The 57671-nt window shown below is 57.3% G+C and carries 51 protein-coding genes and 3 pseudogenes (2 of these 54 cut by a window edge); 26 read left to right on the forward strand and 28 right to left on the reverse strand.

Annotation, left to right across the window (positions count from 1 at the left end; genetic code table 11):
• Positions 1-646 carry the 5' portion of a Crp/Fnr family transcriptional regulator gene (locus B5525_RS40755; RefSeq protein ID WP_079571928.1) on the reverse strand. 29 nt of this gene lie to the left of the window's left edge, so only the first 646 of its 675 coding nucleotides appear in the window; the start codon lies at positions 644-646; its stop codon lies off the left edge, out of view.
• A 391-nt stretch (positions 647-1037) separates the two neighbouring features.
• On the opposite strand from B5525_RS40755, the gene B5525_RS40760 reads away from it, so the two are divergent.
• Both B5525_RS40760 and B5525_RS40765 read left to right on the forward strand, forming a co-directional pair.
• Positions 1038-1859: an ABC transporter ATP-binding protein gene (locus tag B5525_RS40760; protein ID WP_079571930.1), complete on the forward strand. Its 822-nt coding sequence runs from the start codon at positions 1038-1040 to the stop codon at positions 1857-1859.
• Positions 1856-3787, forward strand: a complete 1932-nt coding sequence (locus B5525_RS40765; RefSeq protein ID WP_079571931.1) for a long-chain fatty acid--CoA ligase — start codon at positions 1856-1858, stop codon at positions 3785-3787. The genes B5525_RS40760 and B5525_RS40765 overlap by 4 nt, the downstream gene beginning before the upstream one ends.
• 65 nt (positions 3788-3852) lie before the next feature.
• Here B5525_RS40765 and B5525_RS40770 read toward each other — a convergent pair whose 3' ends face one another.
• Positions 3853-4218 (reverse strand): endonuclease domain-containing protein, encoded by a 366-nt coding sequence (locus B5525_RS40770; RefSeq protein WP_079571933.1) that lies wholly within the window; start codon positions 4216-4218, stop codon positions 3853-3855.
• A gap of 83 nt (positions 4219-4301) precedes the next feature.
• Between B5525_RS40770 and B5525_RS40775 the strand changes: the two genes are divergently transcribed.
• From B5525_RS40775 to B5525_RS40795, 5 genes are all read left to right on the forward strand, one after another.
• Positions 4302-5195: a branched-chain amino acid ABC transporter permease gene (locus B5525_RS40775; protein WP_079571934.1), complete on the forward strand. Its 894-nt coding sequence runs from the start codon at positions 4302-4304 to the stop codon at positions 5193-5195.
• A gap of 3 nt (positions 5196-5198) precedes the next feature.
• Entirely contained in the window at positions 5199-6272 is a 1074-nt protein-coding gene (locus B5525_RS40780; protein ID WP_079571936.1) for a branched-chain amino acid ABC transporter permease, read from the forward strand.
• Positions 6273-6327: 55 nt separating this feature from the next.
• On the forward strand, positions 6328-7611 hold the full coding sequence (locus tag B5525_RS40785) for an ABC transporter substrate-binding protein (protein WP_079571937.1): 1284 nt from the start codon (positions 6328-6330) through the stop codon (positions 7609-7611).
• A 189-nt stretch (positions 7612-7800) separates the two neighbouring features.
• Positions 7801-8643: an ABC transporter ATP-binding protein gene (locus tag B5525_RS40790; protein ID WP_079571939.1), complete on the forward strand. Its 843-nt coding sequence runs from the start codon at positions 7801-7803 to the stop codon at positions 8641-8643.
• Positions 8644-8806: 163 nt separating this feature from the next.
• Positions 8807-10033, forward strand: coding sequence for a phenylacetate--CoA ligase family protein (locus B5525_RS40795; protein ID WP_079571940.1), 1227 nt, complete (start codon positions 8807-8809; stop codon positions 10031-10033).
• Positions 10034-10141: 108 nt separating this feature from the next.
• Here the strand turns inward: B5525_RS40795 and B5525_RS40800 are convergent.
• Both B5525_RS40800 and B5525_RS40805 read right to left on the reverse strand, forming a co-directional pair.
• Positions 10142-11208 (reverse strand): IS630 family transposase gene (locus tag B5525_RS40800; RefSeq protein ID WP_197687878.1). Its coding sequence is split into 2 segments (ribosomal slippage): positions 10142-10719 and positions 10719-11208, totalling 1068 coding nucleotides; the frame shifts between segments, so codons are not numbered across the junction.
• Between the two features lie 497 nt (positions 11209-11705).
• On the reverse strand, positions 11706-12392 hold the full coding sequence (locus B5525_RS40805) for a hypothetical protein (RefSeq protein WP_079571942.1): 687 nt from the start codon (positions 12390-12392) through the stop codon (positions 11706-11708).
• A 138-nt stretch (positions 12393-12530) separates the two neighbouring features.
• Here B5525_RS40805 and B5525_RS45135 point away from each other — a divergent pair, with 138 nt between their 5' ends.
• Positions 12531-12827, forward strand: coding sequence for a hypothetical protein (locus tag B5525_RS45135; RefSeq protein ID WP_154073736.1), 297 nt, complete (start codon positions 12531-12533; stop codon positions 12825-12827).
• Between the two features lie 235 nt (positions 12828-13062).
• Here B5525_RS45135 and B5525_RS40810 read toward each other — a convergent pair whose 3' ends face one another.
• On the reverse strand, positions 13063-13719 hold the full coding sequence (locus B5525_RS40810; protein ID WP_079571944.1) for a hypothetical protein: 657 nt from the start codon (positions 13717-13719) through the stop codon (positions 13063-13065).
• A gap of 537 nt (positions 13720-14256) precedes the next feature.
• Between B5525_RS40810 and B5525_RS40815 the strand changes: the two genes are divergently transcribed.
• Genes B5525_RS40815 through B5525_RS40835 form a run of 5 tightly spaced genes read left to right on the forward strand, consistent with a single transcriptional unit; the run spans position 14257 to position 18976 of the window.
• Positions 14257-14493, forward strand: a complete 237-nt coding sequence (locus B5525_RS40815) for an acyl carrier protein (RefSeq protein ID WP_079571945.1) — start codon at positions 14257-14259, stop codon at positions 14491-14493.
• Positions 14494-14530: 37 nt separating this feature from the next.
• On the forward strand, positions 14531-14911 hold the full coding sequence (locus B5525_RS40820) for a MaoC/PaaZ C-terminal domain-containing protein (protein WP_172900077.1): 381 nt from the start codon (positions 14531-14533) through the stop codon (positions 14909-14911).
• 43 nt (positions 14912-14954) lie between these two features.
• The gene (locus B5525_RS40825) at positions 14955-15569 is read left to right on the forward strand and encodes an SDR family oxidoreductase (RefSeq protein ID WP_172900078.1); all 615 of its coding nucleotides are present in this window, start codon (positions 14955-14957) and stop codon (positions 15567-15569) included.
• A complete protein-coding gene (locus tag B5525_RS40830) occupies positions 15566-17503 on the forward strand; it encodes an HAD-IIIC family phosphatase (protein ID WP_079571950.1) in 1938 nt (645 codons plus the stop codon). The genes B5525_RS40825 and B5525_RS40830 overlap by 4 nt, the downstream gene beginning before the upstream one ends.
• Before the next feature lie 12 nt (positions 17504-17515).
• Positions 17516-18976 carry an MBOAT family O-acyltransferase gene (locus B5525_RS40835; RefSeq protein WP_079571952.1) on the forward strand — a complete coding sequence of 487 codons (1461 nt, stop codon included), beginning with the start codon at positions 17516-17518 and terminating at the stop codon, positions 18974-18976.
• A gap of 14 nt (positions 18977-18990) precedes the next feature.
• Here B5525_RS40835 and B5525_RS40840 read toward each other — a convergent pair whose 3' ends face one another.
• The gene (locus B5525_RS40840) at positions 18991-20196 is read right to left on the reverse strand and encodes a hypothetical protein (protein WP_154073737.1); all 1206 of its coding nucleotides are present in this window, start codon (positions 20194-20196) and stop codon (positions 18991-18993) included.
• A 698-nt stretch (positions 20197-20894) separates the two neighbouring features.
• On the opposite strand from B5525_RS40840, the gene B5525_RS40845 reads away from it, so the two are divergent.
• Entirely contained in the window at positions 20895-21836 is a 942-nt protein-coding gene (locus B5525_RS40845; RefSeq protein ID WP_079571955.1) for a metallophosphoesterase, read from the forward strand.
• Positions 21837-21896: 60 nt separating this feature from the next.
• Here the strand turns inward: B5525_RS40845 and B5525_RS40850 are convergent.
• Positions 21897-23012: pseudogene (locus tag B5525_RS40850) on the reverse strand (IS630 family transposase).
• 164 nt (positions 23013-23176) lie between these two features.
• On the opposite strand from B5525_RS40850, the gene B5525_RS48125 reads away from it, so the two are divergent.
• From B5525_RS48125 to B5525_RS40875, 5 genes are all read left to right on the forward strand, one after another.
• The gene (locus B5525_RS48125; protein ID WP_425305241.1) at positions 23177-23344 is read left to right on the forward strand and encodes a helix-turn-helix domain-containing protein; all 168 of its coding nucleotides are present in this window, start codon (positions 23177-23179) and stop codon (positions 23342-23344) included.
• A 138-nt stretch (positions 23345-23482) separates the two neighbouring features.
• Entirely contained in the window at positions 23483-24406 is a 924-nt protein-coding gene (locus B5525_RS40860) for a class I SAM-dependent methyltransferase (protein WP_079571956.1), read from the forward strand.
• Positions 24407-24789: 383 nt separating this feature from the next.
• On the forward strand, positions 24790-25827 hold the full coding sequence (locus B5525_RS40865; RefSeq protein ID WP_079571958.1) for a GDP-mannose 4,6-dehydratase: 1038 nt from the start codon (positions 24790-24792) through the stop codon (positions 25825-25827).
• Between the two features lie 201 nt (positions 25828-26028).
• Complete coding sequence (fcl, locus tag B5525_RS40870) at positions 26029-26988, forward strand: GDP-L-fucose synthase (RefSeq protein WP_079571959.1); 960 nt, start codon at positions 26029-26031, stop codon at positions 26986-26988.
• Positions 26988-27746 carry a glycosyltransferase gene (locus B5525_RS40875; RefSeq protein ID WP_079571961.1) on the forward strand — a complete coding sequence of 253 codons (759 nt, stop codon included), beginning with the start codon at positions 26988-26990 and terminating at the stop codon, positions 27744-27746. Before fcl ends, B5525_RS40875 begins: the two co-directional genes overlap by 1 nt.
• A gap of 99 nt (positions 27747-27845) precedes the next feature.
• Here the strand turns inward: B5525_RS40875 and B5525_RS40880 are convergent, their stop codons facing one another.
• Together B5525_RS40880 and B5525_RS40885 are read right to left on the reverse strand one after the other, a co-directional pair.
• Positions 27846-29903: a tetratricopeptide repeat protein gene (locus tag B5525_RS40880; protein WP_079571962.1), complete on the reverse strand. Its 2058-nt coding sequence runs from the start codon at positions 29901-29903 to the stop codon at positions 27846-27848.
• A 100-nt stretch (positions 29904-30003) separates the two neighbouring features.
• A complete protein-coding gene (locus B5525_RS40885; RefSeq protein WP_172900079.1) occupies positions 30004-30945 on the reverse strand; it encodes an NAD-dependent epimerase/dehydratase family protein in 942 nt (313 codons plus the stop codon).
• Between the two features lie 193 nt (positions 30946-31138).
• Between B5525_RS40885 and B5525_RS40890 the strand changes: the two are divergent.
• Positions 31139-31841: pseudogene (locus B5525_RS40890) on the forward strand (transposase); the annotation flags it as partial.
• Between the two features lie 64 nt (positions 31842-31905).
• Positions 31906-32148: pseudogene (locus B5525_RS40895) on the forward strand (integrase core domain-containing protein); the annotation flags it as partial.
• Between the two features lie 228 nt (positions 32149-32376).
• On the opposite strand, the gene B5525_RS40900 reads toward B5525_RS40895, so the two are convergent.
• The 16 genes from B5525_RS40900 to B5525_RS40975 all read right to left on the reverse strand — a co-directional run bounded on the left by B5525_RS40900 (position 32377) and on the right by B5525_RS40975 (position 46886).
• On the reverse strand, positions 32377-33216 hold the full coding sequence (locus B5525_RS40900) for a class I SAM-dependent methyltransferase (RefSeq protein ID WP_244567752.1): 840 nt from the start codon (positions 33214-33216) through the stop codon (positions 32377-32379).
• Between the two features lie 184 nt (positions 33217-33400).
• Positions 33401-34048: a transaldolase gene (locus B5525_RS40905; RefSeq protein ID WP_244568128.1), complete on the reverse strand. Its 648-nt coding sequence runs from the start codon at positions 34046-34048 to the stop codon at positions 33401-33403.
• A gap of 55 nt (positions 34049-34103) precedes the next feature.
• Positions 34104-34646 carry a D-glycero-alpha-D-manno-heptose-1,7-bisphosphate 7-phosphatase gene (locus B5525_RS40910; protein WP_197687889.1) on the reverse strand — a complete coding sequence of 181 codons (543 nt, stop codon included), beginning with the start codon at positions 34644-34646 and terminating at the stop codon, positions 34104-34106.
• 2 nt (positions 34647-34648) lie between these two features.
• The gene (locus B5525_RS40915; protein ID WP_079571970.1) at positions 34649-35266 is read right to left on the reverse strand and encodes an SIS domain-containing protein; all 618 of its coding nucleotides are present in this window, start codon (positions 35264-35266) and stop codon (positions 34649-34651) included.
• Entirely contained in the window at positions 35266-35970 is a 705-nt protein-coding gene (locus B5525_RS40920) for a nucleotidyltransferase family protein (RefSeq protein WP_197687890.1), read from the reverse strand. Before B5525_RS40920 ends, B5525_RS40915 begins: the two co-directional genes overlap by 1 nt.
• Positions 35967-36947: a galactokinase gene (locus B5525_RS40925; protein ID WP_079571972.1), complete on the reverse strand. Its 981-nt coding sequence runs from the start codon at positions 36945-36947 to the stop codon at positions 35967-35969. Before B5525_RS40925 ends, B5525_RS40920 begins: the two co-directional genes overlap by 4 nt.
• On the reverse strand, positions 36931-37944 hold the full coding sequence (locus B5525_RS40930) for a Gfo/Idh/MocA family protein (RefSeq protein WP_079571974.1): 1014 nt from the start codon (positions 37942-37944) through the stop codon (positions 36931-36933). Before B5525_RS40930 ends, B5525_RS40925 begins: the two co-directional genes overlap by 17 nt.
• Complete coding sequence (locus B5525_RS40935; RefSeq protein WP_079571975.1) at positions 37929-38798, reverse strand: SDR family NAD(P)-dependent oxidoreductase; 870 nt, start codon at positions 38796-38798, stop codon at positions 37929-37931. Before B5525_RS40935 ends, B5525_RS40930 begins: the two co-directional genes overlap by 16 nt.
• Entirely contained in the window at positions 38795-40090 is a 1296-nt protein-coding gene (locus B5525_RS40940; RefSeq protein WP_079571977.1) for a nucleotide sugar dehydrogenase, read from the reverse strand. Before B5525_RS40940 ends, B5525_RS40935 begins: the two co-directional genes overlap by 4 nt.
• Entirely contained in the window at positions 40087-41043 is a 957-nt protein-coding gene (locus tag B5525_RS40945) for an NAD-dependent epimerase/dehydratase family protein (RefSeq protein ID WP_079571979.1), read from the reverse strand. The genes B5525_RS40940 and B5525_RS40945 overlap by 4 nt, the downstream gene beginning before the upstream one ends.
• Before the next feature lie 12 nt (positions 41044-41055).
• Positions 41056-41493 carry a GtrA family protein gene (locus B5525_RS40950; protein ID WP_079571980.1) on the reverse strand — a complete coding sequence of 146 codons (438 nt, stop codon included), beginning with the start codon at positions 41491-41493 and terminating at the stop codon, positions 41056-41058.
• A complete protein-coding gene (locus B5525_RS40955) occupies positions 41493-42380 on the reverse strand; it encodes a class I SAM-dependent methyltransferase (protein ID WP_079571982.1) in 888 nt (295 codons plus the stop codon). Before B5525_RS40955 ends, B5525_RS40950 begins: the two co-directional genes overlap by 1 nt.
• Positions 42381-42423: 43 nt before the next feature.
• Entirely contained in the window at positions 42424-43428 is a 1005-nt protein-coding gene (locus tag B5525_RS40960) for a glycosyltransferase family 2 protein (protein ID WP_079571983.1), read from the reverse strand.
• 274 nt (positions 43429-43702) lie between these two features.
• Positions 43703-45487, reverse strand: a complete 1785-nt coding sequence (locus tag B5525_RS40965) for a hypothetical protein (protein ID WP_079571985.1) — start codon at positions 45485-45487, stop codon at positions 43703-43705.
• Between the two features lie 282 nt (positions 45488-45769).
• Positions 45770-46492 (reverse strand): acyltransferase family protein, encoded by a 723-nt coding sequence (locus tag B5525_RS40970; protein WP_079571986.1) that lies wholly within the window; start codon positions 46490-46492, stop codon positions 45770-45772.
• 7 nt (positions 46493-46499) lie between these two features.
• Positions 46500-46886 carry an acyltransferase family protein gene (locus tag B5525_RS40975; protein WP_154073740.1) on the reverse strand — a complete coding sequence of 129 codons (387 nt, stop codon included), beginning with the start codon at positions 46884-46886 and terminating at the stop codon, positions 46500-46502.
• A 338-nt stretch (positions 46887-47224) separates the two neighbouring features.
• Between B5525_RS40975 and gmd the strand changes: the two genes are divergently transcribed.
• Positions 47225-48316 (forward strand): GDP-mannose 4,6-dehydratase, encoded by a 1092-nt coding sequence (gene gmd / locus B5525_RS40980; RefSeq protein ID WP_079571988.1) that lies wholly within the window; start codon positions 47225-47227, stop codon positions 48314-48316.
• Positions 48317-48425: 109 nt separating this feature from the next.
• Positions 48426-49574, forward strand: coding sequence for a glycosyltransferase (locus B5525_RS40985; RefSeq protein WP_079571989.1), 1149 nt, complete (start codon positions 48426-48428; stop codon positions 49572-49574).
• Positions 49575-49612: 38 nt separating this feature from the next.
• Here the strand turns inward: B5525_RS40985 and glpX are convergent, their stop codons facing one another.
• The gene (gene glpX / locus B5525_RS40990; RefSeq protein WP_079571991.1) at positions 49613-50611 is read right to left on the reverse strand and encodes a class II fructose-bisphosphatase; all 999 of its coding nucleotides are present in this window, start codon (positions 50609-50611) and stop codon (positions 49613-49615) included.
• A gap of 191 nt (positions 50612-50802) precedes the next feature.
• On the opposite strand from glpX, the gene B5525_RS40995 reads away from it, so the two are divergent.
• Both B5525_RS40995 and B5525_RS41000 read left to right on the forward strand, forming a co-directional pair.
• A complete protein-coding gene (locus B5525_RS40995) occupies positions 50803-51660 on the forward strand; it encodes an ABC transporter permease (RefSeq protein WP_425305242.1) in 858 nt (285 codons plus the stop codon).
• Between the two features lie 5 nt (positions 51661-51665).
• Complete coding sequence (locus tag B5525_RS41000) at positions 51666-52451, forward strand: ABC transporter ATP-binding protein (RefSeq protein ID WP_079571993.1); 786 nt, start codon at positions 51666-51668, stop codon at positions 52449-52451.
• An 84-nt stretch (positions 52452-52535) separates the two neighbouring features.
• Here B5525_RS41000 and B5525_RS41005 read toward each other — a convergent pair whose 3' ends face one another.
• Both B5525_RS41005 and B5525_RS41010 read right to left on the reverse strand, forming a co-directional pair.
• The gene (locus B5525_RS41005; RefSeq protein ID WP_079571995.1) at positions 52536-53540 is read right to left on the reverse strand and encodes a hypothetical protein; all 1005 of its coding nucleotides are present in this window, start codon (positions 53538-53540) and stop codon (positions 52536-52538) included.
• Positions 53541-53735: 195 nt separating this feature from the next.
• A complete protein-coding gene (locus B5525_RS41010) occupies positions 53736-56867 on the reverse strand; it encodes a hypothetical protein (RefSeq protein ID WP_172900081.1) in 3132 nt (1043 codons plus the stop codon).
• 608 nt (positions 56868-57475) lie between these two features.
• Here B5525_RS41010 and B5525_RS41015 point away from each other — a divergent pair.
• A protein-coding gene (locus tag B5525_RS41015) for a hypothetical protein (protein ID WP_154073742.1) crosses the window boundary here: on the forward strand, positions 57476-57671 show its 5' portion. Its footprint extends 83 nt past the window's final position; the window shows 196 of its 279 coding nt (coding positions 1-196); the start codon lies at positions 57476-57478; its stop codon lies off the right edge, out of view.

A 57671-nucleotide genomic window follows, 5' to 3' on the forward strand; every position in this document is an offset into this window, starting at 1 on the left:
GGTCGAGGATGGTCACGCCGCCATATTCCAGTCGCAGCAAGCCTTCCTGCTCCAGCTTCTTCAGGCACTGGTTGGCATTCTGCCGGGAAATACCTGACAACGCGCCGATTTCCTCCTGGGTGATCTCGAGGTGGCGCGTCAGGTCCGGATAGAGAATAGGATTGAACAGCGATGCGAGGCCGCGGGCGAGCCGCGCGGTTGCATCCAGCGTGCGGCCGTATTCGAGCAAGGCGATGAATTGCCCCAGGCGTTCGTTGAGCTGCCCGACCAGGAAGCGATTGAACCCCACGCTATTCTCGAACAGCCACATGAAGGTGCCGCGATCCATCATGGCCAGACGGGTGTCGCGGAGCGCTACCACGTCGTAGCGCCTCGGCTCGTTCTTGAGCACCGTGCCCTCGCCGAACCAGGCGCCGGCGGTCAGACCCGTAAAACTGGTGGCCTTGCCGCCGCGGGACACGATGCCCATCCGGGCGAGGCCCGTGACAATGCCGGTCCAGTAATCGAAGCGGTCGCCCCGCATGAAGATGAACTCGTCGGCGCGGTAGGATTTTTCGACTATGCCGGCGCGCGCGACCTCGGTCTCCCGCTCGTTCAGTTCGCGCGACCAGGCCGCGATGTGCTTCAGGTAATCGGCAGCAATCATAACCCGGTCGAACCCGTCTCCAGTATCAGCCGCATCTCATGTTGCGCCGCAACAATCGGTTTGCCCGCTCCGCCCTCCCGCGACAAGACGCGGGCCATGCCGGCTGACGAAATTTGCCGGCGAATTGTCAGGCGCAAGACATTTCAACGTACTGCTTTACCCTATTGAGAGCCATCTTGCGCAATTCGGCTCGTGGCCGACAGAACGAGGATGGCGGAGGAAATACCGGGTGCGGCGTTACCGCGCACCGCACTGAAGGTGGCGAACATGTTAGGGACGCGCCGCGGCACGAAGGTGGAATGGCTTACCCATGACGGCCGATATAAGGTCGGGACCGTGACGGCAAACGACAGATAAAGAGCGCGCCCAGCGCCGTATCTCGGAGGAATGAGTGGCTCATACGTTGGAAGTGCGGGGGGTTTCGCTACGCTTCGGTGGCGTGCGTGCGCTGTCGGATGTCAGTTTTGGCGTCAACGACGGCGAACTGTTCTCGATCATCGGCCCCAACGGCGCCGGCAAGACCTCGATCATCAACTGCATCTCCGGCCGCTACCGCCCCACCGAGGGCCATCTGTTCTATCGCGGGCAGGACATCACCGCGCTCAATCCCAACGCCCGGCCCCGCCTCGGCATCGGCCGTACCTTCCAGAACCTCGCGCTGTTCCAGCACATGAGCGTGCTCGACAACATCATGGTCGGGCGGCATCACCTCCTGAAGAATAATTTCATCACGGGATCGCTGTACTGGTTGACCGGGGCGCGGCGCGAGGAGCTCGAGCATCGCCGCAAGGTCGAGGAGATCATCGATTTCCTCGATCTGCAGTCGGTGCGCAAGGCGACCGCCGGCACCCTTCCTTACGGCCTGCGCAAGCGCGTCGAACTCGCCCGCGCCATGGCGCTCGAACCACAACTGATTTTGCTCGACGAACCCATGGCCGGCATGAACTTCGAGGAAAAGGAAGACATGGCGCGCTACATCGTCGATCTCAACGAAGAGTTCGGCATGACCGTGATGATGATCGAGCACGACATGGGCGTGGTGATGGACATTTCCCACCGCGTCATGGTGCTGGATTTCGGCCGCAAGATCGCCGAAGGCGATCCGGCCGCGGTGCTGGCCGATCCCCATGTCAAGCGCGCCTATCTCGGCGAGGAGGACGAGGTCCTGGTCGATCCCGACGACGTCCCGGCGCCTGCGGAGACTGCGGCATGATGGATTACGCCGGGCGGGTCGCACGGGCCGATACCTATCCAAAACTGTTGCGGCTCAACGCCAAAGAATATGGCGGCGAGATCGCGCTGCGTGAAAAGGATTTTGGCCTTTGGCGCGTGTTTACATGGAGCGACTACCAAACGCGGGTGCATGACTTCGCGCTCGGCATGGTCGAGCTTGGGCTCGGCCGCGGGGATGTCATCGGCGTGATCGGCGACAACCGGCCGGACTGGGTGTCGGCGGAAATCGCCACCCACGCCATCGGCGCCATGAGCCTCGGTCTCTATCGCGACGTGCTGGACGAGGAAGCCGCCTATCTCCTCAACTATGGCGAGGCCAGGCTGGTGTTCGCCGAGGACGAAGAGCAGGTCGACAAGCTCCTGACGCTCGCCGAGCGCGTGCCCAACCTCAAGCACATCGTCTATTCCGATCCGCGCGGCATGCGGAAATATGACGACCCCCGCCTGATGGAAGCCGACAAGCTCGCCGCGATGGGCCGCGCGCGCGCCGCGCGCGAGCCCGGCCTGTACGACCAACTGGTGGACGCGACCCGCGGCGAAGACGTCGCGATCCTCTGCACCACCTCCGGCACGACAGCGCATCCGAAGCTCGCGATGCTCGCCGCCGGGCGCGTGCTGCGGCATTGCGCGACCTATCTCGCCTTCGATCCCAAGGGGCCGGATGACGAATACGTCTCGGTGCTGCCGCTGCCCTGGATCATGGAACAGGTCTATGTGCTCGGCAAAGGGCTGCTGTGCCGGATGAAGGTCAACTTCGTCGAACAGGCCGACACCATGATGAACGATTTCCGCGAGATCGCGCCGACCTTTGTGCTGTTCGCCCCGAGAGTCTGGGAATCCATCGCGGCGGATGTGCGCGCAGGTGTGATGGATTCGTCCCCACTGAAGCAAAGTCTCTACGAGCTCGGCATGAAGGCCGGCTTGTCGGCGCTGGCGCACGGCAAGCATTCGACACTCGCGGACCTCCTGCTGTTCCGTGCGCTGCGCGACCGGCTCGGCTTCACCCGCCTGCGCTCGGCGGCGACCGGCGGCGCCGCGCTCGGTCCCGACACCTTCAAATTCTTCCAGGCCATGGGCGTGCCGCTGCGCACGCTGTACGGCCAGACCGAACTGCTCGGCGCCTACACGCTGCATCCGTTCGGCAAGGTCGATCCCGACACCACGGGCGTGCCGATGGCCGACAGCATCGAGATCCGCATCGAGAATCCGGATATCCACGGCGTCGGCGAGATCGTGGTGCGCCATCCCAACATGTTCCTCGGCTACTACAAGAGTCCGGAAGCCTCCGCCGCCGAAATGAAGGACGGCTGGATGCAGTCCGGCGACGCCGGCTATTTCAACAACGACAAGCAGCTCGTGGTGATCGACCGCATCAAGGACCTCGCGGAGACCGCGCGCGGCGAGCGCTTCTCGCCGCAATATCTCGAGAACAAGCTGAAATTCTCGCCCTATATCGCCGAGACCGTGGTGCTCGGCGCCGGCCGCGACGCGCTCGCCGCCATGATCTGCATCCGCTTCTCCATCATCTCGAAATGGGCGGAGAAGAACCGGATCGCGTTCACGACCTACACCGACCTCGCCTCGCGCCCCGAGGTCTACGCGCTGTTGCAAAAGGAGGTCGAGGCCGTCAACTCCACGCTGCCGCCGGCGCAGCGCATCTCCCGCTTCCTCCTGCTCTACAAGGAACTCGACGCCGACGACGGCGAACTGACCCGCACCCGAAAGGTCCGCCGCAGTGTCATCAACGAGAAATACGCCGACATCATCGACGGCATCTATGGCGGCAAGCGCGAGATTCCCGTCGACACCGTGATCCGTTTCCAAGACGGCACCACCCAGCGCATCCGCACCACGCTCAGGGTCGTCGACCTCGCGCCCAGCGCCCCCTTCGCGGAGGCCGCGGAATGATTTGGATGTCGCCGATCCGCCCGGCCGCTCACCTCTCCCCGCGCGCGGGGAGAGGTCGGATCGCGCTAGCGATCCGGGTGAGGGGGAGCCTCCGCAAGCGCGGTCGCAATCGTCTCGAGGACGCCAGCCAGATTTTGCGAGACATCGTTGTTCCAAAACCGCAAGACGCGATAGTTGCGATCGGCGAGCCACTTGTCGCGAACGGCGTCGCGCTGACTATCGGCGTGTTGTTCACCGTCGACCTCCACAACCAAGCGGCATTCGCGACAGATAAAGTCTACGGTGTGCGGTCCGATCGGCTCTTGTCGGACGAACTTGTATCCATTCAGCCTGCTGGCACGAAGACGATACCAGAGCGTGCCTTCGGCATCCGTCAAGCCGCTTCGCAGTCGCCGCGCACGCTCGGTCTTGGACTCATCAGCACCGCGCAAGCGGAGGCTCCCCCTCACCCGTCGCGCTTCGCGCGCCGACCTCTCCCCGCAAGCGGGGAGAGGCGAACTTATCACGAAATCTCATGAATACCGCCTTCCTGATCCAGCTCCTCGTTAACGGCCTCGTCGTCGGCACGCTCTATGGTGTGGTCGCGATGTCGTTCGTGCTGATCTACAAGGCCACGCAGGTCGTGAATTTCGCGCAAGGCGAATTGCTGCTGGTCGGCGCCTGGGTGTGCTGGGCGCTGCTGACAAAATATCAGGTGCCGTTCTGGGTCGGCATGCCGCTGACGCTGGTGTTCATGTTCGTGTTCGGCATCGCGATCCAGATCGTGATCCTGAGGCCGATGATCGGCGAACCCATCATTTCGGTGATCATGGTCACGATCGGACTGTCGATGGTGTTTCAGGCCGCGCTGAAATGGATTTTCGGCGTCAATCCGCAGCCATTCCCGCGGGTGTTCACCAGCCAGGCCGTTAGCTTTCTCGGCCTGCAGATCCAGACCGTCTATGTCATGAGCCTCGTGGTGTCGGTCGCGATGATGATCGGCATGGCCTGGTTCTTCCAGGTCTCGAAATACGGCCTGGCGATGCGCGCCACCGCGTTCAACCAGCAGGTGGCGCAGTCGCTCGGCATTTCCGTGAAAAGCGTGTTCGCGATGGCGTGGGCGATCTCGGCGACGGTCTCGGCAGTCGCGGGCGTGGTGGTGGCCGTGGTCAACGGCGTATCGTCGGGCCTGTCGGCCTACGGCATCAAGGTGTTTCCGGCGGCGATCCTCGGCGGGCTCGACTCGATCGGCGGCGCGGTGCTCGGGGGCGTCATCATCGGGCTATTGGAAAACATCGCCCAATATGTCGACAGCGAATATCTGCACTGGGGCAATCTGTATGAAATCGCGCCCTTCTACGTGCTTATCATCATCCTGATGATAAAGCCCTACGGCCTGTTCGGCACCAAAGACATCGAGCGGATCTAGCAAATGGCAACGACCTCCCTGATACCGGCCGGCGATTTCCGCACCTCCTATGCGGCCGACACCACGATCTTTCCGACCACCACCAGCCGCAACATGGCGATCGCAGGCATCGTGCTGATCTGTTTTGCACCATTGGTGCTCAGTGGATACTCGCTCTCGATCCTGATCCAGATCGGCATTTTTGCGATCGCGGCCCTCGGGCTGAACATCCTGGTCGGTTTTACCGGACAGATTTCGATCGGGCACGCCGCGTTCTTTTTGTTGGGGGCCTTCACCTCAGCCTACATCTCGAACAATCTGCCGATCCCGGTATTCTTCGCCATCCCGCTGGCGGGCGTGGTGACGGCCCTGGTGGGGCTGATCTTCGGCGTGCCAGCAGCAAGGCTGAAGGGGCTGTATCTCGTCATCGCGACTCTGGCCGCGCAATATATCCTGTTGGATTTCTTCTCGCGCGCCGACTGGTTTTCCGGCGGCTCGGTGCCGGCCAGCGCCAATCCGTTTTCGATTTTCGGCTATGCCTTCCGCGGCGATAAGCAATATTTCTACGTGGTGCTGGCCTATCTCGTGGTCAGCTACCTGCTGGTGACCAACCTGATGCGCACCCGCGACGGCCGCGCGCTGGTCGCGATCCGCGACCACTATCTTTCCGCCGAGATCATGGGCATCAACCTGACGAAATACCGGACGCTGTCGTTTGGCCTGGCGGCCTTCTTCGCCGGGATCGCCGGCGCGCTCTATGCGCATTACCAGCTGGTGGTCTCAAATGAGGGGTTCGGCATCGAACGCTCCATCATCTTCCTCGCGATGGTCATCATCGGCGGCACCGGTTCGATCACGGGCACGCTGATGGGCACCGCTTTCGTGGTGCTGCTGCCGGAATCGATGGAATGGATCAGCGCCGGCCTGAAGGGCTCGGCGATCGACAAGGCGCTGTCGCTCAACAACAACATCACCTTCCTGCGCGAGATCGCGATCGGGCTCATCATCATCGCGTTTCTGATGTTCGAGCCCGACGGGCTGGCGCACCGCTGGCGGCAGATCAAGACGTACTGGAAACTCTACCCGTTTTCGCATTGAGGCTGCAGCGGAACGGGCTACACTCGATACCAACAACTAACGGAGGAAACGGCAAATGACGATGAAATCTCTTTTGAGCACGGTATCGCTCGCGCTGCTGCTCGGCGGCGCGGCGTCGGCGGCACAGGCCCAGATCGCGATCGGCCATCTCGAGGACCTGTCGGGCGGCACAGCCGATGTCGGCACGCCCTATGGGCAGGGTGTCGCGGACACCTTCGCCTGGGTCAACAAGAACGGCGGCGTCGGCGGCAAGCAGCTCAACGTCGACAGCAACGACTACGGCTACCAGGTGCCGCGCGCGATCGCGCTCTACAAGAAATGGTCCGCCCCCGACAGCAAGGTCGCGGCCATCATGGGCTGGGGCACCGCCGACACCGAAGCCCTGACCGGCTTCCTGGCGCAGGACAAGATCCCTGACATCTCCGGCTCCTACGCCGCCGCACTGACCGATCCGGAAGGCACCAGCGGCAAGGCAAAGCCGGCGCCGTATAATTTCTTCTACGGCCCGAGCTACTCCGACTCCATGCGCGCCATGCTGCTCTGGGCCGCGGAGGACTGGAAGGCCAAGGGCAAGCCAGGCAAACCGAAATTCGTCCATATGGGCGCCAACCACCCGTATCCGAATGCGCCGAAGGCGGCCGGCGAGGCGCTCGCCACCGAACTCGGGTTCGAAGTGCTGCCCCCACTGGTGTTCGCGCTGACGCCCGGCGATTACAGCGCCCAATGCCTGAGCCTGAAGAGCGCCGGTGCCAACTACGCCTATCTCGGCAACACTGCCGCCTCCAACATCTCGGTGCTGAAGGCATGCAAGACCGCCGGCGTCGATGTGCAGTTCATGGGCAACGTCTGGGGCATGGATGAGAACGCCGCCAAGACCGCCGGCGACGCCGCCGACGGCGTGATCTTCCCGTTGCGGACCGCTGTGGCCTGGGGCGGCAACGCGCCGGGCATGAAGACGGTGATGGAAATTTCCAAAATGTCGGACCCGACCGGGAAGGTCTACCGCCCCGTGCATTACATCGCGGCCGTTTGCAGCGCGCTGTATCTGAAGGAGGCGCTCGACTGGGCCGCCAAGAACGGCGGCGCCACTGGCGAGAACGTCGCCAAGGGCTTCTATCAGAAGAAGGATTGGGTGCCGGCCGGCATGGAAGGCGTCTGCAATCCCTCGACCTGGACCGAAAAGGATCACCGCCCGACGATGAAGGTCGACCTCTATCGCTCGAAGATCTCGGGCCCGACCGATGGCGATATCAACGACGTCATGGCCAAGGGCACCATCAAGCTCGAGAGGGTCAAGACCGTCGAACTGCCGCGGAAGCCGGAATGGTTTGGGTGGTGAGGGTGCGGTTGTCGTAAGACCGCGCGACAAACTCGGTCGTCATCCCCGCGAAAGCGGGGATCCAGTACGCCGCGGCGTCTCGATCGATCGCAGGCGCCTCTGGAATACTGGGTCACCCGCTTTCGCGGGTGACGACAGCGGAAGGTGGAACGGAATGCGTCGCGTCACTGACGAGGTCAGGATCAAGGCATGGCTGAAGCAACGCAAATAGATCGCCCGCCAATCGCAGCGGCGCCAGCCATTGCCCCGCTGCTCAGCGTGCGCAACATCGAGGTGGTTTATGACGACGTCATCCTGGTGCTGCGCGGCCTGAGCCTCGAGGTGCCGCAGGGCGCGATCGTGGCGCTGCTCGGCGCCAACGGCGCCGGCAAGTCGACAACGCTGAAGGCGATCTCGGGGCTGCTCAAGACCGAGGACGGCGAGGTCACCCGCGGCGAGATCGTGTTCGACGGCGAGCGCATCAACGGCATCGACCCCGACAAGATCGTCCGCCGCGGCATCTTCCAGGTGATGGAGGGCCGCCGCATCATTTCCGACATGACGTCGCTGGAAAATCTGCGGCTCGGCGCCTTCACCCGCCGGGACAACGAGGTCGGCGCCGACATCGACATGGTCTTCCGGTATTTCCCGCGTCTGAAGGAGCGCACCGGCCTCGCCGGCTATCTCTCCGGCGGCGAGCAGCAGATGCTGGCGATCGGCCGCGCACTGATGGCGCGCCCGAAGATGATCCTGATGGACGAGCCGTCGATGGGCCTGTCGCCTTTGCTGGTCAAGGAAGTATTCGCGATCATCAGGGAGATCAACCGCGATCTCGGCGTTACCATCCTGCTGGTGGAGCAGAACGCGCGTGCCGCGCTTTCGGTGGCGAGCCACGGCTACATCATGGAACAGGGCAAGGTCGTGCTCGACGGCACCGCCGACGAGCTGCGCGACAACGAGGACGTCAAGGAATTCTATCTCGGCGGCGCCGGCGACCAGCGCAAGAGTTTTAAGAACTTGAAAAGCTTCAAGCGACGGAAGCGGTGGCTGTGAAGGCTACCTCCTCTCCTTCGTCATGCCCGGCCTTGTGCCGGGCATCCACGTCTTCCCGCTTTGCGGAAAGGAAGGCGTGGATGGCCGGGCATAGGCGAGCGGAAGCGACGCCGTCCTTCGGACGGCTATGCCCGGCCATGACCGTAAAATTCAGGGACTGCCAATGACCGACCACTACGATTCCCGCGAGACCCGCGATCCCGCACACCGCGAGGCGGAACTGTTCGCGCGGCTGCCGGACGTGCTGCGCAGGGCGATGGCAGCACCCGCCTACGCCGAGCGCTTCAAAAGCATCGATCCGGCTGGCGTCACCAGCCGGTCGGCGCTGGCGGGCCTGCCGGTGCTGCGCAAGGCGGAGCTGCCGGCCCTGCACAAGGCCGCCCCGCCGTTCGGCGGCTTCGTCCCCGGGCTTCCTGGCTCGTTTGGGCGGCTGTTCACCTCGCCCGGCCCGATCTTCGAGCCCGAGCCTGTTCATGCCGATCCCTGGCGCGGCGCACGGGCGCTGTTCGCGGCAGGCTTTCGCCCGGGCGATGTGGTGCTGAACACCTTCAGCTATCACCTGACGCCCGGCGGCTTCATCTTCGATGCTTCGGCGCGGGCGCTGGGCTGCGCCGTGATCCCGGCCGGACCCGGCAATACCGAGGCGCAATTCGAGCTGATCGAGGCGTACCGTCCGGTTGGCTACAGCGGCACACCCGACTTCCTCAAGATCCTGCTCGATGCGGCCACGGCCGCGGGCCGCGACGTTTCCTCGATCAAGCGCGCGCTGGTGTCGGGGGCGGCATTTCCGAAATCGCTGCAGGAGGAGATCAAGGCGCGCGGCGTCGAGGCCTATCAGGCGTTCGGCACCGCCGATCTCGGCCTGATTGCGTTTGAGACGCAGGCGCGCGAAGGCATGGTCCTCAACGAGGACCTGATTCTGGAGATCGTCGGTCCCGGCACCGGCGATCCCGTAGCCGAAGGCGATGTCGGCGAGATCGTGGTCACCTCGCTCGATCCCGATCACCCCTGGATCCGGCTTGCGCTCGGCGACCTCACCGCCGCCCTGCCCGGCCCGAGCCCCTGCGGGCGCACCAATATGCGCATTAAGGGCTGGATGGGCCGCGCCGACCAAACCACCAAGGTCAAGGGCATGTTCGTGCGGCCCGAACAGATCGCGGAAATCGGCAAACGCCATCCGGAACTGGGGCGGTTGCGTCTGGTCGTCACGCGCGAGGGCGAGACCGATGTGATGACGCTGAGGGCCGAGGCGGCAAGCCTGGACACGGCGTTGCGCGAAGCCGTCAATGCAACGCTTCGCAGCGTCACAAAACTCGGAGGAAACGTAGCCCTCGTGGCGCCGCAGTCGCTGCCGAACGACGGCAAGGTCATCGCGGACGAACGCACCTAACTGTCTCACCTCCGTGGGCGTCAGAATCGACACGGACAGCAGAAAAAGGGTGGGTCACGAGTGGGACAAGGCCAATTTTCGGCAAAACGGGGACTGATACCAACGGCCCTAATTATTGACTGTTGCCCATGTTCGTGTGGTGATTGAGGCGATGCGCTTTGGATCGTGTTCAAAGAAGTTCCATGCGTCGCAGGTTTTATCAACGATGTCGTCGTAGTCGTCGAAGACGGTGATCGCGAGTTTGTTGCCGCGCAGATATTCCCAGACGTTTTCGATCGGATTGAGTTCAGGCGCGTAGGGTGGCAGACGCACCAGGGTGACGTTTTCGGGGATCGTGAGCGCGGCAGCAATGTGATAGCCGGCGCCATCGAGGACAAGAGCGGCGTGGCTACCTGCCGCCACCTTGCGGCAGATCGCTGTGAGATGCAGCGACATGGCCTCGGCGTTCGCCGCCGGCATGACCAGACCTGCTGCGACGCGACGCTGCGGACAGGCCGCGCCGAACAGGTAGGCCCAGTCGTAGCGCTGGTCGTGCGGTGCGCGGGGCCTCGTTCCACGCTTGGCCCAGACGCGGGTCAGCGTGCCCTGCTGGCCGATCCGGGCCTCGTCTTGGAACCAGATTTCGATCGGCTTGTCTTTGGCGTGCTCGGGAATTTGCGCCCTGACGGTCGCGGCGAAGTTTTTTTAAACGTCTGCTGGGCTTCTTCGTCAGCCTGCGGGTGGCGGGGCCTTACCGACAGTTTGCGGTAGCCGAGCTTGGCTAGAACCTTCCCGACCGAACGCTCGTGGAGCGTGACACCGAAGCGCCGCTGCAATTCGTCGCGCAGATCGACCCGCCGCCAACGCACTACCCCGTGCACCGCGGGGTCGGGGCCGGCCTCGACAAGCTCGGCCAATTCGGCCTGCTGCCGCACCGTGAGTTTTGATCCGGGACCTGGCGATTTGAGATTGCGAAGCCCGGCCAGTCCCGCGGCGTTGTAACGGTGCACCCAGTCCCGCAAGGTCTGACGGTCCATGCCGCAGGTTTCGGCCGCCGTTTTGCGGTCCGAGCCATCGAGCACCAGCGCAAGCGCGAGTATCCGACGCGCCGCGGCGCTATCCTTCTCTCCGCTCGCCGCCTTGCGAAGCGCCGAAGCCGTCAGATCAAGTCGGGTGATCGATACCGCCGCTCCCATCGATGCCGCTCCTCTCAAAGGCTAGCATCGAGTCAGAGTTTCCCTGATTTGGGAATCCCTAATGAGTCACAGTTTCGAGCCGTTGGTATGATACAGCACCCCTGTCTCATGAGACACTCGCGGTTGCTGAGACAGTTTGAGCAGGTCCGTTTTGCAACAATTTCAACCGTTCCGTGCGAACTTCTCTAGTGCGCGCTTTTGATCCGCCGCAGCGTGGCAGTCTGCGCTTATGGCGAAAATCCCCCTGCGTATGGCGGATATTCCATTGGGCGAGGTCGAGGAGTATGGCGGAAATCAATACTGGGTCTCAACGTGATCCACCCCGTGGGCGACATGAGGGGGAATCCAGGGGGGACGCGGAGGTAATCGAGGGGGACCTCTGGGGTAGTCGTGGGGTAGCTCGGGGGGTGGTGTGGGGTACGAGAGGGGAAGGCCATGTGTTGCCCGTCAGCGGTCGGAAGTCGGCTCGGATGAATTTCCGTACGGAGCGACGGCAGCTACTCGTTTGAAGGGCTCTCAGTCCTGCCCGGGGCCTGCAGATTCTTGGTAGCCTGGCCTTCGATCAGCTTCGGCTCAAGTCGGCCGTGCATCTGCTTCATCGTCTTTAGCTGCATCAGTCGCTTGATCGTCCGGTCGATCATCGCGTCCAGCCGTTCGATGCGCTCAAGGGACGTGTCAAATTCATCGAGATCGAGGATTTTTATAAATTCATCCGCCTGCTCGTAGCGAGGTGCCGGTTTCCAGGCTAGCAAGCCCTCGGCTATCAGAGGTCCCCATTTCTGGGATTCATCCCCGCTCTTGAACGGCCATTGATCGCGGATCGTGTTCCTGTAGATCGGACTGAGGGTAGCGAGCCGCGCCTCAACCTGCTCCTCGCTAGTGGCCTCCCTAAATTCAGGAGCGAACGAGCGAAGATTATCAACGTGGTAGCTGTACTCGTTTTTCGCGCGCACCCTATCCAACCGCTGTTGGATTACGATCTGTTCATGGCACTCGAGGCGCCTCCTGCGCCAGCGTAAATCCAACAGCTTTTGGACCAGATATTCCTCCGTACTGCCTGAGGGGGTAAATTCCTGGTATAGCCCGTCGCGAAGGGCCTCGTAGTCTTCGTATCGTTCGCTCCAGAGCATGACCTCCGTCGCATTCGCGCCGTGCTTCAAGGCGTTGCGCTTCTTTTTCCCCATGGGCAGACCCCATCATCCTGTTCGTGACTGTTATCGCAGGCGCGCGGTCGCGCTTGCGTACAGTTAGAGCCTGATGAGGTTCGGTGTCATGGCCTTGCTTATGGCGGTAAATATTTTCTATGGCGGATATTAGATCTCTTGGCGCCCGTCAAAAGTTCTAAGGCGGATATTCGCTTTTCTATGGCGAATATCCGATTGCTCATGGCGGAAATCAAATCGCTATGGGGAATTTACGCCGCGCTATGGCAAAAACTATTTTGGTATGGCGAAAATTTCCCGGAGAGCGATCTCGAATGGCAGGAACTGGCACATCGTGACGTGCTTCCCCTCTCCTTCCCCAGTCCTTCCTTTTTGCTTTCCCACTGCTTTCCCACCCCTCCCCCCTTGCTTCCCCAATGCTTGCGCTCCTGGCCATATGCGATGTGCCCGGACTGATCGAGCGCAAAGCTCGCGCTGATGAAATCGAAAAGCTCGTCGACTTATCTCTGTTTGGGCTTGCCCATCGATCGTCCACGGATCACCGAAAGCAGTCACGCAGCCGAAAGGGCGTCACGACGTCCTTGGGACAATCGACACGGCGGCTGGCGCCACCTGAGGGAAAATAATTCTTTACTGTTGTTCGATCTGCCATAGCGACAATCAAATGTCGTGTGGCGAAAACCACGTCACGTTATGGCGAAAATTCTTCTGTCATGGCGAAAACACCCTGGAGAGCTCTTACAAGTGGCGGGAGTTCGCGTGTTACGGCGACGGCTGGCTTTTTCGCTGAGGGCTTTGCTTCACTCTGCGCAGGCGCTCGCGTCATGCGCCCTCGGTCATCAAGCGCAAAGCGAGCCAACCGCGCTGCCGAGAGGGATCTACGAACCAGCTCTGCCGTCAGATATTTGTTCAAGGGCTGGATGATCGTGTCCATGAACAAGAACAGTTCTCCGGCTTCCCCTTGTTTGGCCTTTCCATCGATCGTTGTTCCTACCACTACGGACTTTCGGCCGGCTCTATCCTGGCAGCGCAGAAACACCGAAAGCAGTTCCCGCGCCAAATAGGGGATCATAACGTCCTTGGGACGACCAGGGCGCCTTTTGGAGCTATTGGCGGAATTCCGGTTTTCCGCCTCTAGCGCCACCGCCTTCGCCAACACCCCGCTGAGTGCCTCAATGAATGCCTTTAGTTCGTGCTCGCGGTTCCTCTCGCCTTCGAAGGGCCCCCCATACTCTGCCTGGAAGCCGGAGAGCCGCCAGATCCTGGATTTTTGACGGGTCAACTCTGACTCAAATCGGTGCGCTAACACGCCCCAAATGAAGCTTTGGCTCGGAGCCTGGGATTGCATTGGATTTCCATCCTAATCCGAATCGATAGATGAGTTTAAGCCACGATCGGCTCAATTATGGAAACGCGATCAGGTTGAATTCTATTTTCCTGTGAATAGAACGCAAAACTGGCTTAGCTTTAACCGCGCCATCGCGACCAGGCTAACCAGTTTAGAACTCAATGCGGGTTGGCGTCATGCCTTTCGCTATGGCGGAAATTATCTTCTTATGGCGAATATCACATCGCCACCAACATCCCTATGGCGGAAGTTATTTTCATATGGCGATATTGCTCAGTGGTTGAGGGCATCGTGGCAGAGGCGCTTTTTCCCTAAAGGGAATTATTGGCTGCTCGCAGCAATGCGTCGGCGTGCGCTGAGTGCAAAGCGAGCGAATCGTGAGGCCGAGAGAGCGGCGTCCCGGCTCGTTGGGCCTCGCCGTGCACCGGCCTGCCGTTGGGCTATCCGAGGGGCTGTGGATCTTGTATAAGGAACATGCAATCTGAATGCCGATCGTTCCGTACACTTTTTTCATATACCCGACCAGAAGATAGCAGCATGGACCAGGAAATCAGCCTGAGGCTCATTCCAATCTTCCGCGATGTGTTCGACGACGACTCAATCGACATCAAGCCCGAGACGACGGCCAATGATGTCGATGGCTGGGATAGCTTTAGCCATATACGCCTTGTTCTGGCGGTCGAGCAGGCCTTCAAGGTAAAATTCTCGGCGAAGGAAATAAACAGCCTCAAGAACGTCGGCGAATTCGTCTCCCTTATCAAGTCCAAACTTTAAATCGTCCATGCCCGCCCCGTCAGCTTTGAAGCCAGGTTTGGAACTGGCATTCAGCTTTTCGATATCATCCGATATGATGGCCGCCTTTGGCCTGATCTCTGGAGATCATCATCCTCTCCACATCAATGACGACTACGCGGTGTCCCACGGATTCGAACGCCGCGTTGTTTACGGCGGCTTGCTTGTTGCCCAGGTGTCACGATTGATCGGCGCGGAGCTGCCGGTGAAACATTGTGTTTGGACTCGATTGCAAATCGAATTTCGGGAACCGCTCTATATCGATCAACGCGCGGAAATGACGGCGTCGATCGTCAATGTCGCGGAGGCAGTATCTGCGTTGACTCTCAAATTTCGAATCGCGAGAGAGACACGGCTCATCGGTCGCGGTAGCGCGGATGTCCTGTTCAGTGATGACTAAAACTCTTCTCATATCAGGCGGGAACGGTGGCATCGGACGCGCCTTGAGTCACGAAGTTGCCGCTAAAGGGTTGTTGCCAATCTTGGGTTATCGATCCGGCATGGATGAAGCAAAAGAGATTGCAGATCAATGCGGCGGGCGGGCGGTTCACCTCGATCTGTCTGACCATGACAGCATAGATCGTGCTGTAACGGAGGTTTCCGGCTTGGGGCAACTTGCCGGCATAGTGCTGGCGGCTTCGCCCCCTCCCAGCGTCGGGCCTTTCGGACGAATCGATCCCGACGAGTCCCGTCTGCAATGGCAGGTCAATGTTGCTGGCCCGCAACGCCTTCTCCAGGCGCTCATTCGAACGTGTCTGCAGCCACAGAAAACAGGCGTTGTTCTCGGCATCTTGACGGCCGGCATGGGCGACGGCAAAAAGCCTGCGGCCCGCGGCATGGGGGGCTACATTATCGCCAAATATGGCCAGTGCGGTCTTCTCGCGGTTCTCGCGGCCGAATATCCATGGTTGCGCGTCCGATCGATTCGGCCAAGCTATACCCGCACCCGAATGCTTGAGATTTTCGACGAGCGTTTTCTCGATCTAATTGGGCAAGAAAATCCCATAAGATTGCCTGAGGAAGTAGCACGCGATATCATTGAGGAGCTGGAGCTTTGATCGACCTCTATGAAAATTTGAGCTGGCTGCCGCCGCCGGCGGAGGATTTCGCAGCCCAATGCAAGGCGCTCGGCGCCAGCTCTGAAGCTGACGGAACCGCAATCGGGCTCCTCGCCACTGCAGCGCACGATATCAATCAACTTACCAGACTCGCTAAGACAATCGGGACCGTTAAATCGCGAGCGGGATCATTGCGTCCTTTGACGCCTTTTCGCTTGGGTATCCTCAGCAACGGAACGATGGACTATTTTGTTACAGCTTTGATCGCGACCGCGCCGCGGTTCGGCATCGCGCTGGATGTAATCGCAACGTCGTTTGATCAGGCACTTCAGGAAGCGATCGATCCGTCGTCTGATTTGCGCCTTGCAAATCCGGATGCTGTTCTGGTCGCGCTTGACTATCGAGGATTTGGACTGCAGGCGACGCTCGGTGACAAAGTGCGATCCACCGCGCTCGTGGAAGCGGCCATGAATCAACTCGACGCCATCTGCGCTGGCCTGCGAAGCAGTCAAGCCATCAGCATCGTGCAGACCGTGGTACCCCCTTCCGAGACGCTGTTCGGCAGTCTGGACGCTACGGTCTCCGGAACCACGCGTCAGATGTGCGAAGCGCTGAACATTGCGATCCGTCAGAGGTTCACAGGCGGTGAAGCGCTGGTGTTCGACTCGGCGGCTTTGGCCGAAACAGTAGGATTGGCTCGGTGGCATGATCCCACGCAATGGGCATTAGCTAAGCTACCTTGCTCTTTGTCGATGATCCCACTTTACGCCGATCACCTTTGCCGATTGATTGGCGCGCTCCGTGGCCAGAGTCGCCGGGCACTAGTCCTCGATCTCGATAACACCCTTTGGGGCGGTGTCATCGGTGATGATGGTATGAATGGCATTACCATTGGACAAGGGGACGCGACCGGTGAGGCCTACCTTGCGCTACACCGCTATGCACTAGACCTTCGGCAACGCGGTGTCGTTTTGGCGGTCTCTTCGAAAAATGACGATGAGGTCGCGCGACAGCCGTTCCGCGAACATCCGGATATGCTGCTCAAGGAGGATCATTTCGCTGTTTTCCAGGCGAATTGGTCCGATAAAGCCTCTAACATTGAAGCCATCGCCAATGCGCTCTCGCTTGGTCTTGACGCATTAGTCTTCGTCGATGACAATCCCGCCGAACGTGCACTCGTTAGGCAAAAACTACCGGCAGTTGCCGTTCCCGAGATGCCGTCTGATCCAGCTCTCTATGTCCGAACGCTGGCAGCCGCAGGCTATTTCGAGGCTACAACGTTCTCGGCGGAAGACCGCAAGCGTTCTGCGTATTATGAGGGCAACGCCCGCCGTCTAGAGTTACAGAGCGGAAGCGGCGATCTGGATTCCTATTTGCGATCACTCAAGATGAGCGCGACGTTCGCACCATTCGACGCCCTATCCCGCAACAGAATCACCCAGCTGATCAATAAATCAAACCAATTTAACCTGACGACGCGACGATACACAGAGGCCGAGGTCGCCGCGCTGGAGCGAGACCCGAACGTCTTTACACTGCAGGTCCGCCTTTCTGACCAATTCGGCGACAACGGCATGATCTGTGTCGTCATCTGCCGTCGCGCGGACGAGGCTTGGATGATAGACACGTGGCTCATGAGTTGCCGCGTACTGAAGCGTCGGGTTGAAGAAGCAGTCCTGCTCCAACTTGCAGATCACGCGAACCGCCACGGGATCTTCGAGCTTCACGCCAAATACATCCCATCCGGCCGCAACAGCATGGTCAAGGATCACTACGCAAAGCTGGGATTCACCGCCATGAATCCACATTCGGCAACCGACGGCGAAACGGAATGGCGTTTACGGGTTGCGGATATCGCTCGGACCGACCTCCCGCTTGAGATCAAGTCGTTCGAGATGTCCGGCACCGCTGTCGGTGAAATCTCACCAGTCTGATCGAGGCAACGGGTGCAGCTTACATCTGCCTGGTTTTACGTTTTTCTTGTGGTTGTCCTTCTTCTCTACCGTTTTTCGAAGCGAGTGGTCTGGCGGCAACTAATAGTCCTAGCCGCAAATCTTGTTTTTGTTGCGAGCTTCTTCAACTCGCCGACAGATAGCTGGGCTCTCATCAGCTTTCTCGTGCTTGGCTACGTTTGTCTCGCCTCGACATTCGGCAAAACAACCTCTTCCAGGTATGCCGCGTGCGTCATATTGATCGTCGGCTACTTCATTTTGCTGAAGCAATATATCAGGGTTGAACAACTGGATTCGTTCTACCGGAGCTTTTCGGTACTTGGCCTATCCTACATTTTGTTTCGAGTATTGCAGCTCGTCATTGATGCCGGACAACGGATGCTGGAGCGGCGACCCAGCCCCTTGGGCTTCCTTGCATATGTCCTATTTTTTCCTGCCTTCCTGTCGGGTCCCATCCATCGCTACGAGGATTTCGACGAGGCCTTGAAGGCGGACGCCACGCAAGTCGGTGATAACCACGGCGACTACACCAGACTTCTAAATGGCCTATTCAAAGTCTTGATATTAGCGCCCATCATTCAGCAACTGTTCCTGGCGGCGGCGTATCATGTCTATCCGGGACAAACGCCCGTTGGTGCGGCAAGGTTGTTCACAAACTATCATATCTCACTCACCGTCGCGGTCGCCCTCGCCGCACCGCTATATACCGTATATCTCTACCTTAATTTCAGCGGTTATACCGATATCGCCATCGCGGTGGCATTGTTCTTCGGCATTGCGCTACCGGAAAACTTCAATCGGCCATTTACCGCGCGAAACGTTGCCGAGTTCTGGAGTCGTTGGCATATAAGTTTGTCGACATGGTTCAAGACCTACGTCTTCAATCCGATGGTGGGCCGGCTATCCAGCCTATTTCCGCAGCGGGCGATGGCACCGGCCATCGCCGTTACCACCTTGTTTCTGTCATTCCTGATCATCGGATTGTGGCACGGATCCACCGGGGTCTATCTATTTTACGGCATTTACCTTGGCGCGGCCGCTGCACTACATCGGACATATCAGCTGTTGATGACGGGGGCCCTCGGCCGCAATCGTTATCGTTCTCTGAGTCAAAATCTGGTTTACGCTGAGCTGTGCCGCGGTTTAACTTTCGCTTATTTTGCAACCGCATTGACATGTTTTTGGTTGAATGGGGATCAGCTTGTAAATTTGAACGTCGCTCTTGGCCTTAGGGGTGACCTTGCCGCGTTCTTTACTATCTGCCTCGCAGCCTCGTTGATTTTGCCTACGATCGATCTCGCTTTGCGCTTGGCTAAAACACTATGGACCTGGGGACCAGCGTCATTTGATTCGAATCTAGCAACTCAAGCGCGCCTAGTTTTGCAGGCCCTCATGATTCTTTTCTTTGGATCGCTCTTCAGCAGCGCGCCCGGCTTCGTGTATCAGGTGTTCTGACTTTGGGAACGATCTCAGTCAGCGGCTGCAGGCAGATAGTTCAAGTGCCGAGCCAAGGGTCCGATGAAGTCCGCAATTTCAACCGCTAGCTTCCGCCCCCCCGAAGGCATCAGATGACCTTCATCGACGAAATCGGTCGGTGTGAGATTTCGCCCGGCAACAACTGTATTGTATCCCTGGTCCACGAACGCGACAGATGCGTCCTGGATCTGCAATGACATTCCCGATCGGATCCTCTCGGGCAATCGAGCCAGAGTCCTCGGATTTGTCGGGAGAAACACCCCGACGATCTTACTGCGATCTTTCTCCGAAAAGCCAAGATCGAAGCTCTTGCTGACGGCCTCTTTAACGCTTGGCAAAACCTTCGGTTCTTCGCTGGAGGCATCTAAAATACCGGAGACGGCCGATATTGTTCGGGCGACTATCAAGTCGGCGCGGTCGTTATCGCCCGCAATTCGCTGCTGAATGACACCGATGTTTGGATCATCAATGTCTTTGTATTCTTTCCGGGCACTGAACGGATAAGGAAGATTGTCGATCGTCCAATCTGGCGAGATCAATCTATACGAAATCTCGTTCTTCAATGAAGACACAAAGCTAAGGCTGTCAAAGAACCCGGTAAGATGCATGGCCAGACCGGCGAACGTTCGAATTTCCCTGCGCCGCTCTCGGCTTGCTGCCTCGGCTTCTTTTGGTGACAGATCAAAAAGCCCCTTATAATACGCATCCCAGAAAATATATTTGTAAATTTCCAGGCCGTCGACTCTATCGAACCCGCGTGGATCTACCGTGCCGACATAAATTATCCTTGGATAGATTTTGACCAATATGCGAAAGGCGACCCCGGCGAACGACTCCATCCCGCCCTGATCAACCGCAAGATTAACGACCGAGTACGCACTGCCCAAACTGTCTTGCAGATGTTTCGTCCAGAGCTCATTTTGATTTTGAGCGGTACCGCGAAAGACGGAGTTCCCGCCGACCAAAACCAGAATCTTGTCTCGTGGAGCAAGCTCAAGCGTGGTTCGTACAAGCTGACTTGCGGTCGGATAGTACTGGGTTTGCGGCTGTATCGGCAGGATGAATCGAACAAAGCTATCAAAGTGGGAGTATCGGGCGACAACTCTTCCGGCAATCATGCATGCGGCGGTGAAGATGAAGAAGGCGCATATTAGAGATATCGCTCCCCTCGATATCCCGCGATGACTCTCAGTTTTCACGACGGATATTTCCCACCATTGAATTGACGATTGGCGCTGGTACGCTCGCACAAGGGACGGAGAACGCCCATCGACAGCCACTTTGGGCATAAACGGATGCTTTGACCTTCTATTATTTGGAATGACGAAGGTCAACGGAGCCCCGGTCGAAACCGCTCCTCAGAAAAGCAGATCGCCAATCCAGGCGCCACAAGGCGGTCAATGGCCACCTCGCCAGAGCAATGGCGCGGCCGCCTTCTACCGAAGCGACCTGGTTGTTGTCGCTGATCGCCCAGCATCCGCATCTGACGTTTGGACGAAGCGATTACGGCGATGGCCCGCATGATGTGATGGCCGGTGGACATTCCGGTGTTGTAGGCGTCCAGAAACTTCGGGTCCGAAGTCCCTTGAACCAACACCAGCGGCCCTCTGGCCGCTTTTTTGGAGCATACATGACCGATCTAGCGCTACTCAGCGAGTAGATTTAATCCGATTTGCTGATCAATTCCGGTAGGGGCAATCAACCACCCGGTCGATCCAGCCTAACTTGGCTGGATACACACCGATTCGAGCCCGATCCCCAGAAGTCGTGTATCCGCACTGAACGCCGGTTCACACGCGGCAAAAAAGATGCTTGCGTCAGGATAGGGAACAGTCCTTAGGATCCGCCAGCGCCTAAGCCCGAGGAAGATCGAGCCGATTTCGCCGAAAGTCACTCCATGGGCACAGATATCCTGCGCAAGCTGGAGGCACGTCTCGGGCCCCTCCACGCGAGACAACGATTGGGGATCGAGACCGACCACGAAGCCCAAGTTTTCGGCCAGGGCCTTACATTTTTTCATCTGGAGAATTGGTACTCTGCGCCAGCGGTCATTCGAATTGCACTAAAGCTAATGGGCCTCTACTGGCGCGCACGCCAGAACGCCGAACGTATTCTTGTTAAGCGAAACGACGTCAGGTTTGCCGAACTGCCGCCGGCTTTTGACGGCTTCACCATTCTGCACATCAGCGATCTGCATGTGGACATGAATGAGGTCGCCATGCAGCATCTGATCGAACTCGTCCGCGGCATGCAATACGATCTATGCGTTCTGACCGGCGATTATCGCGGGAAGACGTTCGGGCCCTTCGAGGCAACTTTGGATGGCGTGGCAAAAGTGCGGGCTCAGCTCCAGGGATCGATCTACGGTGTGCTCGGCAACCACGATTCAATTCAAATGGTTCCGGCGATGGAAGCCATGGGTATTCGGATGCTGCTAAACGAATGCGAAGTGATTGTGCGTGGCGATCAGCGAATCTATCTGGCCGGAATTGACGATGCGCACTTTTATAGAGTCGACAATATCGAAAAGGCTGCGTTGCCGATTCCTGATGGCGCGTTCTCCATAATATTATCCCATACTCCGGAAGTTTATCGACAGGCCGCACATGCCGATTTCAACCTGATGCTAAGCGGACATACGCACGGTGGTCAGATCTGCCTGCCCGGATCCATTCCGATCAAGCTAGAGGCGGTGTTACCCCGACGAATGGGGGCCGGAGCTTGGAAATATCACAACATGACGGGCTATACCTCGGTGGGTGCCGGATCGAGCGTCCTTCCGGTGCGCCTAAACTGTCCGCCCGAAATCACGTTGCATTGTCTTCGGTGCGGGCGGTGAGAAACCTCGATTGTTCGAGGTCCGTCCGGCACGGCCTCGACTAGTACCTCGGCACAGTGATTATGACTCTTTGAACGTGACGGGATAGGCGCGGCCCATTTTGGCGCGGGCCTTGTCGGTTGTGAACATCCATTTGATGCGGGCGCCGGCGGCGTTTCGTTGTTTCTCCCATGGGGCGATTTCGCCGATGAGACGCTTGGTCGTCGATTCTGCGATCCAGGCACTGGCTGCGGAGCACGCCGATCTCGATCTCGACCATGTTGAGCCAACTGGCATGCTTGGGGGTGTAGTGGAACTCGAGGCGCCGCAGAATTCGCCGGGCTTCGGCGGGCGCGAATGCCTCATGGAGGGCGCCGGCCGAATGGGTCGACAGGTTGTCCTGCACGACCCGGATGCAGGCGGCATCGGGATAATGGACATCGACGAGTTCGCGCACGCATTGGGCGTAATCCTCGCCGTCCGCCGCTCGGTGACCTTGACCTTGCGCCAGGGCCGATGCACGTCAACACAGACGAACAGATTGACGGTGCCGTTGCGGCGATACTCGCAATCGTAACGTTCGAGCTGACCCGGCTCGGCCGGGATCGGCTGGCGCACCTCGCCGATCAACTGGACCGGGCTCTCGTCGAAGCAGACCACCGGCCGGTCGGGATCGGGCGCTTCGGCATAGAGGTCGAGCACGTCTTCCATGCGGGCGACATATTCGCCATCGACCTTTGGAATGCACCACATATCCCCGCGCCAGGGCTTGAGACCGTTTTCGGCCAGCCGCCGGCGCACCGTCTCGGCCGACAGGCTCTCGTGGTCGGTGAGCTTGACCATGGCGTCGGCCAGCAGTTCCAGCGTCCAGCGGGCGCGACCCGCGGGAGGGTTTGGCAAGCCGTTGCCACCAGCAAGGCTTCTTCCTTGCCGGTGAGCTTGCGCTCCGCCCCAGGATGCGGATCCTCGCTCAGCGCCCGTTCCAGATTGCCCTCCACGAAGCGCCGCTTGGTCCGGTACACGGTGGAGCCACCCACCGCCACCGTGTGCGCAATCTTCATCGCTGCGGCCGGCATCGGCCGCCAACAATATCTGGGCGCGCTTGAGTTTGCGGGCGGCTCGTTTGCCCTTGCTCAACATTGCGGTGAGTTCACAGCGTTCGGCTTGGCTCAATTCGACCCGATAACGTACATTCATCTCGACCTCCTTGTCGGAGGACCGGACGAATCGACAAATGAATCGAAAATCAGGCGCCGCTCGCAGCCTCAGCGCTCAACACTTCACGGAAAAGCAAGGCCAGTACCTGGCCTTCATCTATACCTACTCGCACATGTTTCCGGCGCCCACCCGCCGAGGCAGACATGCAGCGCCACTTTGAAGTCAGCCCACCCTCGGTCCACCAGATGCTCGTGACGCTCGAACGAAATGGCCTCATTCGGCGTCAACCCGGCGTCGCCCGAAGCATCCAAATCCTCGTTGCTACCAAAAACCTGCCCATCCTAGATTGGCTCAAAATCAACCAATCATAATCAGTGTGCCGAGGTATTAGCAGCAGCCCGCATTTTACGTTGATCGAAATCCTTATATTGCGTGTCTTTAGGCGGCTTTACGCGGTGGATTGTGTGGGCTAGCTTATTAAGCTGTTGGATTAAGGGAGATGCGCCAAAATGCTAGACCAGACTCCCGCCGACAAGCTCGACCAAATTCCTCTTTGGAAGCTACGCGAAAGCCCAGCGCTAGTCGAAGCGGCGATCCGAGAAACACAGGCCCTCGCCGCTAACGATGAGTCAGCTAGGTCTTTGCTTCACAGCATTTTTCTGGGTGCAGATCGCGACGCCGAATTTGCACGCTATTTTAAAACACGGGACTTCGCCGCTTCCATGCGCCTGCTCAAATTGTTCGATGTTAAACCGATTGATAGAATCGTCGAAGTCGGAGCCGGGTCGTGCTTTTTCTCTTGGTCACTCTCATGCGCCGGTTTCAACATCGAAGTTGTCGAGCCGAGCGGTGAACACGTCACGGGAACCGGTTATCTGCGAAGTCGCTCTGATGCCGACCAAGTTCGGATACACAATGACTTGGACGTTTGGCTTTCTGAGAACGGACAGTACGATGTTCTAATTACGAAGAATTGCCTCCACCATTTCCGCCCGATCGGATTCGGCCTCGCCTCACTCAGAAGGCGATTAAAAAATGAAGGGCTGTTCTTCTCCTTTCGTGAATATTACGCAGACAATGCACGGGAAGTCGCCGAGGCGGTCGGCGGCCACCCTCTTGCGGTGCGCTATGGGCTTTACGAGTGGCCCTATCCTGCTCATCACTACGTCGAAAGTGCAGAGTTAGCAGGATTTAAACTAATTGGCATCGTGCCTGACGGATACGACGGCAACTGCCTCGCTGGGTTCAACGAACTTGGCGATCCGGATCCAGCGGGAACGGAAAAGTTTGACCGTCATCTTGTGCGGCAGCCTCAAGAAACAGTCATTGCATTTTGGGAGGAAGTTAAGCGAAATCGGTTCGAAGGTGGTTGCGAGCGGAAATATACGCGCCCGCAAGTCATGATTTTCCGTAAGGCCGCTATTAGCCCCTAATTTTCTGACGATTTAGAATGCTATGTCCGAAATTGCACTTGGTTCGTTGACTTTGGCGAATGTTGCGTCGCTTGTCCGGATGAGAAGAACTCGGCCGGTATCCATGGCCTACCACACTGGCGTCGGTGTGTTCGCCATTGTCCGCAGTAAAACAAATCCGGGCCATTCGGACCAAATGGCGACGATGGCGTCCATCTCGATGCGGTCGGAACTCTATATCCCCTGAACTTGATATCGTCGGATTTGCGCCCGCTTCGGACCACTGTTGCAAAGTCATCGCTCCCCGGACTTCCCTAAAAAAAGCCGACAAAACAATGTACTTAGGCGTTCGACGTGGGTTTTTGCCTTGAAAGGGGCGGCGTTCTCACTTATGGCTTGGCCGTATGACGTCCAAGATCCACCTTAGCAAGCGCGCATTGGTAACTGGCGGCGCTGGTCAGGACGGCTGGTACCTAGTCGGCCTGTTGCTGGAGCGCGGGTATCAGGTGTTTGCCCATTCCAGGCGCAGGGTTGATCTCAGCCTGCACGGCGGCCGTGTTTCTTGGTACACCGGCGATCTTACTAACGACGTCTTCCTGAATGAAATCCTGGCGGCGTCCGCACCCGACGAGATCTATAATCTCGCAGCTGTGTCGCGCCCCGCACTATCTTGGGACATTCCGATCGAGACCGCAGTGCTAAACGGTCTGGTTCCGCAGCGCATCTGCGAATTCATACGCCGCAAAATGCCCGCGACGCGCCTGTTTCAGGCAACGTCGTCAGAAATTTACGGAGACGGCCCGCCCCAACTGCAAGACGAGCGAACCAAGATCAACCCGAAATCTCCCTATGGAATATCGAAAGCCTACGCACACCAGACCATCGGCGCCTATCGTCAGCAGTATGGGCTGCACTTGTCCTCTGGCATCCTGTTCAACCATGAAAGTCCCCGCCGACCCCTCAATTTTGTATCTCAGAAGATTGCTCATGCCGTAGCGGCGATTTCGCTCGGCTTGAGAGAAACGCGCGAGCTGGACGAACGCGGCAACCCTATTCTATCAGATGGTAAGCTTTATCTTGGCGATTTGAACGTTCGTCGGGATTTTGGATTTGCCGGCGATTTCGTCGAAGCTATGCACCTCATCGTTCAAAGCGAGTTGCCATCCGACTATGCTGTCGGAACAGGACAAACGCATTCGATCGCTGAGTTCTGCGAAACCGCCTTCAAGGTCGGGGGGCTCGACTGGACCAGATACGTCGTGGTCGACCAAAGACTTCTACGCAAGGTCGACAGCCACTTCACGCAAGCGGACACGTCAAAGCTTCGATCTCAAATAGGCTGGCGGCCCAAGGTCCAATTTCCGGAGCTAGTTAAAATGATGGTCGAAGAAAGGATGCGGATTTTAGAGGTTTCGCTGTTGACGCAAGATAAGAGTCGCTAGCTATGTTCTGCGCGGTGAGATTTCGGACAGCAGATTGCGGATACTCAAAGGTCCGATAGAGCCATCAGATGCATATTCATTTTGATATATCCCCAACCGGATTGAGTAAGGTCGGCTGGCGATACCTCCGCGAAGCGGTGATAAACACGATGATCGCCGTCACTCGGCAAAACGTGCGGCTCAAGCTAAGGGTTAGTTTCGATGTCCAAAGATAACACGATCTTCGTTGCAGGTCACGGTGGCATGGTCGGCTCTGCGATCGTGCGCAAGCTAAAGGAGCGCGGCTATACTAACATCGTGACGCGTACCCGCGCTGAAGTCGACCTCGTTCAGCAAGCCGCCGTCAGGGAGTTCTTTCTGAAAGAGCGCATCGACCAAGTCTATTTGGCAGCGGCGAAGGTCGGCGGCATTCTGGCTAACAATACATATCCGGCGGAATACATCTATCAGAACCTGATGATCGAAGCCAACGTGATTCACGCGGCGTGGCAGGCCGGCGTCAAGAAATTACTGTTCCTTGGTTCGAGCTGCATCTATCCTCGCCTTGCGCCGCAACCGATGGCAGAGGATGCGCTTCTCACTGGCTTACTCGAACCTACCAACGAACCGTATGCCATCGCCAAGATTGCTGGCGTGAAACTCTGCGAATCTTACAATCGGCAATATGGCACTGACTACCGCAGCGTTATGCCCACCAACCTTTACGGCCCTGGAGACAATTATCATTCCGAGAACAGCCACGTTATCCCCGGTCTGATCCGGCGATTTCATGAAGCCAAGCAAAGCAGCGCGCCGGAGGTTGCGATATGGGGAACCGGCGCGCCGATGCGCGAATTTCTCTATGTCGACGATATGGCCGAGGCCTGCCTGCATATTATGGAGCTCGATTCAGAAACGTACGCCCACAATACAGAGCCGATGCTATCGCACATTAACATCGGTACTGGCGAGGACCTCGCCATTCGCGATCTTGCCGTAACCATTGGCGAAGTGATCGGCTACGGTGGACGGATCGCTTTCGACACCAGCAAGCCTGACGGAACCCCGCGCAAGCTGATGGACGTCCGACGTATGCAAAGTCTCGGGTGGCGTCCGCAGGTTGGCCTTCGCGACGGTCTCACCCTAGCCTACCGCGATTTCCTCGCGAGCCTGAGACGCTGATGACTGCGCCAATCGTTACGATAGCGGTCCCTTCATTTAACCAGGGCCGTTTTCTCGAGCAGGCGCTGACGTCGATTTTCGAACAGGACCTTGCAGTTGAGGTTTTCGTGGCCGACGGAGGCTCGACCGACGATTCACTCGACATCATTCGTCGGCAGTCGCACCGCCTGACAGGTTGGCGAAGCCACATCGATCAAGGTCAAGCCGCCGCGATTAATGAGTGTATCGCCAATGGTCGGGCGCCATACGTTTGTTGGCTCAACAGCGACGACTGCTTGCTAAATGGGGGACTACAACGCCTTGTCAACGCGCTTGAGCTCAAACCGACGGCTCCAGCAGCCTACGGCAAAGTTTGGAACTACGTCGAGGCCACCAACACGAGGCTTCCGGTATGGGTGGAGCGGTTCAGCGAACGTAGCCTTGCGCTGCGCTGCATTGTATCACAGCCGGGCACCCTTGTCAGACGGAGCGCATGGGAGGCCGTGGGCGGCCTCGATGAACACCTCCGCATGGCCATCGACTACGATCTGTGGTGGCGGCTTTACAAGAGGTTTGCACCGCTGGAGTTCGTGGACGAATTTGTCGCACTCAATCGGGATCATATTGATACCAAAACCAACACCCAACGACAGCTGCACTATCGAGAAGCTATCCAGATCGTAAGAAGACACCATGGACGAGTGCCTCTCAAATGGTGGGTAGCGCAACCCTACGCGGTATGGTGGAAATCAGCGAAAAATACATTTGGCAAATTCTGAGTTGGGCACTACAGATCCGTCGTGCCGCTTGCCATTGGGCAATTTCTGTTTTGATGGGGCAGCAGTGAACCAGTCCGCAATGCCGACGATGGTAGTGCTTTAAGTCTCCCTGCTATGACGACTGCTCTCGGAGCCTAAAATGTCTAGGAAAGCTCGGGCTGACTCGATGATGCTTCCTCGCAACGCCTCTCGCGATGTATTTTCGCGCTCGATATCAGGTCCGGGAGCAAGCCGACTGTCTGCCTGGGAAACGGCTGCAGCCAACGAGATATGATCTTGTGCTGAAAAGAAAATTGCGCCGTCGTCGACCTGTTCCCGATGAAGTGAAATATCCGAGACAATCAGTGGCCGGCCAAGAGCGCGTGCATCTTCGATTACCGTACTCCACCCCTCGAAGAGAGACGGCTGAATAATCGCACAGGCCCGACGAAACAGCTCAAATTGCAGCGCACGCGGCAGGACGCCGAGCAGGCGCAAGTTTCGACCGAGATTGAGTTCTGCGATAAGCGAAAGCAAGTGGCGCTGATGGGAATCCGGCTCCAAACTGAGGTCGCTTCCGGTACAAACAAAGGTTATGTCATGCCCGTCGTCCAGCAATCGACGCAAAGCTCGGAACAGAGTTACATGATTTTTGTGTGGCCAGAATTGATTCGGCGTGTAGTAGAAGCGTTGCGGCAGATCAAGAGCCGCATACTCACCGGTATCGCCAATGAGGGGCTCCGGATCGGGGGCGGCATGGAAATGCCAGACGTGGCTTCGACAGTGTCGCTCAGGGTAAAAGCGATGAAGATGGGATTCTGCATCGCGGCTGCTGAAAACTATGGGCACACTGCGCTTCGCCAACGCAATTATGTCGCGATCGCGAGCCAGTAGCTCCTCTGCCTTAAAGTATTTCGGCCAGAACCGATGCTGGAAATCTGGAATCCAGAATATGGGGCGAGGAACGGTTGCGAGGCCCCAGGACGGATACAGGACTGGAAACGTCCAGTCGACCTTGGCAAAAAGCTTGCGTTGTGGGTTTTGGTCGTTGTGTATGCCGCGATGGGTCTGAAGGTAGCGGTCAAGCAGCGGCTTCAGAAGGAGCGACTGCCCTGCCCCATTAAATATGCCGATCACAGAATTGCATTGAAACAGAGCGGCAACTAGTTCGTTCAGGCTGGGGTTATTCTGCACATCATCCATCACAACGACGACGAGGCGGGGTCGTTGTGACTTCGGCAAGGAAGCCATGATTCGCCCGAAATTAAGCAAATAGATCTGGCCTCCAAGCCAACCGCGCAGATATGGTAATATGGGCACGCAAATGAGCTGACGTTCCGGCTTGACGGGTTTCAAATGCGCGACGGTCGGAAAAATTGAGAGGAAAGTGGCGGCCGTGATGGCAGCTGGATATCCAGGGCTGAGCTTCAGTGCGCGATCAAATGAACATCGAGCCTCTTCGACGTGTCCAACTTCTAAAGCTGCGACTCCGCGACCATACTCAGCTTCGACAAAGTCAGGAACTATATCTAGAACCTTGCGGTAGATTCCTAGAGCGTCGGTCGCCGAGCCATTTGCTAAAGTCCACTCCGCCAGCCGGAGCCCCGCTTCCGGAAATTCGGGATTGATATCGAACGCCCGACGGAAGGATTCGAGCGCCTCAACTTCAAGTCCCAAGCGAGCCTCAGCCTTGCCACGGCTCAAATACGCTTCGGCAAAATCCGGCGCAATTTCAAGTGCCCGGCCATATAATTCGAAAGCTGCAGCCTCATCGTCATCAACAAGCGCCAGCTCCGCCAATTTTAAAGCAGCCTCGGGATTCGGCGGCTCTGCGTTCAGTGCACGATGCAAGGCGTGCGACGCCTCGGCGGTGCGACCGAGCTGCAGCGCCGCGACGCCCCATAGAAAGGAGGCTTCTGAAATGAAGAACCCGCTATCGATTGCGCATTGAAACAGATCAAGAGCAGCAGCGAACTCCCGACGCTGGATTGCCTCTTTACCCGAGCGCAGATTTGCTGCGGCTTCATCGATCCGCTTCGCGTTTTCGATCCGCAGAGTTTCTTCGGCCTCATCGATCCGCTTCACGTTTTCGATCTCGTGACGGGTGAATGACCGAATATACGATACAAGATGAATTCCAAGCAAACGGCGGGTGAGCTCCTTCAATTGCGAGAGCATCGCGTGTCAGCTTTCAGCGCCTTGACGGTTTTTTGGTACACGAGCTTCCCCTTAATTTACTCAATCTCAGCTTATCCAATTCCTAGCACGCAGCTCACGGCTAGCCTCCATGGCGGATCCAATACGCATAGTCAGCTAGACCTTGGTCAAGAGATACCCGGGCAATCTGGCCGAATTCAGAGAGCCGTCGAACGTCCGCCTGTTGATGCATCGGATCTCCAGGTCTAGATATTCCGGTAAACGAAATCTCGGCATTAGATTCCATTGCGGAAACCAATTTTGACGCGAGAACCATTGTGGGCGTCGCGCGGCCAGTCCCAATGTTGAATGTTCCCAACGCCGTCTCGCATTGTGCAAGTGTTACCACCATGGTAGCTGCGTCGACCACATGAATGAAATCTCGGCTCTCACTGCCCGTCCCTCCAAGCGTTATAGCTGATTGCCCGGATAACAAACGTTGCGCAATATCCCACAGAAGTAATTTCTTCTGCCATGGACCATATACGGAAAAAAATCTCGCAACGATCAATTGCATTCCGTAAATTTGCGCCCGCTCGCGACACATGTCTTCCGTTAGCATCTTGGTCTTGCCGTATTCGGAGATCGGATTAACGGGTGCGCTCTCGGAGATTGCTCCCTCGGACACCATTCCATAAACTGCCGCGCTCGAAGGATATATAAGTCGCGTCGCTGGGCAAAGCTGGCCCAACACTTCGGTCAATAGCTCGGCCGATCCAAATGTGCGCTCGTAATCCGCTGTCGGATTGTCGGCAGCCTGGCCCACCGAGCCGCTGCCAATTGCATGGAAAACTACAGCGGGCGCGCCGAAACGCCGATGAGCCCTCTTAAGCATTTGAGGCTCGAAATCTCCGACTTCGATCGCTGCAAACCCCCATTCGACGGCTGACGCCAGCGCAATAGGCCGACGCGAAAACCCCGTAACCTTGAAACCATCGCGATTTAACTGCCTTGCGACGTAACGACCAAGAAAACTCGTAGCCCCAGTCACCCACGCGACGGGGGATTCCAACTTGACATCCATATTCGACATTCCCTTAAGCAAGTCGGAAAACGGCACCCGCTAGTTTACCGCTCAATACTCCAACAATTAGCCCGTCTTATTCGCCAGAGGGCGCCTGACAGGCTGGCGAGGTGGTGTAAAGTGCTGATGCGGCGTAGGATTCGGTTTGCGAAGCCAACCCCATCGTTTTCCACCGCAAAACGCCACACCCACCATGACCGATGATACGATGCTGCCATTCTCGTTTCCAGCGGTTCACGGCAGGAAACAGCCGCCCCGGATGACGCTCGTTTGACCTCCAACCGGGCGGGATGGCTGACCGGCGTCTAGGTTTGGCCGACAATTTGGCCTTGGTGTTCCCGGACCGCTCCGCTATCCCGACTAGGGTCGTTGCTTAGCCTGTCGATATTTCTGCGCGCGCATGTTCGCAATCTGCTGCGGCGACGAGGATGCCGACGACCTCAATCACCTGCGGTCCGATCCCGCATTCAAGCCGGCCTTCGGACGACTGCCGGATACGGGTCGCGTTCTGTGTTCCCACGGACGCTGTCGAGCCTGTAGAACGCTCCGCGCCTGCGCAACGTGATCCGCCTGACCTGCACTTTTGCCGACACATGGACGGATAACTGAGCCGGCATTCGTCGCGCTCCGTGGCGGTCGTGCTGCACCGGCAACAACCCCAGGCGCTGGCGAGGTGCGCGCCCATCTTCGCCGCGTGATACGGCACATTGGGACGTGGCAAGACGCGAATTACGTTCCGTGGCGACGGGCACTATGCCAGGGCGGAGAAGATGACGTGGTGCGGCAACGGCTTCGACTACATCTTCGGTCTGTCCGGTACCAAGCCTCTCGCGAGAAAATTCGACGACGACATCCGCACGCTACGCGCCATCGACAACCTGACTGTTCTGCGCGGCTAAACCGAGACCCACCACAAGGCAAAGTAGGATCGCTTTCGACCTTGACTTTCGCTTCGTCGTCACCAGCGTGGCGATGCTGCGCTGGTCACAGGAGCACGGCATCGCATGGCACTACATCGCGCCCGGAAAGCCGCAACAAAATGCCTTCGTCGCGAGCTTCAACGGCCGGCTGCAGGACGAATGCCTCAACGAGACGCTGTTCACGTCCCTTGCCCATGCCCGCGAAGACTTGGCAGTCTGGAAGGACGATTACAATACGGTGAGACCTCATAGCGGTCTCGGCAATCTCGTACCGTCGATCTAAGTCCGGACCGAACCTATTCCGATGGGGGTTGCTTTTGTAAAGCGATACGATGGAGAGTCTTCAATGAAGTACTCTTAAACATTCAAATAATTTTCGCGGGATCAACGACGTTGACTTTTGGGTGGACATCGATTCCTAGCTCTAGAAAAGCGAGGGAACGGCTAGAAACTTCGCCATCCGATCTGGACTTGCAGCTGCTTATTCTGAGTCGAAACGCCAAGGCGACTATCAATATTTCCTCACCGCACAACCAACTCCGTACCCGCAATCCGCATAAGTGAAAGCTGAGTATCTTGGATCCGAAGCTACGACCTCGTGCCATACCTTTCCGAGTTCGGGATGTATGGGATGACAAACATCATCAAAAACGATCGCTCCCCCGATTTTGAGTCGCGGCAGGACGTCGCAAAGATCTTGAACAGCTCCCTCTAGAGTGTGATCACCGTCGACAGTAATGAGGTCAAAGCTTTCGCCAGGATTGCGAGCAAAGTACAGGGGCACAGTAACGTGGCTATCGCCATCAATAAACTTCATATCGCCACAATGCCCGATGCGCTTGAGCTCTTGCCTGACGAAATCCGGACCCGGATTTTCCATCCCAGCGTAGCCCTCGACCCACATATCGAACATGACCAGCTCACATTCGGGGTTCGCTGAAACGACAGCTGCAACGCTGCGACCGCGGCGCACCCCAATCTCGAGGTAACGCTTTGGCGCGAGCAAGTCGGCAAGACATGACAACACGGTCACTATGTCCGCGTAGCGCCAATTTCTTCCGAAGCGGCTTAACCCATCAGAAAAAAACTGAATCAGAAATGCCGTGTAATCGTCGGGCGTCAGACGGCGCATCAGCTCGATACCGCGCTCAACGTAATTTTGGCTAAACAAGTGAGCCTCAACCGTTTGCGCACCAATCAGCACCGGCGGATACCATTGAGTTTGGCCCGACGGCACGATGTGCGAGACCGCCTTGACCGTCTCAACGGCGGCGCCATACGCCGGCCGCGAATAGGTCCGCGACCCGCTCGTATCAATCGACCTAGCTTCCTTTAAGAAGAACCTTCGCACGCCCGCCAGCTCCGTATGTTAAACTGCATGCAAAATCCTAACACGTTAAGTCCATTCGGGCCACTACAGTGAGTTGTTTTCGACGATAGATCGAACGTCTTTTATCTTCACAATTCAGACAATTATCCGTCAAGGCCGGACTGGATCAAGCGCACAGACGGATGTTCACCCTGGCGTCAGGCAATCAAAGCTCGAAACCCGCGGCGATCGCGTCCTCGGCGAACATCTTCACTGTCTCCAGTGAATAGTCGTCGAGATTCTTGCCCACCAAAGAAAGCTTCTTCAAAATATCGTTCGTTACGGTAATGACCTGACATCCGATCGAATCCGCGTGAAATATATTCAACAGCTCGCGGGGGCTCGCCCAAATAAGCTCTGACGCCGGCGCCACCCTCAGAAGTTCTACGGCGGCGGCCATCATCGGCAGCGGATCCAGACCCGTATCGGCGACCCGACCCGCGAACACCGAAACATAGCTCGGCACATTCGGATCGAGCGCGGACACGACGTCACGAACCTGGGTCAACGTCATCAACGCCGTCACGTTCAGCTTGACCTTCTTGGCGGCCAGCTTTTCGATCAGTTTGTAGCTGGTTTGGCGCTTGGTATTCATCACAGGGATCTTGACGTAGACATTCTTGCCCCAGCTCGCGATCTCTAGCGCCTGACGCTCCATGTCCGCGAACTCGTCAGAGAATACTTCGAGCGATATCGGTCTGTCCGGAATGGCTTTCAGAATATCGAGCGCGAAGGCCTTGTAGTCGGTGATCCCTGCCTTGCGCATCAAGGTCGGATTGGTCGTCAGACCTTTTACGAATGGCTTTGCATACATCTCCAACATGCCCGCCTTGTCGGCGCCGTCGGCGAAGATCTTGACGCTGAGGTCTTCAACTTTTTTCATGTTCGCTCTCGCTCTCTATGATTGTCAGAGCTTCAAGTGTCGAAGAAACTCTGTAGTCGTATTGGGTGGGCGGCGGTTCTCGGTAGGCACGGTCGATGAAGATCGTCCGACTGCCCGCGGCGATACCTGCCTCGATATCACTGCGCCGGTCGCCAACCATGTAGCTGCGCTCCAGATCGACATCGTACTCGGCGGCGCCCGCGATTAGCATTCCCGGCCGTGGTTTCCTGCAATCACAGCCGTCATTGTTGTCGTGGAAACAAACCATGAAGCGATCGATCGCCGGAATCTCGCGCGCAATCAGGCCGTTGATGCCTTCAACTGTTTCCCTAGGCGTCGTACCGCGCGCCACATCGGGCTGGTTAGTGACGACGATCAGGACGAACCCACGCTCTTTCAGACGCTGAAGTCGTTCGTGCAGCCCTGCATAGACCTCGACATCCTCAACCCGCGCTGGAGGGTAAGACTTACCCTCGCGAATCACCGGACGATTCAGCACGCCGTCACGATCAAGAAAGATCGCCCTCATTCTCATCTCACAGTGCTCGCGGTCGCGACCGCCGATTCCCACTTCGTCTGATTGGCTTTCAGTTTTGGATGCGACACCAGCAGATGCCACACGACCGCCTGGAATGCCTCGGAATGCGGCGTGACGTTGTCCGGATTGACGGTCGGCACAATGACGCACGCGTCGGCAACCTGGGCCGTATAACCGCCGTCACGCCCGACCACGCCCATAACTTTGGCCCCCACAGACTTCGCAAATTGCAGCGCGGTAACCAAATTCGGGCTGATATTTTTCTCGAGGTTGCCGCCGCCTACCGAGAAGATAAAAACTGCGTCTTTAGCCAGCAGCTTGCTGATCTTGAGCCATTCCACGAAGATCGAAGCCCAGCCGTCGTCGTTGGTACGGGCCGTTAGTTCCGACACATTGTCGGTCGGTGCATAGCATTCTATACCGACGATCTTTCGAAAATCGTTAACCGCATGCGAGCAATTGCCGGCGCTGCCGCCGACGCCAAGGAAGAAGATGCGCCCACCATCCGCCTTCACCTGGGCGAGCAGGTCCGCCATTTTTTCGACCGGAGCCAGATCCATCTTCTCAATGATCTGAGCCGATTCACGCATGTGCTGTTCAGCGTACCCCATCACTCTCCCCTTCCTCTAAAATAGTCCGCAGCTTCGGCGAGGCCCTTGTGTGAGCCGATCTCGTAAAATCGCTCGTGCACCTCGTAGCCAGCTAGTCGTCCCGATAGCGACAGTCGATTATAGACGTCGGCCAGATCGAATGGCCCGGTCGTTTTTTCGTCCTGCAGGATCTGAGCCGAGATGGCTCCGAGGCCATAATCGATGTATTGCATGTCGGGCTTAGGCGCCGACTTATTGTACTCTAGGATGGCGCCACCCCGAAACAGAACGTTGCTCTTGTCCCATCGGTCCTCGTTGCGCTGCACTGTCATGAGCGCTGGTTTGCCGCTTGCAAAAAATGCCCGTTCCACGGCCGAAAAATCGACGGGAAGATAGGAATCTCCATACAGGACCAAGAACTGGGAGTCCAGAAGCGGCAGCGCTTGCCTCAGCGCGCCACCGGTCCCCATAAGCATCGGCCAGTCTTGCGAATAAGACACGGTCAGACCGCTGTTTGAACCGTCGCCGACCACGGCCTCGATCTGCTCTCCCAGAAAGCCCACGCACAGCACAGCCCGGCTGACGCCCTGTCTTCGCAAATAGTCGAGTTGTCGCAAAATGAAGGGCTTACCCGCCACTTCGACCAGTGCCTTAGGAATAGTTTCAGTCAAGGGATGAAGTCGCGTGGCCAGGCCTCCCGCAAGAATGGCCACCGACAGCTTCACGAGAAAAGCACCTTCGTGCCCTCGAAATCGAAGGCGAAGCGGACCTCCTCAAGCCCGGCCGCGGCCATGGCGTGGCGTAGTTTGTTCCGATCATTGGCATAGAAGAGTAGGAAACCGCCGCCACCCGCGCCTACCAGCTTTCCGCCTAAGGCGCCGCTTTTCATGCCGATATCGTACCACTGATCGATCTGGGGGTTGCTCATCCCGCCTGAACGGCGCTTTTTGTGCTCCCAGTGCTCGTGCATCAGTGCGCCGAAATCCATGGTCTTGCCGGACTCAAGAAGCATTTTGCTTTTCAGTCCAAGTTCCTTGACGAAATGCAGGTTAGCGATCATCTCCTTGTCGCTGCTTTTCGTTTTGGTGTTTTGATCCTTCAGAATGGAGCCGGCGCTTCGCGAGAAACCCGTGAAGAACAGCAACAGATTGTCTTCGAGGTCAAACTTGGTATCCATTGAAATGGCAAGCGGCGTGACATCTACCGTGTCATCTGGGTTGAACGTAAAGCAGGTGAGCCCACCGCACGCAGCGATGTATTGATCCTGCTTGCCAATCGGCTCACCCAACCGATCAATCTCAATTTCGCACGCGAGTTTTGCGAGCTCCTTTGGCTCGATCTGACGCATTCGGTGAACGTAAAGCGCTTTCAAGAGCGCCGTGGTGAAGCTGCCGGATGAGCCAAGTCCTGTACCCGAGGGAATATCCGCGAGCGTGGTGATTTCGACCTGCGGCGTCCTGAAGCCGAGCATACTGATCGCTTCGCGGATGATCGGATGCTGCACCTCATCAATCGCATTGACATGTTCAAGCTGGGAGTATTTGAGATAGATCCCCTCCGTGAACGGCCGCATGACGTTGACGTAGACGTACTTGTTGATGGCTCCCGCGATCAGGAAGCCGCCGTGTTCACGATAGTACGACGGCAGATCGGTTCCTCCGCCACCAAGGCTGATACGCAGGGGACTACGAGTGGTGATCATATCCGGACATCCTGTAGATTTTTTCGATGATGGTCAGCGCCTCGATGGCGTCACGCAGGCCGGCGGACGGCGAGCGCTTCAGCCGGATATCTTCCAGAAATTCCGCAAATTCCGTATCCCACGAATTATCCGCCATCGGATACTCCCACGTTGTTGTTTCAGGCGGACCCATTTCCGGGAGCATCTTATAGTACGTCAGCCGCTCGGTGCCATAGCTGCCGCCAAGCCCGTTGATATCGATCTTGCCGTTGCGGCCGTAGATTTCGAACGAGAATGTATTTTTCCATTCGGTGCAGCTGGCGTGAAGAAAAGCGACTTGCCTGGAAGCCGTCTTCAACAGCAGGAAGCCGTTGTCATCGACTGGCATATCCCAGAAATAGGTCGTCGCGAAACCATCGATTTGGGCAAAATCCCCAAGAAACCAGCGCGACAGATCGATCAGATGCGGCCCCTGATCGATCAACTCGCCGCCGCCCGATTTGGCCGGGTCGGACCGCCATTCACGATCATAGCCCACCCGCCCGCCATGGCCGTAGCGTGCACGCAGAAACATCAGGGGGCCGAGCGCGCCTGAGGTCACAAGGTTATGCGCCTTCTGCAGGGCGCGATGGTAGCGGTGATTGAAGCCGACCCGGACGAGGCTGCCATTGGCGGCAGCCGCTTCGGCGAGCCCCGCAAGCTCGGCCGCGCGGCGCGCCGCCGGCTTTTCGATTAGAACATGCTTGCCGGCCGCCACGGCGCCGTGGGCGATTTCCGCAAGCGTGTCGTGCAAGGTCGATATGATGACAATGGAGACGGACGGATCGTTGACCGCCACCTTCCAGTCCGTCAGGGCCTTGCAGCCCGTAACCGAGGCCGCCAACCGATCGGCCCGGTCCTGCGCGATGTCGGCACAGACCAACAGACGCGCGCTGCCGAGCGCCTTTGCGCGCTTCTGGCCGATCAGTCCGCAACCAACAATCGCTACTCCCGCTCCACTGCTCACCGGTCGCCCCATTGCTTGTTCCGGTCGCGTCCGGTAATCCGCCGCAATGTGTAGACGTCACTGGCGTTGAGCTCTTCCAGATGCTTCGGCCAGTCTTCCCAGCGATCCCATTGCGCGGCGATCAGCTTGCCCGTGATGCCGTCGCTCTCGGACGATCCCAGAAAGACGCAAAGTGCGGCGCCAACGTCAAGCGGGGTGCCGCCTTCATCGGCAATCTTTTTCATTCGGTCGAAAAATTGCTGCCCGACCTTCTCCGGTCCGGCTTCGAGAAGCTGGTCCATCATGTGAGTGACCATCGCGCCAGGAGCGATCGCGTTGACGTCGATGCGATCATTCTTGCATTCGAGCGCCAGTGACTCGGTGAACCGCACGACCCCCGCCTTCGATGCCGCATAGGCGGTGATGGCCGGCATCGGGTTCGCTGCTCCGCCTCCGGAAATATTGATGATCTTGCCATAGTGCTGCGCACGCATCATCGGCACCGCTACGCGCGAGACATAGACGAGGCCAAGCAGATTGATCCTGATGGCATCGACCCACTCGTCCCAGTCGACGTCCTCGATATTGCCCATCGGGCCGTAGATGCCGGCGTTGTTGACGAGAATATCCAGGCGGGGGAATTCCGCTTGGAGCTTTTCGAATATCCGGTCGACATCCTTCGCCTCGCCCACATCGCCAACGACAGTCACGACACGCGCATCTGGCGCAAGCAGCGGCGCTAGCGCCTGCTGTTGTTCGCCGAGCTTGTCGGGGCTGCGTGCGCACAGCAACACGCTGGCACCATTTGTCACGTAGTGACGCGCAATCTCCGCCCCTAGCCCCTGGCTGGCGCCGGTAATTAGCGCAAAGCGACCCTCTAGCTTCATTGCACCTTGCCCGCGACGATGTAATCCAGCCCAGATAGGTCGGCCAATTGCTTTGATACAAACGCGTTCTGATCAATCAGCATTGTCCGTTTCATGCTGGGGATCAGCGCTGCGAAGTCGAGCTCGCGAAACTGCGGCCACTCGGTGGCCAACACCACCGCCTCGCTGCCTTTGAAAACCGCGTTGGCCGAGCTGGCGATCGTAACCGCCGAGCTCAATGGCTCGGGCAGCGCTGCCACTTTCGGATCAAAAACGGTTACGTCGGCGCCCTCGGCCACCAGCTCCTCGATGACTTCGATCGCGACGGAGCGCCTGATGGCATCAGTCCCGGCCTTGTAGGCAAGGCCAAGAACGCCGACCTTCTTGCCAGCGAGCGCCCGGAGTTGCCGGCGCAAATGACGAACCACCCATCCCTTGTGATGGTCGTTGCTTTCCAGCACTGCCGCCAGCACGGGAACGCGAACGTCGCCGTCTTTGGCGATGGACTTTAGGAATTGCACGTCGCGCGCCAGCGTGCCGCCGCCAAACGCCGAGCCTGCGCGGACATAGGCTTTCTTGCCAATCCGGGGATCGAGCCGAAGCGCAGTCTCGACTTCGCTCATGTCGGCCGAGACGCTTTCGCAAATCGTGGCGATCTCGTTGGTGAAGGTGACGCAGGTCGCCAGATAGGAATTGAGCGCGTGCTTCACCATCTCTGCCGACTCGACGCGGGTCCACAGCAGGGTGTCGCAGAACGGTTTCAGCACCGGCTCGATCACCTTGCGCGCATCGTCGCTGCGAACGCCGATCACGATGCGCTCCGACTGCGTGAACACCCGAATGGCATCGCCGAGCCGGAGATTTTCCGGAGAATAGGCGAAGGAAACCTTTCGCCCTTTTGCGACCGCCGCGAAATCATGCTCCAGCAGTCCCGTGCTGCCGACCGGCACCTGCGAGGAAATCAGGACGACCGCGCCGTCTTTTAGATGTGGAAAGGTGCCGCGCACCCGGTCAAGCACATAGCCGACATCGGCGACATCGTCGTCGTCGACCGGCGTATCGAAATTGACCCAGAGCAGATCCGCCAAAGACACAGCTGCAGCAATGTCATGGGTGAAGCTGAGCGTGCCAGCCTGCAGGCCTTGCGCCAGCAAAGCGTCGAGGCCGGGCTCGAACAATGGCGCCTTGCCGGCATTGAGCTCGGCCGCCGCCGCCAGTGTCTCCGCAAGACCAACCGTCGCAACGCCTCGCGACGCGAGGCACGCGGCCGTCACGGTGCCGAGATGCCACAAGCCATAGACGCAAACGGTCATGTCCGCGCCTCGACCACCCAAGGATTCGCTATCAGATATTCCAGCGTCGTCATAACGCCCTTCTGAATCGACAGCTTCGGCGTCCAGCCAAGCGCGCGGATCCGTCTGCAATCCAGAAAGATAAACGGGTTGTCGCCGATCCAGCCGCGCTCACCGCCGGTGTATTCTAGCCTGGGTTCCAGCTGCAGCCGCTGGCAAATCCAGCCGATCGACTGATTGACTTCGCAATATTCATCTTGGCCAAGATTGAAGATATTGACACGATCGGTCGCCCGCTCGATCGCGATCATAATCGCGTCGATACAGTCCTGAATATAGAGATAGGATTTGCGTTGCTTGCCATTGCCGAGTACCTCGAGCCGCAACGGATTTGCCAGCAGCTTCTGATAGAAATCGAAGACGTGGCCGTGGGTGTAGCGCTCTCCCAAAATCGAGACGAAGCGGAAGATGAAGCCCTGAAAGCCAAAGCCTTCGCAATAGGACGAAATCAGACCTTCGGCTGCGACCTTGGAGTTGCCATACAGCGAGGTCTGCACCGGGAACGGCGCATTCTCGGGCGTCGGAAAAACCGTCGCTTCGCCATAGACTGAGCCGGTCGAAGAAAACGCTATCCTCTTGATACCGTGGGCCCGCATAGCTTCCAGCACATTGTAAGTCGCAATAGTGTTCTGTTCGATATCCTTGAACGGATGATGCGTACCGAAGCGGACATCAGCGTTAGCCGCGAGATGAAAGACTATGTCGCTGCCCGCGATCGCGGATCGCAGCACCTCGGTGTTCAGCAGGTCAGCCTCGACAAGTTTGAATTGTGACGACTTGGACGCGCCTTCGAGGAAGCGGCGCTGGCCGGTGGAAAAATTGTCGTAGCCGACGACGCTGTGGCCAGTTGCAAGAAGCCGATCGACCAGACTGCTGCCGATGAAGCCGGCGGCCCCGGTAACGAAACATTGCATACACAAATGTCCTTATTCGGGGGTGATGAGTTCAAGCTGGCGGCTGGAGCTGCCCTCAGGCTGGAGAAACACCCAGAACCTGTTCGCGAAGTAATTGCAGAGAGGCGCAATAATCGCGAGTGCGACCAACGATGGTTTATAGTCGATACCAAGGACCGCGGTCGCCACCCACACCGCAGTCGTGCTGAGCAGAAACGCCGCCAGCGAACTGACGGCAAATTTCAGCAGATAATCGCGATAGCGTCCCGAGACCACAAACGTGAACCGGAAATGACCGAGATAAGACACCAGGAATGCGGCGGCAAAGCCGACCATTGCGGCGACTGTCGGATTCGCGCCTGCAACTGCAACCAAGACCATCGCGATTCCAACATGAACGACCGTTGCCATCGCACCCACGGTGGAAAAACGCATCAGCCGCCGGAACTCCTCGGCAAATCCCGATTGCATCACGAGGGCTTTCTGGCCGTGACCACGCAACGAATCCCGCGGGGAAACGTGACCGCGCGCGCCATCGCCTCTTCAACGGCCATAATTGCATGACCGATCGGATTAAGACGAGATGTAGCGCCGATCGCGTTGGTCACATGCTTTTCGCGTTCTGCCGCTGGCTTCGGACTGCTTTGCGACAGCTTTTTCGCAAGATAGAAGGCCGGATAGATCAGCGCGCCAAGATAATTTCGGCGTTCGACCTTGAGACCGGCGCCTTCGATCAGCTTGCACAAGCCGGGCAGAGTATAGCGGCGAAAATGCTGCAGCTGCCGATCATAGTCGTCGAACAATTCAGGACCGGCTGGGACCTCAATGACCGCGACACCGCCCGGCTTTAGCATGCGCGCGATATGTCCGGTCGCGGCGACGTCGTCTTCAATGTGCTCAAGGACATTGAGGAGAACCATTGCGTCATAGGTATCCGAGGGCAACGGACTATCAGCGAGATTGAAACGAACCAGGGGAATGTCCGGCATCTGCTCCCCTAGTTTCACAAGGGTTCCAAGAGTGTAGTCCCCACCTATCAGTGTCGCATGAGGCAGGCTGCGGCGCATATCGGCGAGCAGGTGACCGGCAGAACACCCAACCTCCATAATAGAGGCCGGCCTTCCGCCCAGCGCCCGCTTGAGTTCGTTGATTGCGTGATCGCGTGAGGCCACATCAATGAAGTGAGTGCCCGATTCCGTGGCGCTTTCATGAAGTTCGGTCAGTTCGTCGGACCAGCCCGATTCGCCGACCTCGTATGCGAGTACCCGCATCGTTTTACCTGAGCGGACAAAGGCGCCCCCGTTCCAGATCGGAGAATCTTCCCCGACCGACACAGGAGGAAACATCATGTCTTTCATCGTCACTGGCAATCGCACTCTCGGATAGGCCGTTAGGCGTGCCCTACTTAAGGCTGCTCGACGACTGGTCGACAAGATCGGAAAAGTTTACTTTCCTGTCGACGATATACATCGGCCTGCGCTTGGTTTCATCGTAAATCCGACCGATATACTCGCCCACCACGCCAAGAGCCAGCAATTGTACCCCTGAAAAGAAGGAAACAACAAGCACGGTTGTGGGCAGGCCTGGCGTTAGATCGATCCCCATAAGCTTTTGAATTACATACCATAATCCAATCGCAAAACTGATTGCAGCGACCATGAAGCCACCCATCGACATCAGCTGCAGCGGACGACTGCTGAAGCCGACCAGCCCATTAATGCCAATCCGGAGCGATCCTATCAGCCGGTTATAATTGCCACTACCCGTCAGCCTCGCGTCCCTGCTGTACAGCACCGCCGCCTGCTTGAATCCCACAAACGCAACCATGCCACGCAGGAACCCATGGGTTTCGGAGAGCCGTCGCAGCTCTTCGATGACCCGGCGCGACATGATCCGGAAGTCGCCGGTATTGCGTGGAATCTGAACGTCGCTCAGGCGATTGATGACGGAATAACCAAAATAGGAAACTGCCTTTTTGATGAGCGTTTCCCCCTGGCGCGAAGAACGCATCGCATAGACAACCTCGTAGCCTTCGGCCATCTTTTTGTAGAGCTGTTCGATGAGTTCCGGCTGATCCTGGAGATCAACATCAATCACAACGCATTTTTCTCCCGTGCAGTTCAGGATCCCCGCCATCGTCGCGGCGGGCTGACCGAATCGGCGGGAAAACAGGATCAACTTAACGGCAGGGTTACGGTCGATCTCCTTCAGGATCACCGCCTCAGTATCGTCCGGAGACGGATCAAGCGCGAAAATGATCTCGTAGCTGATGCCCATCCTGGCCATCACGGCCTCAGAACGCGCGAGGAACGGCCGAATATTACCGGCCTCCTTGTAGACTGGAACGACAATCGACAAGGCAACATTCAAAGAAGAATCTGGCTTCGGCGGGTGCAAAACGCTCATCACCTAATCCCTTGGTAGCATGACCCCAAAAGACGAAAACACGCGCTCCCTCAGCAAGGAGACCATCCTCGTCTCGTGTGAACCGCACTCGGAAGACATTCGCCTCCAACTGACATCGCCACGGGCGGTCAGGGATCCGAAAGCCAACTGGACGCGATTGCCTTAGCCGCTCCTCTAGATGGATGCCGGAAGTGAATCAAGGTATTCTTGAACCCGTTAGATGGATCGAATTGCCCTACAGTCAGCCTTGGCCATCGCCGGCTAACGAACCCAATCAGGGCCGACGCATGACGTCGAATTGTGTGGTCCGCATGAGCAGCCCGGGTGCGGCCGAATTAGCCTCGGACCGCAGCACGATCGAGATTGGCATAGGCTTGTCATAGTGCGGAATAGGCCACGGCCGGTACCCCATGAAAGTTCGCCACGATTTTTCCGAAACTTGAAAGGGGATTCCGCGCCGTCCAAGTTCGACCACCAGAAAGATATTAAATTGGGGCGCCTCTCCCACATCAATGACCGCTCCGCTCGCAACAACGTCCGCCATCCGATCGGTTTCTTCCAGCGAAAAACGATAGAGCGGCGGAGTCGAATCTCCGCCAAGAGAGGACAATCCGTTCACGAAACGCGGCAGGCCAAAGCCGACCGGCGTGAGCAATAACACAGCAAAAAAGATCCAAAATCGGACGCGCCCGGCGAGAAACAATTCCTCATTTAAGAGAACGGCCACTGCGCATATAGGTGTGGCAACGAAAAGCAGTGAGATTTCGTAGAACCGCCACCGCTCATCGAAGGCGTACAGCATACCGGCCATCGTAGCTGAACCCAGAACCAGAGCAGTCGCCCCCGGCGATTTCCAGATGATCGCAGAGATACAGATGCACACAAAAACCGTAGTAAAAATGATCCTCATGGGACCGACGAGCAAAACCGGTCCCGTTGTTCCCAATGGTCCTGCGATCTGCATCGCCCAGTCCGCTAGGATTTTCCAATCCAGACTCATGGGAATGAAGCCCGTGTAGAGTGGTCGAGCGACGACCCCGCTCGACACGACTGCTATGACGATAAGCGCGGCAAGTATCATCGAGCATCGTGCAGTTTGACTAACCATCAACGCGTCACGCTGTTCCCAAACGAGGCGCGTCACGAGAAAGCACGACCCGAAGACGCCGAGCGCAACTGCTGTTAGCTGCGCGTTGAACATAAGGACCGTGCAAATCACGCACGCAACAAGCGCGCCAAGTGCAGCGAGAGGAAATTCCTCCTCGACTGAAATCAAGCGACAGAGCGCAAAAAACATCGCTACCACCAATATGGTGGCCGGGAATCCCACGATTTTTCCGAGATAGCCAATCAGCCCGAAGTCGAACCATACGCTGACAAACAACGCAGCCGCAAGCAGCAAAAAAACCGCACGAGTTCGGCTAAAGACGGCACTCACACCAATAGAGGCAGCGGTAAGGGCAATTGCACAGGTCAGATCATAGGCGAACGCCGCGGATCGGCCCGATATCACCGAAACTAACGCTAGAAGCGAAAAACTTCCGAACCTCGGATCCCGTGTGAACAAGTAATCAGGATAGCTCCCATAGATATCCTCCGGAGGATGGGTGAGGGCCGTATTTGTTACATGCATACGAATCCAATCGGCAATATTCGCATAGCCGAGCTGATCAGTTCCATTGGCGTAAAGCAAAGCTGGACCACCAAAGAACAGATCCGTGCGTGTCACAGTCAACGTTGCACATACACTGAGAGCGATGGCGGCGACAACGAGACAAGGCAATCCGCTCACCATATCCTGACGACCAAAAACGTAAACAGCCAACAGACTCACTGATAATAGAGCTCCACCAGCGACCAACGTCGCCTTCCAGTAGGTCATCATCAGAATAACGTGGATTGCCAACGCCGCGCACGGCAACAGCAGCAGCCCCGAAAACGCTGCGCATGCAGCCGGGAAGGCGATTTGACGTCCGAACGGTGCGACCACGCACCATCCGCAAAGAGTAAAAAGTAATAGGGTCGAGAGAATGACTGTGACGTTCTGCACAAAAATCATAATGTTTCGCGTTCTAGCTGAACTCCAGGAGTACGGTGCAAGAGCTTCTATAGCTCTCTCGAGAAACTCATGCCTGACGATCACCTCACGGATCTCGGGATTTTCGAAAAAGAGATAACGGAAAGTCCGTCACTCAATTGGGTCGCGCGCGGCGCGCAAACATGATTGCCAAACCATTCTGTCGAGATCGCGACCCGCGATCGTGAGCGAAGATGTTGCCCGGAAACGACCCAGCGATCAGTAAATGCCAACGTCGCCGTCTCGTCGTCTGAAAGGTTATATTCATAGCGCAGAATACTTTTCAGCGATTTGATCAACAGAACGCGCCACCTCCCATCGGCCACTTTTTATGAATCGGTTAGCCGGCTCAGAATAAAATCGAGCGATGAGCCGCGAACCAAAGAGAAGCGCAACCAGCAAGAGGACAGGCCAGATGTCCCCCATTGCGATCTGCATCCTGGGATCGGTGTTAGTAAAAGAGGACATAAAGATGGGATGAAGGGCAATAATCACGAACATGTGCGACAGGTAAATTTCGTAGCTCAATTCACCAAGCTTTTCTAAGGGCATGAAGGCGAAAAATCGTCGTGCGTCCGAGCGAGCCGTTCCCAGCAGATAAACTGCTGAACCGATGCCCATCAGCGTTGGTCCCCAAGTCAGACTTGCGATTGTGTCCTGTGTCCATATGAAGTTCGCTCCGATCAGAATAGCGCCAGCGTAGCGAAGACATCGAAGTAGCGGTCGGCTTTGATCCCAACTTTTCGTCATGGCCAATCCGAGCGCTACGATTGCCCCAAGCGCGATGCCGTCAAAATTGCAGAGATAAGGATATGGCTGGACTGTTTGCGCGCGCCAAAACGGGCCGATAATTGCCAGTCCAACCAGTCCTGCAATTAATATCCCCCGATTCCTGACAAACAACAGGAGTGCAGGAAAACAAAGGTAGAAAACCTCCTCGACAGACAATGACCATAAAGGATCCCACAACCGGGAACCGGTCGGCATATACAGATTATAACGAAATGTGAAAAATGTACCAAAGCCGCTTCGGCAGCGTGCCCCAGTCAATTGAAAACCGCTCGATACCAAGGCACGCGACCACAACAGCGCCGCACAGCATCAAAACCAAGCATGGCGCGATGCGACCAACGCGGTCAAGATAGAACGTGCCAATCGAGAACCTGCCCGAATGGTCCGATGCGGCGACAAGTTTATTGGTGATGAGAAAACCGGAAATCGTAAAAAAAACGAAAACACCATGATAGCCGTTGTGAATGATTGCAACGCGGAGCTGGTCGGGAAAATGATAAAAGATGGCTGGGATATACCCGCAGGCGTGTGAAAGCACTACCATCAGCGTAGCTAAGCCGCGCAATCTATCTACGTAAGCGTTGCGCACTGCATCCCCCTATTTCGTCCATCCCGGAGCCGCGACGGGCCAATCTGGCAAACCGAATCTCGCTCGCCTGGCGCAATATCCTCATTGAAAATTGCCAGTCCCGCTCCGCTGAAATTCTGACCATCTGAGGATCCCCGGGAGAGTCCACCCAACCCTGCTCGCCGGGCCAATGATTCGTTCGGCGCCAATGCACGCCGCGGTCCGGCGCAACATTGATTCTCAAAACAAAATGCCCTAAAAGCCAGTCAGCAGCCGACTTTCCGTCTTTCAACTCAAGATGCTTTCCACCGTCATGTCTTGCTTGGAAGACGTCTCACACGTCAAGAGATGACTCATTCATGTCGAAAAAGACAGCGTTAATTACCGGGGTCACCGGCCAGGACGGCGCCTATCTTGCCGAACTACTCCTGACCAAGGGATACTCGGTCCACGGCATCAAGCGCCGGACATCGCTGATCAATACCGATCGCATCGACCACATCTACCACGACCCTCACGACAAGGGCTTTGACTTTACGCTGCACCACGGCGACCTGACGGATTCGTCGAGCCTCATCCGGATTGTCGAGGAAGTTCAGCCAGACGAGATCTACAATCTTGCGGCGCAAAGCCACGTCGCGGTCTCGTTCGAGGAGCCCGAATACACCGCCAATTCGGACGCGCTCGGCCCGCTGCGCATTCTCGAAGCTTTGCGTATCCTGGGATTGGAAAAGAAGTCACGGTTTTATCAGGCTTCCACCTCAGAACTTTACGGGCTCGTCCAGGAAACGCCGCAGAAAGAAACAACGGCGTTCTATCCGCGCTCGCCCTACGCCGTTGCCAAGCTTTACGCCTACTGGATCACTGTCAACTACCGTGAAGCTTATGGCATCTACGCTTGCAACGGAATCTTGTTCAACCACGAGTCGCCGCTTCGGGGCGAGACGTTCGTAACCCGGAAGATCACGCGCGCGTTGGCGAGAATCAAGCTTGGACTTCAGGAGCGCGTGCATCTCGGCAACCTAGGTGCGAAGCGCGACTGGGGGCATGCCCGAGACTATGTCGAGATGCAGTGGCTGATGCTGCAGCAAGAGACGCCTGAGGACTACGTGATCGCCACCGGCGAGCAGCACTCGGTGCGCGACTTCGTCAAATATGCCGCGGAGGAAGTCGGCATCAATGTGCGGTGGGAAGGTAAGGGCGTCGACGAAAAGGGCTACAATGCCGAGACCGGGCAATGCATCGTCGCGATCGACGCGCGGTATTTCCGGCCGGCAGAAGTCGAAACCTTGCTCGGTGACGCGTCAAAGGCCAAGCGACAGCTGGGATGGGTACCGAAAACCTCGTTCCGGGATCTTGTGAGCGAGATGATGCGAGAGGATCTTAAACTCGCAGAGCGGGATGAACTCGTGAAGAAACATGGCTTCCGGTTTTTTAATCACCACGAATGAGGGTTTCATTCGTGTTGCCAGAGTCGCAAAACTGGTTCGACCGGCGCCTCGAACGCGGCCGCCCATTATAAACGTCCTCAGCTGACGAGGCCGGTTTCCGGACATCGACTTGCGCATTCTTCACGCATACAAAATTTATCGACCGGACATCGAAGGCGGAATACCAGCCGTCATGTCCAGCCTCGCGCAAGGCTCCGACCAAAACATCAGCCATTCAATCCTGTGTGCACGGCGTCGCGGTGCTGCGCGTCAATACACCATAGACGGCGTACTGGTCGAAGCGGTTGCGTCGCTGGGCACGCTGTTTTCCACGCCCCTTGCACCGGGATATATTCCGGCGTTCGTACGCCGCGCAGCATCGGCCGACGTCGTTGTCCATCACGCGCCGCTCCCGCTGAATGATGCCGCGATATTGCTGGGTCTGCCCGATGACGTTGGCTTGATCGTCTATTGGCACGCCGAGATCGTCGGCTATCCGTTGCTCAAGTGCCTGGTCGCGCCCCTAATCCGCCGGGTGTTGGCGCGTGCCGATCGTATCGTCGTCTCCGGGCAGCCGATAATCGACAATTCGGAGTTTCTCAGGCCGCACGCAGAAAAGTGCGACGTTCTTGCCTACGGCATGGATCTCGACTATTGGCGCACGCTGGATGCGAGCGAGCGGGCCAGTGCGGACGAGCTCCGGCGCCGGCAGCCGCGCCACATTGTGGCGCTCGGCCGCCTCGTTGGATACAAGGGTTACGATGTGCTGGTCCGCGCCATGCGAACCATCGATGGTTACACGACCATCGTCGGCGAAGGCCCGCTGCTCGCGGAGTTGCAGCACCTAGCCACCACGCTCGGCGTCTCTGATCGAATCCGCTTTGCTGGGCGCCTGACCCGCAGCGAGATCAAGCAACTCTTTTATTCCGCGCGGGTCTTTGCGTTTCCCTCCGTCACCGAAGCCGAGGCGTTCGGGATTGTCCAGATCGAGGCCATGGCCGCGGGCTTGCCGATCGTGAACACGCACCTCGCAACCACCGTTCCACTGGTTGCGCGCCATGGCCGGGAAGCGTTAACCGTCGCGCCAAACGATCCGCAGGCGTTATCGCAAGCTTTGAGCCGCATTCTCGACGAGCCGGCGTTGGCCGAAAGGCTGGGCTCCGGCGGACGGGAGCGGGCCAATAGCGAATTCGACCAAGTTGTATTCCGTGAACGCATGGCCGCCATTTACGAAGAGGCGGTACTGGCGCGGAAATATCGCGGGACGGCGCGGCGCTGAATTCCCCCTCATCAAGGCCGTGACCAGCGCGCGGCATTTCAATCAAGGTGAAACTTTTCTAGCTGGCGGTGCTGCCCCCTGATAATACGAACCGTGCCCGTCACAGAACGCATCACGATGGTTTCTGTTTCGATGAAATGCGTGCGAAATTTGACACCGGACACCAGAGCGCCAGTGGTGACGCCGGTGGCGGCAAAGAGGCAATCACCCCTCACCATATCTTCGACCGAAAAGATCATTTGCGGGTCGGTTAAACCCATTCGGGCGGCGCGTTCGCGCTTCTCATCGGTGTCGAGCACCAGCCGGCATTGCATCTGGCCGCCGATACAGCGCAATGCCGCTGCCGCCAAAACTCCCTCGGGAGCGCCACCCGTACTCATATAGATATCGACACCGCTATTTTCCGGATCCGCGGTGTGGATGACGCCGGCAACGTCGCCATCGCTGATCAGGCGTACGGCGGCTCCAGTGCTGCGCACAGCCGCAATAATGTCGGCATGCCGCGGACGATCCATGACCAGCGCCGTGATCGCGGAAGGCGGAACGCCTTTCGCCCTTGCCAAGCGGCGAATATTGTCGGCCGGCGGCGCGTCCAGCTCCACCACGCCTTCGGCGTAACCGGGACCGATCGCAACTTTCTGCATGTAGACGTCGGGTGCGTTCAACAGCGTGCCGCCCTCCGCCATCGCCATGGTTGCGATCGCACCCGGCATACCCTTGGCACAGAGGGTTGTGCCGTCAAGCGGATCGACGGCGATGTCGACCTTCGGCCCATTGCTATTGCCTACTTTCTCGCCGATGAAGAGCATCGGCGCCTTATCGCGCTCGCCCTCGCCGATCACGATGGTACCGTCGATCGGTATCTTGTTGAGTTCGCGCCGCATGGCATCTACGGCAGCTTGGTCGGCGGCGACCTTGTTGCCATGGCCTCGCAAGCGCGCAGCCGAAACCGCCGCCCGTTCCGTTACGCGTACGATTTCGAGCGTGAGAATACGTTCCAGCAGTTGCTGGGGTGGAACGGCAACGATTTCCGGCATTCCTCAATTCTCCAGCGCTTAAAAAATGGCGGATTGGCCCACCAGATCCCTTTGTCGTGTAACATCGCACAGCAACGGGCAGTCGGAGCTGTTCACGGCCCCCGTGAATGCCCAAGAGCAGTTTCTTTCGCGGATCAAATGGGTTACCTAGGGGCCGCGACGCGCCAAATCTAATGCGGATTTTTCTGCTTATGACTGCTACTCTTGACGACGGGCCTCGAAACCCACCGCGCTCACTGCTCGTGACGCGCGGCGGAACCGGCTTTGACTTCAGTATGGCGATCTCGGATTTCAGCTACGGGCTCGCCTTGTGGCGACTCTGGGTACGGCTCGGCTGGAACGATATTCTGCAGCGCTACCGTCGCTCGATGCTGGGACCGTTCTGGCTGACCGCGAGCATGGCCATTATGGTGATCGTGCTCGGCGTTCTCTATGCTGAGCTGTTCAATACGCCGATCCATGATTTCCTGCCGTACTTGTGCGTTGGTCTGCTGGTGTGGAATCTCATGTCCAGCTTTCTGATTGAGGGCGGCGCGCTTTTCACCGGCGCCGAATCTTACATCAAACAAATCAGACTACCCTATTCGGTGTACGTCTACCGGTCGAGCTGGAGCAAGCTTGTCATCTTCGCCCACAATTTCATAATCTACTTTGGCGTCTTACTTTATTTCGAAATTTGGCCAGGCACTGTGGCACTGCTGGCAATCCCAGGTCTGCTGCTCATCCTGCTGAACGGTGCAGCCATCACGCTTCTTATCGGCATGGTGTCCGCACGATTCCGCGACGTTCCGCAACTTATTAACTCTGTGGTTCAGATCGTGTTTTTCGTAACGCCCATCATGTGGAAGCCGGAATTGCTTCGGGGCCGCGCCTATATTGCAGACTTCAACCCCTTCTACCATTTGCTGGAAATCGTTCGTGCGCCTTTGCTCGGGAGTCTGCCGTCGGCCAAGAGCTATGCGGCCGTTCTGCTAATCACGTTGGTCAACGCCGTCATCGTCGGCGCATTTTTCGCGCGGTTTCGATCGCGTATTTCCTATTGGGTCTGAGATCGATGGCACCCCACTCAATAAATTCCGCCGGCGAGACTGAACTATCGCTCGAACGCGTCAACGTCTCGTTTCCAATTTATCATGGCGGTTCCCGGTCGCTGAAGAAGAGCTTGCTGTTCCGCAGTTCCGGCGGACAGCTCGCCAGCGACGCCAGCCATCGCATAACCGTGGAAGCATTGAGGAATGTCTCGCTTCACTTCCGCACTGGCGACCGCGTGGCCCTGATTGGGACCAACGGCGCGGGAAAAACCACGTTGCTGCGCACGATGGCCGGCATCTACGAACCCGTGAGCGGGGTCGTGTCCTCCATCGGCCGGATTTCGCCAATGTTCGATATCAGCCTCGGAATTGACGGCGAAATCAACGGCTATGACAATATCCGCCTCCGCGGCCTCGTCCTCGGCCTGACAACGAGCGAGATCGAAGAGCGGTTGCCAGACATCGTCGAATTCACCGAGCTCGGCGACTATCTCGACATCCCGGTCCGCACTTATTCTTCAGGAATGATGACTCGGCTGACGTTCGCGGTCGCTACATGTTTCGCTCCCGAGATCGTTCTAATGGACGAGTGGATCGTCGCGGGTGACGCCAGTTTTCTGGCGAAGGCGCAGCACCGCATCGAGGCATTCGTGGAAAAGGCAGGCATTCTGGTCCTTGCGTCGCACAGTAACGATATTTGCCGGCAATGGTGCAACAAAGCTGTCTGGATGGAACGCGGCGAGGTGAAATTGCACGGCGATATCGAGAGTGTTCTCGATGCGTACACGACTGAGATTAGATCAACGTGATCTTTAGGCTGCGCGATCGATTCACAGAGTTACCGATTGATCCGGAACACGCGGCTATTTTTTTGGATTTCCGTAACACCCGGATCAATACAGTTTCGAGGTCAGTAGGACTCGAAGCAATCGGAGCAGAAACGGCCTATTTCGTTGCTTCGGCTGTGCTCTGGAGATTGCAAGCTCGTGCTGTGCTCTGAAGAGTGCAAGCTCGCGGCGCGCTTGGGCAAGCGCCAGTGTGGTTGCGTGCATGCCGTCGAAATTGGTGATCGCAGCTAGAATCCGGCCAAACAGCTCTGCCGCGGTAGGGTCTTGAGAAACCTTGAGATATTCGGCGTTGTCTCGCAGCCAGTTGAAGCACCAGTCGCCAAATCCGCCCAAATCATCTTTTTCAGCCGATCCCGAGCCCAAGAATTCATGCAGGCCCGCCGAAAAACTCGAGGTACCGGTTCCATCCACGACTGAGAAACGCGTCATAAACTTCCGTCCATAGTGCAACCAACGCGCTTGAGACCATCCCTGCTCATGATCCAAATGAAAGACGAGGGGCGATTGCGGACGCAATAACTTAATTCCGGAAACCACAAATTCCATAGGAAACCAATAGTCCCACCAAGGTTGACCAACGGCCAGATCGGGATCGATCGTTAGTCGGGACGCGTGCGACTTGTTGAAGAAGAAGGCGTCAAACCCGAGACAAGTCTGTCCGGTTGGCAGCAGGTTGTTTGGATCGATATTGACTCGCTCCAGCATCACCAAGCCCTCTCTGGCTCCCGATAATATACCCTGCACAAAAGCAGGGTAGTTGAGCAGCAGACAATCAGCATTGATGATCCCTGTCAGATCAGAAGGGGATCGTGACGCCTCTTTCAGGAATTCGAATATCTTGGGGCGTGGGTTCGGCGAAATCAGATAGTTGATCGGATAGTCATATTTCCGAAGCTCTGCAATTTCGTTCTCCGGATTAAGGCTGACAACGTCAAAGCCGGCTGCGATCCAGGAAGCGATACAGGCACGCTGATATGCGGGTCCGAAGTCGTAGCCATCGACGATGCGCGTAGTGCTGGGCGGGAGCGACGTAAAAAGAGTAAGCCCCATCGCATTTAGCGCCGATCTTGATATAGTACTTGACACATTCAGTGTTTTACTTATTCAGACCATTCCCGTCCAGGGGAATTGCCTCGAGGACGTAACCTAGAGGTGCGCCGGGGCGAACGGAGAACTACTACATTATCGAGATTTGATCTCAACGCGCTTCAAACTAGGCACTCGGGAATAATCCATTGAGCGCAATCATTCCGGCGTAGGTGTCACTGTAAGGGATTGGAGCAAGGCGGCTACGTTTCTGCCGTCGCCATTCGGAAGGTTCGCGGCTTGGTTAAAGTCGATAGATAGCCTCGAATAGCCCGCCTTCACCGGAACCTCGATCTCAAATGGACCCGCCTTGAGCTCCTTATGAACCATCTCGCCTGCACCGTTTGAGACTTTAATTTCCTGATCGTCAAGACCGATGCTGCCGGGAACCATTCCGCGGAGAACGACTTTCCCCGATCGCGCAGCATTGATAACGACGAAGCCCCTGCGGGCCAGCCAGCCATCCAGGAAAACGCCGTCTGCCTCCAAGCCAACGCCCCGTATGACTTTCGGGAGATTGGGCAGAACGGGTTGTTCCGATGAGTTAACACCGCCCGGTTCTATGGAGACCGAGGACAAAAGAGCCACCGCCGGACGACCGTCACCTGCCGGCAAGCGGCCGATCGCTGAAAAACGAAAGCCGATGCGGGCTGGTCCCGATGATGACACGGGTAACTCAAGCTCGAACGGTCCCGGTTCAAGGTGTTTCCGGATCGTCGCACCGCCTTCTATCGTCAGAGCGAGATCGACGCTATCCAAACCCAGTCCTTTTGGGAAAAGACCGCGGAACAACACCTTCCCGGGGCGGTCAGAGGACAGCACAATGAAGCCGTCGTCCCCGAGCCACCCATCTTCGTAGATACCGGAAAACTCCAAATTCCTGTTGCCGAGACCGGAAGGGAACATATCCAGCCTGCTGGGGATGGCCGGCGAGTCAGAAGCGTTCGCATCTATGATGCGGACCTGCCGGACGAAAGCTACCATTCGCCGGTAATCGATCGGAACATTCGTGCCATAAAGTTTCATGAAACCGGTGCGCGGTACGTCGAGAAACTTTGGCTGGGCACCAAGGTCAAGAAGAACATAAGCAACACCATCAACGACCAGCGGAGAGAAGGGAGGCGAGACCACGCGGGCAGCGCCGTGCCCCAGCAGTCCTACAGAGATGGCCTTCTCACCGATGACGACCGCCGGCGGCAGATTTGACTTTCCGTCCGCAAGGATCGAGGCGGTGAGATCCAGGACGAGGCGCGAGACCTTTGCCGGCGACTCGATTCTGAACAGGAGATAACGAGCGACAGCAGCTATTTTCCCTCCCGAAAAAAATGCGTCCGGTTCCGTTTCAAAAACAGCCGTTATACCGTAATCCGGCAAGTAATAATGGCTACCGAGACTGGAATTAACAAAGACCAACCGACTCGTGCGCGACTGTGGATCATCAGATGTTGTTTTTACTTCATTGAAAATCGACTCATCGGCAGCGTCGCTGACGGTCCTTGGATATTCAACCACAGACCTCGTAGTAACGACCGGCACGCCGTTGAGAGGCGGGTATGGGAACGATAAACTAAGCGTCTTAGGACTCAGCTCCGACGCCGCGCGGTCGGTGAATTTTACAATCCCCAATTTTTGGTGGAGCGGATTCCTGTCAACCCTTGTCAACGCAGCACCAGCAAGGTCGCCAAAAAGAGGCGGCCGCGCGATAAACGATTTGCTGCATCCTCGCGTAGCCCCCAGGACCTTGATCAGTGGCGGGTTCGCCGTGTCGTAATTAACGTCGCAGGTTCCACCCGGCTCATTGATCAACACCCTGGTCAAAAGATGACTGCGCGACGCACCCGGAATCAAACTGCCTCCCCCGAACGTGTCATGCAGGGATGACTGCGTATATTTCAAATCAGTAAAAACGACGGCCGAAAAAACCAGCAAATAAGCTACAATTCCTACCCTCGATCGGACGCGTGTCAGTACGGCAACAACGGAAAACCAAAGAAAAACTTGGGAAAACATGGCGACTTTGAATACGCCGAAGTCATTGTGTTGCTTTACGAGTATTACAGCGGCCAGACCGACGACGACCAAGTACGAGGCGACCGCACTTTTCCGCCTCAGGCCAAGAACTATTCCGGCAGCCACGAAAATTGAAAGCAGCAATGCCGCTCCAATCGAAAGAGAAAGCCAAGGCTCGCTCATCAGCTCGCCGAGGCGAGAGAACCCAAATAGTACAGCCAGCCCAGTTGGGACCAGGAAATAAGGAAAAATCGAAATGCCGTCGAAAACGCCTTGCATCCCACTGTTTTGAAATTGCTTGAGCAGAAAAAAGAAAAAACTGATGGAATACGGACCAAGCGCCAGGCAAGCGAACGCCGGTGGAATAAGAATGATCCAAGATGCACTCCATCCCCAATCTTTCGTCCATAGATGGGCTAAATGATATAGCAAAAAAGCCAGGACAAAAAACGGAACCGTTTCGGGATATATTAGCCAATATGCAGCAGCAATAACTGACGTTAGCGCAACGCGCCCTCTGGATCTAAATTCGTGGAACGGCACGAAGGTGAGTACTGCTGTCGCGCACATAAATGCGATGCCGATAACCTGAGCGATAAGTTGCTGATGGATAGCATACAAGCTCAACGGCGCGATTGCAGTCAGGGCAAGAGCGGCAAACAAGGCAGAGCGTTGCCTGACCGAAGCCATCGCAAGCCCGCCAGCCGCAAGACAGAGCGCGCTGTGAAACGTCAGAATCAACGGCATAAATAGGAAAAACGGGTTCCTGCCAACCAGCCCGCTGACCCAGGCAAGCAGAATGTCGCAGCCAGGCCTCGAGTCCTCGGCTGCGTCCAAAAACCAGAGAAAACCAGGGTAGTCAGCTCCGGCTTTCAGCGCCTCAATTGACGGTTCCTGATAAAATCCGCTTTTCAAATAGCGAATGGCACTGAGGTTGTAATTCGCCCAGTCATCGTTTGCATTTCCAACCCAGTCCAAGCCAAACCGAAACGTTGGAAAACCGATGATGAGAAGTGCCCCGATCACGGGAACGATAAATATCAGTTCGCGCCGCCCCCATGCCGGTCGACGCCAAATCCATGCCGTCACGATGATGCAGCAAAAGACCACCATCAATGGACGCGCAAAACTGCCAACCGGCAGGCCTAAAATATTCAGCCAGAAGGCAGGTAGCATCGTTGCCGCGACGCCTGTCACCGGTGCCAGGAATAAAGCCTTTAGTGGCTGCATCTCCGGCTCGGCCACGGCGATCACCGACCAGCCGAGTCCAATCCAGAACACGAGTAAAGCGAAGGTTAGGGCAAGCGGCTCTAGCGACATAACCTGCGTATACGATAGGCGCCGGGACCTGTCGACCCGGTCGAAACGGCGGTCGCGGATGTCAGCACTCGACGGGATATTCCAGGCTGGCTTTGATGGCTGCACGCAGTGCGAGGCGCCGGCACAAAAAACTGAATTGCAATGGAACCTGCCTAGTGTTTCAGCTCAGATTTGCGAATCGCGCCCCGTAATCTTGAAATAACACAGTTTCCCAGCCCGTCTTCGGACTTCGGTCGCGGGCCAGCTTGCCCCTCTGAAGTGCGGCAGTCAGTTCGTTGGTAATGGCGAGTCGCTTGGTTGGCTTGGTGGAAATCATGCGCCGTATGGCTAGCAAGCTACGTTCTGATGGGGGTTCCTGTCGGTCGCAAATACATTGAACAATTCGGGATTCCCCTTGAGACAGGCCGGGATCTTCTGATCCCCGGCCGGCCACATGCGCCGCAACAACTCTTCCGAAAACGCTCAAGCTTATAGCACCCCCTCGCCAAGAGACGATTGAGGCATGGATTGATCTCCGAAAATGTGGTTATCTGACCTCACGCCGTATGATTGCGGCGATGGGAGGGGCAATGATCATCAAACAACGCCTCGCGATTGTTGAATGGGCGGAAGATCACGAGAACTTATTCGACGACCGCGCCGTCATCGTATTGGCACTTTATTTTCTAGGCGCCATCATCTTTGGCGTCGCTGCATGGAAAGCCGTCGTGATTGGCGCGACCGCGTATGGGCTCGTACTCATGCGGATTGGACCTAGACCGATCG

The sequence above is a fragment of the Bradyrhizobium erythrophlei genome (assembly GCF_900129505.1).
GTDB classification, from domain to species: domain Bacteria; phylum Pseudomonadota; class Alphaproteobacteria; order Rhizobiales; family Xanthobacteraceae; genus Bradyrhizobium; species Bradyrhizobium erythrophlei_D.

What these genes read in the sequence shown, in the direction of transcription:
- B5525_RS40765 (WP_079571931.1), top strand. Translation starts at nt 1,856, where the DNA reads ATGATGGATTACGCCGGGCGGGTCGCACGGGCCGATACCTATCCAAAA.
- B5525_RS40775 (WP_079571934.1), top strand. Translation starts at nt 4,302, where the DNA reads ATGAATACCGCCTTCCTGATCCAGCTCCTCGTTAACGGCCTCGTCGTC.
- B5525_RS40780 (WP_079571936.1), top strand. Translation starts at nt 5,199, where the DNA reads ATGGCAACGACCTCCCTGATACCGGCCGGCGATTTCCGCACCTCCTAT.
- B5525_RS40785 (WP_079571937.1), top strand. Translation starts at nt 6,328, where the DNA reads ATGACGATGAAATCTCTTTTGAGCACGGTATCGCTCGCGCTGCTGCTC.
- B5525_RS40790 (WP_079571939.1), top strand. Translation starts at nt 7,801, where the DNA reads ATGGCTGAAGCAACGCAAATAGATCGCCCGCCAATCGCAGCGGCGCCA.
- B5525_RS40795 (WP_079571940.1), top strand. Translation starts at nt 8,807, where the DNA reads ATGACCGACCACTACGATTCCCGCGAGACCCGCGATCCCGCACACCGC.
- B5525_RS40805 (WP_079571942.1), bottom strand. Translation starts at nt 12,392, where the DNA reads ATGGGGAAAAAGAAGCGCAACGCCTTGAAGCACGGCGCGAATGCGACG.
- B5525_RS40810 (WP_079571944.1), bottom strand. Translation starts at nt 13,719, where the DNA reads ATGCAATCCCAGGCTCCGAGCCAAAGCTTCATTTGGGGCGTGTTAGCG.
- B5525_RS40815 (WP_079571945.1), top strand. Translation starts at nt 14,257, where the DNA reads ATGGACCAGGAAATCAGCCTGAGGCTCATTCCAATCTTCCGCGATGTG.
- B5525_RS40845 (WP_079571955.1), top strand. Translation starts at nt 20,895, where the DNA reads ATGGGCACAGATATCCTGCGCAAGCTGGAGGCACGTCTCGGGCCCCTC.
- B5525_RS48125 (WP_425305241.1), top strand. Translation starts at nt 23,177, where the DNA reads ATGCAGCGCCACTTTGAAGTCAGCCCACCCTCGGTCCACCAGATGCTC.
- B5525_RS40860 (WP_079571956.1), top strand. Translation starts at nt 23,483, where the DNA reads ATGCTAGACCAGACTCCCGCCGACAAGCTCGACCAAATTCCTCTTTGG.
- B5525_RS40865 (WP_079571958.1), top strand. Translation starts at nt 24,790, where the DNA reads ATGACGTCCAAGATCCACCTTAGCAAGCGCGCATTGGTAACTGGCGGC.
- fcl (WP_079571959.1), top strand. Translation starts at nt 26,029, where the DNA reads ATGTCCAAAGATAACACGATCTTCGTTGCAGGTCACGGTGGCATGGTC.
- B5525_RS40875 (WP_079571961.1), top strand. Translation starts at nt 26,988, where the DNA reads ATGACTGCGCCAATCGTTACGATAGCGGTCCCTTCATTTAACCAGGGC.
- B5525_RS40880 (WP_079571962.1), bottom strand. Translation starts at nt 29,903, where the DNA reads ATGCTCTCGCAATTGAAGGAGCTCACCCGCCGTTTGCTTGGAATTCAT.
- B5525_RS40885 (WP_172900079.1), bottom strand. Translation starts at nt 30,945, where the DNA reads ATGGATGTCAAGTTGGAATCCCCCGTCGCGTGGGTGACTGGGGCTACG.
- B5525_RS40905 (WP_244568128.1), bottom strand. Translation starts at nt 34,048, where the DNA reads ATGTATGCAAAGCCATTCGTAAAAGGTCTGACGACCAATCCGACCTTG.
- B5525_RS40910 (WP_197687889.1), bottom strand. Translation starts at nt 34,646, where the DNA reads ATGAGGGCGATCTTTCTTGATCGTGACGGCGTGCTGAATCGTCCGGTG.
- B5525_RS40915 (WP_079571970.1), bottom strand. Translation starts at nt 35,266, where the DNA reads ATGGGGTACGCTGAACAGCACATGCGTGAATCGGCTCAGATCATTGAG.
- B5525_RS40925 (WP_079571972.1), bottom strand. Translation starts at nt 36,947, where the DNA reads ATGATCACCACTCGTAGTCCCCTGCGTATCAGCCTTGGTGGCGGAGGA.
- B5525_RS40930 (WP_079571974.1), bottom strand. Translation starts at nt 37,944, where the DNA reads ATGGGGCGACCGGTGAGCAGTGGAGCGGGAGTAGCGATTGTTGGTTGC.
- B5525_RS40935 (WP_079571975.1), bottom strand. Translation starts at nt 38,798, where the DNA reads ATGAAGCTAGAGGGTCGCTTTGCGCTAATTACCGGCGCCAGCCAGGGG.
- B5525_RS40940 (WP_079571977.1), bottom strand. Translation starts at nt 40,090, where the DNA reads ATGACCGTTTGCGTCTATGGCTTGTGGCATCTCGGCACCGTGACGGCC.
- B5525_RS40945 (WP_079571979.1), bottom strand. Translation starts at nt 41,043, where the DNA reads ATGCAATGTTTCGTTACCGGGGCCGCCGGCTTCATCGGCAGCAGTCTG.
- B5525_RS40950 (WP_079571980.1), bottom strand. Translation starts at nt 41,493, where the DNA reads ATGCAATCGGGATTTGCCGAGGAGTTCCGGCGGCTGATGCGTTTTTCC.
- B5525_RS40955 (WP_079571982.1), bottom strand. Translation starts at nt 42,380, where the DNA reads ATGAAAGACATGATGTTTCCTCCTGTGTCGGTCGGGGAAGATTCTCCG.
- B5525_RS40960 (WP_079571983.1), bottom strand. Translation starts at nt 43,428, where the DNA reads ATGAGCGTTTTGCACCCGCCGAAGCCAGATTCTTCTTTGAATGTTGCC.
- B5525_RS40965 (WP_079571985.1), bottom strand. Translation starts at nt 45,487, where the DNA reads ATGATTTTTGTGCAGAACGTCACAGTCATTCTCTCGACCCTATTACTT.
- B5525_RS40970 (WP_079571986.1), bottom strand. Translation starts at nt 46,492, where the DNA reads ATGCCGACCGGTTCCCGGTTGTGGGATCCTTTATGGTCATTGTCTGTC.
- gmd (WP_079571988.1), top strand. Translation starts at nt 47,225, where the DNA reads ATGTCGAAAAAGACAGCGTTAATTACCGGGGTCACCGGCCAGGACGGC.
- glpX (WP_079571991.1), bottom strand. Translation starts at nt 50,611, where the DNA reads ATGCCGGAAATCGTTGCCGTTCCACCCCAGCAACTGCTGGAACGTATT.
- B5525_RS40995 (WP_425305242.1), top strand. Translation starts at nt 50,803, where the DNA reads ATGACTGCTACTCTTGACGACGGGCCTCGAAACCCACCGCGCTCACTG.
- B5525_RS41000 (WP_079571993.1), top strand. Translation starts at nt 51,666, where the DNA reads ATGGCACCCCACTCAATAAATTCCGCCGGCGAGACTGAACTATCGCTC.
- B5525_RS41005 (WP_079571995.1), bottom strand. Translation starts at nt 53,540, where the DNA reads ATGGGGCTTACTCTTTTTACGTCGCTCCCGCCCAGCACTACGCGCATC.